Source organism: Streptomyces sp. NPDC096012, assembly GCF_040426375.1.
In the GTDB taxonomy this organism is placed as follows: Bacteria; Actinomycetota; Actinomycetes; order Streptomycetales; family Streptomycetaceae; genus Streptomyces.
This window is the reverse complement of record NZ_JBEOTD010000036.1, coordinates 1-57,671: the sequence shown is the minus strand read 5'-3', so window position 1 is coordinate 57,671 and position 57,671 is coordinate 1. Positions and strand designations below refer to the sequence as shown.

General features: G+C 73.8%; 43 protein-coding genes and 1 pseudogene (1 of these 44 running past the window's edge). 25 read left to right on the top strand and 19 right to left on the bottom strand.

Annotation, left to right across the window (positions count from 1 at the left end):
- Window positions 1-899, bottom strand: partial view of a DUF6421 family protein gene (locus ABVB68_RS28560; RefSeq protein ID WP_353604042.1) — the 5' portion only. It extends 499 nt beyond the left edge of the window; the window shows 899 of its 1,398 coding nt (coding positions 1-899); it begins with the start codon at window positions 897-899; its stop codon lies off the left edge, out of view.
- A 401-nt stretch (window positions 900-1,300) separates the two neighbouring features.
- Between ABVB68_RS28560 and ABVB68_RS28555 the strand changes: the two genes are divergently transcribed.
- Complete coding sequence (locus tag ABVB68_RS28555; RefSeq protein WP_353604041.1) at window positions 1,301-1,984, top strand: glycerophosphodiester phosphodiesterase; 684 nt, start codon at window positions 1,301-1,303, stop codon at window positions 1,982-1,984.
- Window positions 1,985-2,011: 27 nt separating this feature from the next.
- On the opposite strand, the gene ABVB68_RS28550 is transcribed toward ABVB68_RS28555, so the two are convergent.
- Window positions 2,012-2,551 carry a GNAT family N-acetyltransferase gene (locus ABVB68_RS28550; RefSeq protein ID WP_353604040.1) on the bottom strand — a complete coding sequence of 180 codons (540 nt, stop codon included), beginning with the start codon at window positions 2,549-2,551 and terminating at the stop codon, window positions 2,012-2,014.
- A 70-nt stretch (window positions 2,552-2,621) separates the two neighbouring features.
- Here ABVB68_RS28550 and ABVB68_RS28545 point away from each other — a divergent pair, with 70 nt between their 5' ends.
- Window positions 2,622-3,014, top strand: a complete 393-nt coding sequence (locus ABVB68_RS28545) for a VOC family protein (protein WP_353604039.1) — start codon at window positions 2,622-2,624, stop codon at window positions 3,012-3,014.
- A gap of 252 nt (window positions 3,015-3,266) precedes the next feature.
- Here ABVB68_RS28545 and ABVB68_RS28540 read toward each other — a convergent pair whose 3' ends face one another.
- Both ABVB68_RS28540 and ABVB68_RS28535 read right to left on the bottom strand, forming a co-directional pair.
- A complete protein-coding gene (locus ABVB68_RS28540; RefSeq protein ID WP_353604038.1) occupies window positions 3,267-3,884 on the bottom strand; it encodes a MarR family winged helix-turn-helix transcriptional regulator in 618 nt (205 codons plus the stop codon).
- Window positions 3,881-5,545: an FUSC family protein gene (locus ABVB68_RS28535; protein WP_353604037.1), complete on the bottom strand. Its 1,665-nt coding sequence runs from the start codon at window positions 5,543-5,545 to the stop codon at window positions 3,881-3,883. The genes ABVB68_RS28540 and ABVB68_RS28535 overlap by 4 nt, the downstream gene beginning before the upstream one ends.
- A 161-nt stretch (window positions 5,546-5,706) precedes the next feature.
- On the opposite strand from ABVB68_RS28535, the gene ABVB68_RS28530 reads away from it, so the two are divergent.
- The 5 genes from ABVB68_RS28530 to ABVB68_RS28510 all read left to right on the top strand — a co-directional run bounded on the left by ABVB68_RS28530 (window position 5,707) and on the right by ABVB68_RS28510 (window position 11,415).
- Window positions 5,707-6,357, top strand: a complete 651-nt coding sequence (locus ABVB68_RS28530; protein WP_353604036.1) for a DUF5134 domain-containing protein — start codon at window positions 5,707-5,709, stop codon at window positions 6,355-6,357.
- A gap of 96 nt (window positions 6,358-6,453) precedes the next feature.
- Entirely contained in the window at window positions 6,454-7,389 is a 936-nt protein-coding gene (locus ABVB68_RS28525; RefSeq protein ID WP_353604035.1) for a M56 family metallopeptidase, read from the top strand.
- Window positions 7,390-7,778: 389 nt separating this feature from the next.
- Complete coding sequence (locus tag ABVB68_RS28520; protein WP_353604034.1) at window positions 7,779-8,486, top strand: phosphatase PAP2 family protein; 708 nt, start codon at window positions 7,779-7,781, stop codon at window positions 8,484-8,486.
- A gap of 290 nt (window positions 8,487-8,776) precedes the next feature.
- Window positions 8,777-9,457 (top strand): TetR/AcrR family transcriptional regulator, encoded by a 681-nt coding sequence (locus tag ABVB68_RS28515; protein WP_353604033.1) that lies wholly within the window; start codon window positions 8,777-8,779, stop codon window positions 9,455-9,457.
- A 599-nt stretch (window positions 9,458-10,056) separates the two neighbouring features.
- Window positions 10,057-11,415, top strand: a complete 1,359-nt coding sequence (locus ABVB68_RS28510; RefSeq protein WP_353604032.1) for an FAD-dependent oxidoreductase — start codon at window positions 10,057-10,059, stop codon at window positions 11,413-11,415.
- A gap of 253 nt (window positions 11,416-11,668) precedes the next feature.
- On the opposite strand, the gene ABVB68_RS28505 is transcribed toward ABVB68_RS28510, so the two are convergent.
- On the bottom strand, window positions 11,669-12,031 hold the full coding sequence (locus ABVB68_RS28505; RefSeq protein ID WP_353604031.1) for an ArsR/SmtB family transcription factor: 363 nt from the start codon (window positions 12,029-12,031) through the stop codon (window positions 11,669-11,671).
- A 130-nt stretch (window positions 12,032-12,161) separates the two neighbouring features.
- On the opposite strand from ABVB68_RS28505, the gene ABVB68_RS28500 reads away from it, so the two are divergent.
- Window positions 12,162-13,241: an NADH:flavin oxidoreductase/NADH oxidase gene (locus tag ABVB68_RS28500; protein WP_353604030.1), complete on the top strand. Its 1,080-nt coding sequence runs from the start codon at window positions 12,162-12,164 to the stop codon at window positions 13,239-13,241.
- A gap of 263 nt (window positions 13,242-13,504) precedes the next feature.
- On the opposite strand, the gene ABVB68_RS28495 is transcribed toward ABVB68_RS28500, so the two are convergent.
- The 3 genes from ABVB68_RS28495 to ABVB68_RS28485 all read right to left on the bottom strand — a co-directional run bounded on the left by ABVB68_RS28495 (window position 13,505) and on the right by ABVB68_RS28485 (window position 19,607).
- Window positions 13,505-17,836: a cation-translocating P-type ATPase gene (locus tag ABVB68_RS28495; RefSeq protein WP_353604029.1), complete on the bottom strand. Its 4,332-nt coding sequence runs from the start codon at window positions 17,834-17,836 to the stop codon at window positions 13,505-13,507.
- A gap of 11 nt (window positions 17,837-17,847) precedes the next feature.
- Window positions 17,848-18,363: a hypothetical protein gene (locus tag ABVB68_RS28490; protein ID WP_353604028.1), complete on the bottom strand. Its 516-nt coding sequence runs from the start codon at window positions 18,361-18,363 to the stop codon at window positions 17,848-17,850.
- 452 nt (window positions 18,364-18,815) lie between these two features.
- Complete coding sequence (locus ABVB68_RS28485; protein WP_353604027.1) at window positions 18,816-19,607, bottom strand: PaaX family transcriptional regulator C-terminal domain-containing protein; 792 nt, start codon at window positions 19,605-19,607, stop codon at window positions 18,816-18,818.
- 71 nt (window positions 19,608-19,678) lie between these two features.
- Here ABVB68_RS28485 and ABVB68_RS28480 point away from each other — a divergent pair, with 71 nt between their 5' ends.
- Both ABVB68_RS28480 and ABVB68_RS28475 read left to right on the top strand, forming a co-directional pair.
- Window positions 19,679-21,346: a DNA alkylation response protein gene (locus tag ABVB68_RS28480; protein ID WP_353604026.1), complete on the top strand. Its 1,668-nt coding sequence runs from the start codon at window positions 19,679-19,681 to the stop codon at window positions 21,344-21,346.
- A 167-nt stretch (window positions 21,347-21,513) separates the two neighbouring features.
- Window positions 21,514-23,499: a HEAT repeat domain-containing protein gene (locus ABVB68_RS28475; RefSeq protein ID WP_353604025.1), complete on the top strand. Its 1,986-nt coding sequence runs from the start codon at window positions 21,514-21,516 to the stop codon at window positions 23,497-23,499.
- A gap of 44 nt (window positions 23,500-23,543) precedes the next feature.
- On the opposite strand, the gene ABVB68_RS28470 is transcribed toward ABVB68_RS28475, so the two are convergent.
- Window positions 23,544-24,128 carry an Rv1733c family protein gene (locus ABVB68_RS28470; RefSeq protein ID WP_353604024.1) on the bottom strand — a complete coding sequence of 195 codons (585 nt, stop codon included), beginning with the start codon at window positions 24,126-24,128 and terminating at the stop codon, window positions 23,544-23,546.
- A gap of 278 nt (window positions 24,129-24,406) precedes the next feature.
- Here ABVB68_RS28470 and ABVB68_RS28465 point away from each other — a divergent pair, with 278 nt between their 5' ends.
- The 4 genes from ABVB68_RS28465 (at window position 24,407) to ABVB68_RS28450 (ending at window position 28,531) form a co-directional block, all read left to right on the top strand.
- Window positions 24,407-25,495, top strand: coding sequence for a WD40/YVTN/BNR-like repeat-containing protein (locus ABVB68_RS28465; protein WP_353604023.1), 1,089 nt, complete (start codon window positions 24,407-24,409; stop codon window positions 25,493-25,495).
- Window positions 25,496-25,795: 300 nt separating this feature from the next.
- Entirely contained in the window at window positions 25,796-26,473 is a 678-nt protein-coding gene (locus ABVB68_RS28460) for a uracil-DNA glycosylase (RefSeq protein ID WP_353604022.1), read from the top strand.
- The gene (locus tag ABVB68_RS28455; protein WP_353604021.1) at window positions 26,470-27,465 is read left to right on the top strand and encodes an N-acetylglucosamine kinase; all 996 of its coding nucleotides are present in this window, start codon (window positions 26,470-26,472) and stop codon (window positions 27,463-27,465) included. Before ABVB68_RS28460 ends, ABVB68_RS28455 begins: the two co-directional genes overlap by 4 nt.
- Before the next feature lie 142 nt (window positions 27,466-27,607).
- Window positions 27,608-28,531 carry a sirohydrochlorin chelatase gene (locus tag ABVB68_RS28450; protein ID WP_353604020.1) on the top strand — a complete coding sequence of 308 codons (924 nt, stop codon included), beginning with the start codon at window positions 27,608-27,610 and terminating at the stop codon, window positions 28,529-28,531.
- 368 nt (window positions 28,532-28,899) lie between these two features.
- Here ABVB68_RS28450 and ABVB68_RS28445 read toward each other — a convergent pair whose 3' ends face one another.
- Both ABVB68_RS28445 and ABVB68_RS28440 read right to left on the bottom strand, forming a co-directional pair.
- Window positions 28,900-29,937, bottom strand: a complete 1,038-nt coding sequence (locus tag ABVB68_RS28445; RefSeq protein ID WP_353604019.1) for a lactonase family protein — start codon at window positions 29,935-29,937, stop codon at window positions 28,900-28,902.
- A gap of 646 nt (window positions 29,938-30,583) precedes the next feature.
- Window positions 30,584-32,074 (bottom strand): FUSC family protein, encoded by a 1,491-nt coding sequence (locus tag ABVB68_RS28440; RefSeq protein WP_353604018.1) that lies wholly within the window; start codon window positions 32,072-32,074, stop codon window positions 30,584-30,586.
- Window positions 32,075-32,312: 238 nt separating this feature from the next.
- Here ABVB68_RS28440 and ABVB68_RS28435 point away from each other — a divergent pair, with 238 nt between their 5' ends.
- Together ABVB68_RS28435 and ABVB68_RS28430 are read left to right on the top strand one after the other, a co-directional pair.
- Complete coding sequence (locus tag ABVB68_RS28435; RefSeq protein WP_225821538.1) at window positions 32,313-32,789, top strand: Lrp/AsnC family transcriptional regulator; 477 nt, start codon at window positions 32,313-32,315, stop codon at window positions 32,787-32,789.
- Window positions 32,790-33,097: 308 nt separating this feature from the next.
- Window positions 33,098-34,597 (top strand): MFS transporter, encoded by a 1,500-nt coding sequence (locus ABVB68_RS28430; RefSeq protein ID WP_353604017.1) that lies wholly within the window; start codon window positions 33,098-33,100, stop codon window positions 34,595-34,597.
- Between the two features lie 27 nt (window positions 34,598-34,624).
- Here the strand turns inward: ABVB68_RS28430 and ABVB68_RS28425 are convergent, their stop codons facing one another.
- Complete coding sequence (locus tag ABVB68_RS28425) at window positions 34,625-35,464, bottom strand: LysR family transcriptional regulator substrate-binding protein (RefSeq protein WP_353604016.1); 840 nt, start codon at window positions 35,462-35,464, stop codon at window positions 34,625-34,627.
- A 58-nt stretch (window positions 35,465-35,522) separates the two neighbouring features.
- Between ABVB68_RS28425 and ABVB68_RS28420 the strand changes: the two genes are divergently transcribed.
- Window positions 35,523-35,909 carry a DUF5997 family protein gene (locus ABVB68_RS28420; protein ID WP_353604015.1) on the top strand — a complete coding sequence of 129 codons (387 nt, stop codon included), beginning with the start codon at window positions 35,523-35,525 and terminating at the stop codon, window positions 35,907-35,909.
- Between the two features lie 320 nt (window positions 35,910-36,229).
- Window positions 36,230-37,075, top strand: a complete 846-nt coding sequence (locus ABVB68_RS28415; protein WP_353604014.1) for a helix-turn-helix transcriptional regulator — start codon at window positions 36,230-36,232, stop codon at window positions 37,073-37,075.
- A 154-nt stretch (window positions 37,076-37,229) separates the two neighbouring features.
- Here ABVB68_RS28415 and ABVB68_RS28410 read toward each other — a convergent pair whose 3' ends face one another.
- Entirely contained in the window at window positions 37,230-37,532 is a 303-nt protein-coding gene (locus tag ABVB68_RS28410; protein ID WP_353604013.1) for a hypothetical protein, read from the bottom strand.
- Window positions 37,533-38,219: 687 nt separating this feature from the next.
- Here ABVB68_RS28410 and ABVB68_RS28405 point away from each other — a divergent pair.
- On the top strand, window positions 38,220-38,492 hold the full coding sequence (locus ABVB68_RS28405; protein ID WP_353604012.1) for an acetyl-CoA synthetase: 273 nt from the start codon (window positions 38,220-38,222) through the stop codon (window positions 38,490-38,492).
- A gap of 57 nt (window positions 38,493-38,549) precedes the next feature.
- Here ABVB68_RS28405 and ABVB68_RS28400 read toward each other — a convergent pair whose 3' ends face one another.
- The 3 genes from ABVB68_RS28400 to ABVB68_RS28390 all read right to left on the bottom strand — a co-directional run bounded on the left by ABVB68_RS28400 (window position 38,550) and on the right by ABVB68_RS28390 (window position 42,552).
- Entirely contained in the window at window positions 38,550-41,189 is a 2,640-nt protein-coding gene (locus ABVB68_RS28400; protein WP_353604011.1) for a WD40/YVTN/BNR-like repeat-containing protein, read from the bottom strand.
- Between the two features lie 694 nt (window positions 41,190-41,883).
- Window positions 41,884-42,090, bottom strand: a complete 207-nt coding sequence (locus ABVB68_RS28395; protein WP_353604010.1) for an integrase — start codon at window positions 42,088-42,090, stop codon at window positions 41,884-41,886.
- Between the two features lie 39 nt (window positions 42,091-42,129).
- Complete coding sequence (locus tag ABVB68_RS28390) at window positions 42,130-42,552, bottom strand: secondary thiamine-phosphate synthase enzyme YjbQ (RefSeq protein ID WP_353604009.1); 423 nt, start codon at window positions 42,550-42,552, stop codon at window positions 42,130-42,132.
- 354 nt (window positions 42,553-42,906) lie between these two features.
- On the opposite strand from ABVB68_RS28390, the gene ABVB68_RS28385 reads away from it, so the two are divergent.
- Entirely contained in the window at window positions 42,907-43,986 is a 1,080-nt protein-coding gene (locus ABVB68_RS28385) for an NAD(P)-binding domain-containing protein (protein ID WP_353604008.1), read from the top strand.
- Between the two features lie 12 nt (window positions 43,987-43,998).
- Here the strand turns inward: ABVB68_RS28385 and mltG are convergent, their stop codons facing one another.
- The gene (gene mltG, locus ABVB68_RS28380; RefSeq protein WP_353604007.1) at window positions 43,999-44,880 is read right to left on the bottom strand and encodes an endolytic transglycosylase MltG; all 882 of its coding nucleotides are present in this window, start codon (window positions 44,878-44,880) and stop codon (window positions 43,999-44,001) included.
- Between the two features lie 63 nt (window positions 44,881-44,943).
- Entirely contained in the window at window positions 44,944-46,752 is a 1,809-nt protein-coding gene (locus ABVB68_RS28375) for an ABC transporter ATP-binding protein (RefSeq protein ID WP_353604006.1), read from the bottom strand.
- A gap of 113 nt (window positions 46,753-46,865) precedes the next feature.
- On the opposite strand from ABVB68_RS28375, the gene ABVB68_RS28370 reads away from it, so the two are divergent.
- Window positions 46,866-47,315, top strand: coding sequence for a MarR family winged helix-turn-helix transcriptional regulator (locus ABVB68_RS28370; RefSeq protein WP_353604005.1), 450 nt, complete (start codon window positions 46,866-46,868; stop codon window positions 47,313-47,315).
- Between the two features lie 79 nt (window positions 47,316-47,394).
- On the opposite strand, the gene ABVB68_RS28365 is transcribed toward ABVB68_RS28370, so the two are convergent.
- Window positions 47,395-49,101: a peptide-N4-asparagine amidase gene (locus tag ABVB68_RS28365; RefSeq protein ID WP_353604004.1), complete on the bottom strand. Its 1,707-nt coding sequence runs from the start codon at window positions 49,099-49,101 to the stop codon at window positions 47,395-47,397.
- A gap of 228 nt (window positions 49,102-49,329) precedes the next feature.
- Between ABVB68_RS28365 and ABVB68_RS28360 the strand changes: the two genes are divergently transcribed.
- The 4 genes and pseudogenes from ABVB68_RS28360 to ABVB68_RS28345 all read left to right on the top strand — a co-directional run bounded on the left by ABVB68_RS28360 (window position 49,330) and on the right by ABVB68_RS28345 (window position 57,595).
- On the top strand, window positions 49,330-50,847 hold the full coding sequence (locus ABVB68_RS28360) for a M1 family metallopeptidase (protein ID WP_353604003.1): 1,518 nt from the start codon (window positions 49,330-49,332) through the stop codon (window positions 50,845-50,847).
- 160 nt (window positions 50,848-51,007) lie between these two features.
- The gene (locus tag ABVB68_RS28355) at window positions 51,008-53,026 is read left to right on the top strand and encodes an N-acetylmuramoyl-L-alanine amidase (RefSeq protein ID WP_503006308.1); all 2,019 of its coding nucleotides are present in this window, start codon (window positions 51,008-51,010) and stop codon (window positions 53,024-53,026) included.
- A gap of 775 nt (window positions 53,027-53,801) precedes the next feature.
- Window positions 53,802-55,568, top strand: a pseudogene (locus tag ABVB68_RS28350) (ABC transporter transmembrane domain-containing protein); the annotation flags it as partial.
- Window positions 55,569-55,813: 245 nt separating this feature from the next.
- On the top strand, window positions 55,814-57,595 hold the full coding sequence (locus ABVB68_RS28345) for an ABC transporter ATP-binding protein (RefSeq protein ID WP_353604000.1): 1,782 nt from the start codon (window positions 55,814-55,816) through the stop codon (window positions 57,593-57,595).
- Window positions 57,596-57,671 lie beyond the last annotated feature (76 nt).

Genomic DNA, 57,671 nt, shown 5'->3' with positions numbered 1-57,671 from the left:
CCGTCCGCCTGGAGCTTCACGGCCTCCTTGAAGGCGGTGAGGTCGCAGCGCAGCTCCTCCAGGCCGTACATCCAGAACGGCTGGCGCTGCTTGATCATGAACGGGTCGAAGGGCAGGTCGCCGTGGCTGTGGGTGCGGTCGTGGACCATGTCCCAGAGCACGAAGGCCTCTTCGGAGCGCTTCTGGTCGTGGACCATGGCGGCGATGTCCTCGGGCAGGTCGAGCCCCAGGATGCCGACGGCGGCGTCGGTGACCCGGCGGAAGCGGGCGGCCTCGCGGTCGCAGAAGATGCCACCCCAGGAGAAACGTTCCGGCGCCTCGCGTACGGCGATGGTCTCCGGGAAGAGCACGGCCGAGTTGGTGTCGTAGCCCGAGGTGAAGTCCTCGAAGGCGATGCCGCAGAACAGCGGGTTGTCGTAGCGGGTGCGCTCCAGTTCGGCCAGCCAGTCCGGCCAGACCATGCGCAGCACGACCGCCTCCAGATTGCGGTCCGGGTTGCCGTTCTGCGTGTACATCGGGAAGACGACCAGGTGCTGCAGTCCGTCCGCGCGGTTCGCGGCGGGCTGGAAGGCCAGCAGGGAGTCCAGGAAGTCCGGGACCGCGAAGCCGCCCTCCGACCAGCGGCGCAGGTCCCGCACGAGGGCCTGGTGGTAGGCGGCGTCGTGCGGGAGCAGCTCGGCGAGCTGCTCGACCGCGCCGGCGACACGCTCGACGGCCGCCACGGCGTCGGCCCGCCGCGGGGCGCCTTCGGCCTCGAAGTCGATCGATCCGTCCTTGGACTGCCATGGCCGGATCTGCTCCACGGCATTCTTGAGCACGGGCCAAGCCGGGTGCTCAACCACCCTGATCAGCGGAGAAACCTGCTCCTCCGCACCGGCCTGCACAAGAATTTCCGTCATGTCCCATCCTCCACGGGAGAACCTCGCGTATGGACACCGTATGCATACCCCGTTTCTCCCAGCAAGAGGCAGCTCCGGAAATTATTCTGCCCAGCCCCGCTGTCACGGATGTTTTTCCTGCCACAAACCGTGACGACGATCACTTTCACTTTCTCTGATCGAGGACAGAGTCGTAGTGATGTGGTCAGACCGGACAGTCAACGGTGTGGGGAATCGCCCACAGCCGGGTGACGGCGAGAACGGATACCGGCCAGTCGGCGCCCGCCACGCGCCCCGATCACCCGCGCACATGCGGGTTCATCGCGGGCCCCGGCCATTAGGCTGCGATTCTGCCCGCGCGGACGACGGCGTCCGCCCGTCACGCGCGTGCCGAGCCGCCGTCGACGGAAGCGAGTCGAACCTTGAACTTCCTTACCATCGGTCACCGCGGGGTCATGGGTGTCGAGCCCGAGAACACCCTTCGTTCCTTCGTCGCCGCGCAGCACGCCGGCCTCGACCTGATCGAACTCGATCTGCACCTGAGCAAGGACGGCACCCTGGTCGTCATGCATGACGCGGAGGTGGACCGGACGACCGACGGCTCCGGCCCGATCGCCGAGAAGACCCTCGCGGAGCTGCGCGCCCTGGACGCCGGCCGTGGAGAGCGCGTGCCGGTGTTCGAGGAGGTGCTGGACGCGGTCAGCTCGCCGCTGCAGGCCGAGATCAAGGATGTCGCGGCGGCCAAGGCGCTGGCCGAGGTGATGCACCGGCGGGACCTGGTCGGACGCGTGGAGGTGTCGTCGTTCCACGACGACGCCATCGCCGAGATCTCCCGGCTGGTGCCGGGCGTGCGGACCGCGCTGGTCGCGAGCCGGTACGGCACCGACGTCGTGGACCGCGCCCTCGCCGTGGGCGCCCCGACCCTCTGCCTCGACATCCGCCGGCTCACCCTGGAGGTCGTCGAGCGGGCGCGCGCCTCCGGTCTGCGGATCATCGGCTGGGTGGTCAACACGCAGGAGCATCTGCGGCTGGTCCGCGCGCTGGAGCTGGACGGCGCGACGACCGACTATCCGGAGATCAAGCGCACGGGCCGGTTCACCGCGTGACCCGGCGCCCGATCGCCCGCGCGGACGTCACACCAGCGACTTGACCAGCAGCTCGAACTGCAGGTCGGCGCGCTGGGGGACACCGAAGCGCTCATCGCCGTACGGGAACGGGGACATCTTTCCCGTACGGCGGTAACCGCGGCGCTCGTACCAGGCGATCAGGTCCTCGCGCACCGAGATCACCGTCATGTGCATCTCGCTGACGCCCCAGACGTCGCGCGAGTACCGTTCGGCCTCCGCCAGGACGGCCTTGCCGAGGCCCGCGCCCTGCAGCTCGGGGCTGACCGCGAACATGCCGAAGTACACGTGCTCACCACGGTGTTCGAGCTGGCAGCAGGCGACCGTCCGGCCGCCCTGCTCGACGGTCAGCAGCCGGCTGTCGGACGACTTGATCACCTCCAGCACGCCCTCGGGGTCGGTCCGCTGCCCCTGGAGGATGTCCGCCTCGGTGGTCCACCCGGCCCGGCTGGCGTCCCCGCGGTACGCCGACTCGATCAGCGCAACCAGCACGTCGACGTCCGCGTCGGTGGCGTCGCGGAAGGTGAGTCCGGTGGCGGCGGTGTCCATGGGGCGGTCTCCGATCTCGGGCGTGGCAGAACCTCGGACGAGGGTATCCCCGCCACTAGGCTCCGCCTGCATGGTGCATGTACTCAGCGGCCGCACACTTCTGCGGCCCACCGACCCCGAACGTTCCCGCGCCTTCTACGGCGAGCAGCTGGGACTGGCCGTCTACCGCGAGTTCGGCACGGGCCCCGAGCGCGGGACGGTCTACTTCCTCGGCGGCGGATTCCTCGAGGTGTCCGGACGCTCCGAGATCCCGGCCACGCCCAGCACGGCGCTCTGGATGCAGGTCCCGGACGTGTCGGCGGCGCACGAGGAGCTGCGGTCCAAGGGCGTCGGCATCGTCCGTCCGCCGGTCCGGGAGCCGTGGGGCCTGCTCGAGATGTGGATCGCCGACCCGGACGGCACCCGGATCGTGCTGGTCGAGGTACCGGCGGACCATCCGCTGCGCTACCGGCCCGGAATCTAGGCGGGCCCGGCGGGGAGACCGGACCGGCGGCGGCCCGGCGGCGGCCGGGAGGGCGCCCGACGTCCGCCGCGGCCGCCAGGTCCTGTCTGACCATTCGCGTCGTGGCCCGAAGGGCGGCCGCGCGGCATCAGGTGCGTGCTCTCGGCGTGCCGGCCTCAGGCGCTCGTACGGGACGTACCCGGGTCCGGGGCCGGTGCGGCGAGAGTGTGTGCAGGGCGTCGCGCGGCAGACGCGATTTGCCAGACAGGTCCTCTAGGCCCGCAGCGCGTCCATCCGCCCTTCCAGGCGGCTCAGCAACTCGCCCAGCAGTCCCGCCAGTTCGCTCTGACGTCCGGGGGCGAGCACGGACAGTACCGCCGTCTCGTAGGCGAGTTGCTCGGGAAGGATGCCGTCGACCAGGTCGCGGCCGGCGTCGGTGAGGCGGAGATGGGCCACGCGGCGGTCGCGGGCGTCACCGCGCCGCTCGACGAGTCCGCGTCCGGTCAGCTGTTTGAGGCGCTTGGTGACGGCGGCCCCGGAGGAGAAGGTCTCCCGGGCGAGTTCGCCCGGGGTCAGTTCGTGGCCGGTGCGGCGCAGCGCGCCGAGCAGGTCGAACTCGGCGCGGCTGAGGCCGGCGCGGCGCAGCGGGGCGTCCTCGGCCTGCTGCAGAAGGGCGGCGCAGCGGTTGATCCGGCCGATCACCTCCATGGGGCCCGTGTCCAGTTCCGGGTGCACGGCCTGCCACTGGCCGACGACGGCGGCGACCGTGTCGCTCCGGGCGGCGCCGGCCCCGAGGGGTGCGTGCGGCGGTCGCGCCCCGGCCGCCCCGGCCTCCGGCGGCACACCGGCCGCATCGCTCCCGGGCACCGGCTCGCCGTTCGTCGCCGTCATGGCCGTATGTCCTCCGTCGTCCTGCCGGGATCGTGGTCCTGGGGTACGAGGCCCTGCCGACGTACCGTCGCGGCGAGCGTACGGTGTCCGGCCTGTTCGGTGAGCACGACCCGCTCCTCGGGCAGGGCACGCTGCCACCACTCGCCCCAGGCGGCGTCGGCGGTGGCGCGCAGGTCGACCAGGGCGGCCGCGAGCCGGCGGCGGGCGGACCCGAGGGCGGGCAGCGCCGGCGAGGGCTCGGCGAGGAGCCCGGCGGCGGTCTCGCGGGCGCGTTCCGCCGTGGCCAGCGCCTGTTCCAGGCGGTCGCCCGCACGGCGGTTGGTGACGGCGACGGCGGCGACGAAGCCGACCAGCGCGCCGACGACGGTGTCCGCCAGGCGCTCGGTGATCAGCCGTGCCGGGTCCTGGGTGTGGGCGAACTCGGTGACGAGCAGCGCCATCGGGGTGACGCAGACGCTGCCGAGCCAGTAGTTGCGGCCGATCAGCGCCTCGGCGCCGAAGTTGAGTGCGGCGCAGCACACGACCAGGACGGCCGGATGGAGGTGCGCCAGCGGGACGAGGGCGGCGAACAGGAGGACCCCGAGGAGATTGCCGACGACGCGCTGGACGCCCCGGCTCCAGGTGAGGGCGACGTTGGCCTGGTAGAGGGAGGCGGCGGTGACCAGGGCCCAGTAGGGGCGGCCGACGCCGAGTGCGAGGGACGCGTAGCCGGCCAGCGCGCAGCCGATGGCGGTGCGTGCGGCGAGCGGCGCGAACGGGGCGAGACGCTGCCGCAACGGCCGCCGCGGTACGGCGAGTTCGGCGTCGACGCCGAGGAGTTCGCCGGCGTCGTCGCGCGGGGGCGCGACGCGCGGGATCGGGCCGGTGCCGCGCAGTGCGCGGGCCCAGGCGCGCAGTGGTGCGGGGTCGGTGTCGGCGGGGGCGGCGAGGGCGACCTCGGCACGGACGAGGAGCTGTTCGAGGGCGCGCCGGGTGGGGTCGGGGCGGCCGCCGCCGGCGAGCAGCGACTGCCAGGCGGCGTGGACGGCCGCGGCGCTCGCGGCCCGGGCTCGGGCGTGTCCGCCTTCGGTGCCGTGCGTGCCGGCGTACACCGCGGCGGCGTCCAGGGCCTGGGCGGTGGCGCGCCGTTCGGGTCCGTTCGGGCGTATCAGTCCGGGGGCCATGCCGACCAGCCAGGCCCAGGAGCCGGCCGCCAGGGCCAGCCCGACGTGTCCGGGTACCTGGCCGAGGGTCTGCGGCGCGAACAGTGAGGCCGAGCTGATGAACGTCAGGACGACGTTCCCGGGCGGTCCGACGCGGGTGGCGTCGCACGCGGTCTTCTGGACGGCCGCCATGAGCGCGCCGACCGTGACGAGGACGACGGCGTCGGACGTGAGCGACGCCGCGAGCAGGGACAGGGCGAGGCCGCCGACCATGCCGAGCACCACCCGGGCCAGGGTCCGGGCGCGGGCGGCGTAGGGCCGGTTGTGGCCGTAGAGGGCGCACAGCGAGCCGGCCATGGTGTACATGGCGAGGTCGAGACGGCCGAGGGCCAGCAGGATCAGGTTCGGCGGGGCGACCGCGGCGACCACGCTCAGTGCGGGCTTGAACCAGATGTCGGAGGGCCGCCCCAGGCGGAGCACGCCGGCGAGGGGAAGACGGTGGGGGGTCGCACTGCTCATGCATTTAATTTAACATGTGTTTTACTCGTAAACATTATGCGGCGGCCCCGCTCACCGGCCGTGCTCCGCCGAGTGCTCCCCCCGTACTCCCTTGCGCTCGCGTACGCTCCGTCCGCCCCGGGCATCACCCCCACGACCGATGGTCGGACGGGGAGGTGCGCATGCACGGACCGGTGTCGGCGGCCTGGCTGCTGGTGGCCCTGTGCGCGGCGACCGGGGCCTACTGCGTGCTGCGCATGCGCAGCGGTGTGGAGGAGCAGCGCCGGGCCGCGGGCGGCGAGGCCCTGATGGGCTTCGGTATGGCCGTGATGGCCGTACCGGCGGCGGCGTTCACCCCACCGGACTGGGCATGGCCGGTGTACGCGGCGGTGTTCGGCGCCGCGGCGCTGCGCGCGCTGTGGGCCGCACGCAGCAGCCCGCATCATCTGCACCACCTGGTGGGCACGGCGGCCATGATCTACATGTCGGTGGCGATGGCCCTGGCACCGCCCGCCGCGCACCACGCCCACGGCGGCTCCGGGGTGCCCGTGGCGAGCGGCCCGCACTATGCCCAGGGCGGCTCCGGGGTGCCCGTGCTGACCGGCGCACTCCTGCTGTACTTCGCGGGGTACATCCTGCTCTCCGGCGCCCGGCTGGTACCCGCCGGCGCCACCGCGGCCGGCGCGGTCTCCCCCGGCGGCACGATCTCCCCCGGCGGCGGGGTCTCCCCCGGCGGCGCGGCGGCCGCCCGGTGGGGCGACCGCCCCGAGTTGGCACGGGCGTGCCGGCTGTCGATGGGGATCGGCATGGTGGCGATGCTGCTGTCGATGTGAGACCCCGGATGCCGCGGCGCGCACCCGCGTTGCCTGCGTCACTTCCGTGCCGCGGACCGTACCCCTGAGCGGCTTCACGCTCATAGGGTGCTGCCCATGATGGTCCCCGTGACCCTGTTGCTGCTCGGCGCCCTGACCGCCGTCATCGCCCCGCGGTTGCTCGCCCGGACCGACTGGCCGGATCGTGAGCCGGTCGTCGCCCTCTGGCTGTGGCAGTGCGTCGTGGCGGCCGTACTGCTGTGCTGCGCCCTGTCGATGACACTCAGCGCCGCGGCGGCCTGGCAGGCGGTGCGCGGTCACGTGTTCGCCCCGGCGCCCCGGGCGGTCGTGGACGCGTACGCCCTCGGCGCCGCCGGACCGTGGGCCGCGACGACCGCCGCACTGCTCGCCTCGGGCGGCCTGTGGAGCCTCGCGATGCTCGTGCGCGAGGTCGTACGGGCCCGGACGCGGCGGCGCGAGCGGCGGGCCGAACTGCTGGTGCGCGCCCCACTGTTGCCCGGCGAGGAGCCGGCGAGCGGCCGGCTCGTGGTGCTGGAGGGCGAGCGCCCCGACGCCTGGTGGCTGCCGGGTACGGCACCCCGGCTGGTCATCACCACCGCCGCGCTGCGCCGCCTGAAAGGCCGTCAGCTGGATGCCCTGCTCGCCCACGAGCAGGGACACGCGCTGGCACGGCACGACTGGCTGCTGCACTGCTCAGGCGCGCTGGCGGGCGGGTTCCCGCAGGTCCCGGTGTTCGCCGCGTTCCGCGACGAGATGCACCGGCTGGTGGAGCTGGCCGCGGACGACATGGCCTCCCGGCGCTTCGGCCGGTTGACGACGGCCCTGGCGCTGGTCGAACTCAACGAGGAGCGGGGCGTGTTCGGGCCCTGCCCCACCCCGCAGGCGCATGTGCCGCAACGGGTGCACCGGCTGCTGACCCCACCGGACCGGCTGCCCGCACTGCGCCGGCTGCGCCTGACGGCGGCCGCCGCGCTGGTACCCGTGGTGCCGGTACTGGTGACCCTGCTCCCCGCCCTGCGCACGCTGGGCTGACCGGCGACCGAAAAGGGCCCGGCTGCGCGGGGCTCCCGCGGGGCGGGTGCGCGGCCTCCAGGGCGGGGCGGGTGCGCGGGCCTCCCGGACGGGGCCGTTGCACGAGCGCTGGGGACCTCACCGGCGGGGCGGTTGCGCGGACGCAGGGGACTTCCCCGGCGGGGCGATTCCGGGGGCTCCTCGGGCGGCGCGCGGGGCGGTTGCGCGGGTTCCTCGGGCGGTGTGGGCGGCGCGACGGGCTGATTCCGGGGGGCTCGGCCGTGGGGCCGTGCGGGGACGGGTGTCGCACCCCTCGCCGATCCACCGACCTTGCTCGTCCGTATCCCCGCGCCCGCATTCGCCGCCCCGCCCGCTGGCCTCGCGGCCGTCCGGTCGGCGAAGATCGCGGCATGCCCCATCCGCCCGTCGTACCGTCGCCGCCCCGCCCGCACCCGCCGCGCACCGCGTCCCTCGTGGCCGGCGTCCTCGGTGTCTGTGCGGCCCTGCTGCTGGTCCTCGTCGCCGTCCGCTGGCACCCGCTGTTCGCCGTGGACGGCGCCATCTCCCGCACCACCCACCGCTGGGCGGTCGGTGACCGCGGGGTCACGCGAGCCTTCCGGGTGCTGACGGACTGGGTCTGGGACCCGCTGACCATGCGCCTTCTCTGCGCGGCGGCGGCGGTGTGGCTGGTGTGGCGGCGGGCGGCCTGGTGGACGGCGGTGTGGCTGGCGGTCACCTGCGCTCTGGCGGCGATCCTGCAGCAGTCGGTGAAGGCCGCCGTCGACCGGCCGCGCCCGGTCTGGAGGGATCCCGTCGACTCCGCCCACTACGCGGCCTTCCCGTCCGGCCACGCCATGACCGCCACCTTGGTCTGCGGCCTGTTGCTGTGGCTCCTGCACCGCCTCGGCGTGAGCCGCGCCCTGTGGCGTACGGCCGTGGCGGCGGCGCTGGTCTCGGTGGTCGGGGTGGGCGTGACCCGGGTGTGGCTGGGCGTGCACTGGCCCTCGGACGTGGTCGGCGGCTGGCTGCTCGGGGCGCTGTCGGCGGCACTGGCCGTGGTGGTGTACGAGTGGCCACGGCACCGCCGCGCGGAGTCGCCCGAAGACCGCCCCGAGTAGAGGGACTTGTCCCGGCAACGTCGACGATCTGCCGGCAGCGTCGACGATCTGCCGGCCGTGCCGAAGATGCTGTCAGCCGTGGGGAGATGACTCGCCGAGGCGCGGACCGGGCGTCCCTGCCCGGGGCCCCGGCCAAGGCACCCTGCACATCGCTGGTCCCGCGCCGTCCGTCTGAGACGATCCCCCGCGTCGCCTCAGACGGACGGCAGCTCCCAGCAGGCTCCACGCATGGCGGTGCCTTCCGCGTTGAGTATAGTTGGCTGGCAGCCAGTCAACGCAGGAGTTACAGGATGTCCCCGCGCAGCGCCTCGGTCAATGAAGAGTTGCGGCGGCGTTCCCGGGAACGGCTTCTCCAGGCCGCGGTGGAGCTGGTCGGCGAACGCGGGTTCGAGGCCACGACCTTGGGTGACATCGCGGATCGCGCCGGTTCCGCACGCGGACTGGTGTCGTACTACTTCCCCGGCAAGCGCCAGTTGGTGCAGTCCGCCGTGCACCGGCTGATGCACCGCACGCTCGAAGAGGCGCTGGAGCGCGAGCCGTTCACGGAGGACGGCAGGGAGCGGCTGGCCCGGGCCATCGATGCGATCCTGGGTCTCGCCCGGGACCATCCGGTCCTCATGCGCCAGCACATGGCGGGGCTGCTCAACGGCGAGGGCTTCGTGCAGTGTCCGGAGCAGCGGCGGCTGTCGGATCTGCTCGGCGACACCGTCGCCCGCTACGGCTCCCCCGACGTCTCGACCGACTATCCCCTGCTCCGCGCCTCGCTGATGGGCGCGGTGTACGCGGCGCTGGTACCCGGCGCGCCGATGCCCGTCCCGGCGCTGCGGGCCTCACTGTTCCAGCGCTACGGCCTGGACTGGGGGCTGGGCGTACCCCCGGAGAACGATCCGCAGGCGGCTGCGCGAGGGCGGGTCGGGGATCTCTCCCGGTTCTTCGCGACGGAGGAACGCCCGCACCTCCCTGAGGAGTAGGTCCGGTCGGCACTTCCGGGGCGGGTAGCTCCGGCCCGTACCCCCCAGACGAGTAGGTCCGGCCGACGCCTCCCAGACGAGTGGGACCGGCCCCCGCCACCCGGACGAGTAGGTCCGGCCCGCACCTCCCCAGACGAGTAGGTCCAGCCCGCGCCACCCGGACGAGTAGGTCCAGCCCGCGCCACCCGGACGAGTAGGTCCGGCCCGCACCTCCCAGACGAGTAGGTCCAGCCCGCGCCACCCGGACGAGTAGGTCGGGCGCGCACCTCGAAGGCCAGGTCGGGGCCGCCCCGCGACGCGACCGCGCCCTCGCACTCCGGGCGAAGGGAGGGTCCGGCAGAGGCCCCGGCACAAGGCGTCACCGCGATCCGAGCGCCAGGCGCCGCACCACCCGCACTCCGTGCGGAGCGACGGTCCATACGGAGCGACGGTCCGTGCCGGGGCGGCCGGTGGCCGGGCCCATGGCGCGATCGCATGATCACACTCCGGGCGGCGGGGCGCCCCTCGGCGTCACCCCGTCGGCCCCTGCCCTCTTGCGCCGGGCGGTGACATGCTGGAGAGGTCCGCACCCGACCCTCCTTCGGGCAAGGAGTACCACCGTGCTGCGAGTCGCCGTGATCGGTTCCGGGCCGAGCGGGTGCTATACCGCCCAGAGCCTCGTCCAGTCGGACCCCGAGGTGCACGTCGACGTCCTCGACCGGCTGCCGTGCCCGTACGGGCTGGTCCGCTACGGTGTCGCCCCGGACCACGAGAAGATCAAGTCCCTGCAGGTCAGCCTGCGGACGGTGCTGGAGCACGAGCGGGTGAGGTTCCTCGGCGGGGTGCGCGTCGGCGGCCCCGGCGGTCTGCCGGTGGAGCGGCTGCGCGAGCTGTACCACGCGGTGGTGTACTGCGTGGGCGCGGCGAGCGACCGCCGGCTCGGTGTCCCGGGTGAGGAGTTGCCGGGCAGCTGGTCGGCGACCGAGTTCGTGTCCTGGTACAGCGCGCATCCGGACGCGGCGGACACCGGCTTCCTGCGCGGGGTGCGTTCCGCGGTGGTCATCGGGGTGGGCAACGTCGCGGTGGACGTCACCCGGATGCTGGTCCGGGGCGCCGCCGAGCTGCGCTCCACCGACATCCCGCAGGCGGCCCTGGACACGCTGACGGCGAGCGGGATCAACGAGGTCCACATGGTGGGCCGGCGCGGACCGGCGCAGGCCCGCTTCACCACGAAGGAGCTGCGCGAGCTGGGCGGCCTGCCCGGCATCGACGTGACCGTGGATCCCGCGGACCTGGCGTTGGATCCGGTGGATCCTGCCACGCTGCCGGCCGCGCAGCGCCGCAACGTGGAGGTGCTGCGCGGCTGGGCGGTGCCGCCCCGGGCGCCGGCCGGACGGCGGATCGGTCTGCGGTTCTTCCTGCGGCCCGTCGCTCTGCTCCCGGCTCCCGGATCGGCTCTGGAGCCGGGAGGCGAGCGGGTGGGCGCCGTGCGCTTCGAGCGGACGGCGCCGGACGGGCACGGCGGTGTGACGGGCACGGGCCGCTTCGAGGACGTGCCCGCCCAGCTGGTGCTGCGGTCGGTCGGCTATCGCGGAGTCCCGCTGGACGGGCTGCCGTTCGACGCGGCCACCGGCACGGTGCCGCACGTGGCGGGGCGGGTCGTACGCGACGGCGTCCCCTCCCCGGGCGAGTATGTCGCCGGGTGGATCAAACGCGGTCCGACGGGCGTCATCGGCACCAACCGGCCCTGCGCCAAGGAGACGGCGCTCTCGCTGCTCGCCGACGCCGCCACGCTCGCCCGCGCGGACGTACCGGAGGATCCGGTGGCCGCCCTGCGGGCCGGCGGTATCGACCCGGTTCCCTGGAGCGGCTGGCTGTCCATCGAACGGGCCGAGGCCGCGCTGGGGGCGGACCTGGGCCGGAGCGTGGTCAAGCTGGCGGACTGGGACACGCTGCTCGGTGCGGCGCGGACGTCGTAACGGCCGGGCCCGGCCGGAGCGGGTTCTCCGGGCGTGCCGGCCGTCATCCTGCTCGTGCCGCTCTCCGGCAGGCTCCTGCGCCTCTTCCCACCACTGGTGACCGGCACGCGGCGATCGGCCTGCTTCCGATGGGCGGGGCCACGGTCTACGGGAAGTCCCGCGACTGGTTCCAGACCGTGGTGGCATCAGCGCGGGGTGCCGGTCCGCGATCGTGCCGAACCTGCTGTTCAACCACCTTGCGGGGAAGGCCGGTTCAGGTTCGGGGCCGGTCACCGAGCCGGAGGGACTGGCGGGCGGCGGCGGCGAGGAGGCTGTCGAGAAGTCCCGGGAAGAGCCCGTCCAGATCGTCCCGCCGCAGGGCGTTCATCTTCGCCGTACCCCGGTAGATCTGACGGATGACGCCGCTCTCGCGCAGCACCCGGAAGTGGTGCGTGGTGGTGGACTTGGTCACCGGGAGGTCGAAGTCCGAGCAGGACAACTCGGCGCGCGGCGCGGCGAGTTCGCTGACGATGTGCAGCCGCATCGGGTCGGAGAGCGCGTGCAGCACGGCCTCCAGCCGGATCTCCTCCCGCTCCGGGTGCGGCAGCGCACGGCCGGTGGTGGCGGTGTCGGTCACGGCGGTCGCCCTTCGTCGCGGAATTCCTCGCTACGAGCATTGTACGAGAGCCGTCGTAGTTTGACATGTCTCGTACTACGAGGCTTATCGTACGAGGAGACCACCGGTCCCGTCACGAATGGAGTCCGTCGTGAGCGCTCTCTTCGAGCCCATCACCCTGCGCGAAGTGACCATCCCGAACCGGGTGTGGATGTCGCCGATGTGCCAGTACTCGGCCGAGCCGGAGGGCGCGTCGGCCGGCGTCCCGCACGACTGGCACTTCGCGCACTACGCCGCACGCGCCACGGGCGGCACCGGGCTGATCATGGTGGAGTCCACGGCCGTCTCCCCCGAGGGCCGCATCTCCCCCTACGACCTCGGGCTGTGGAACGACACGCAGGTGGAGGCCTTCCGCCGGATCACGCGCTTCCTCGCCGCCCAGGGCACGGTGCCCGCCGTCCAGCTCGGCCACGGCGGCCGCAAGGCCTCCACCGACCAGCCGTGGCGCGGCGGCGCACCGGTCGGGCCCGAGGCCCACGGCTGGCAGCCGGTCGCCCCAAGCCCGGTCCCCTTCGACGAGCGTCACCCCGTACCGACGGAGCTGACGACCGATCAGATCGGGGAGGTCGTCGGGCAGTTCACGGCGGCGGCCCGCCGGGCGCTGGCTGCCGGCTTCGAGATCGCGGAGATCCACGGCGCCCACGGGTACCTGGTCAACGAGTTCCTCTCCCCGCACACCAACCACCGTACCGATGCCTACGGCGGCTCGTACGAGAACCGCACGCGGTTCGCCCTCGAGGTCGTCGACGCCGTCCGGGAGGTGTGGCCCGAGGAGAAGCCGGTGTTCTTCCGGACCTCGGCCACCGACTGGCTCGAGGACGGCGGCTGGACCCCGCAGGACACCGTGCGCCTCGCCCGCGACCTGCACGACCACGGCGTCGACCTTCTCGATGTGTCCACCGGCGGCAACGCCTCGGGCGTCACGATCCCGACCGGGCCCGGCTATCAGGTCCCGTTCGCCGCCCGGGTGAAGGCCCAGACGGCGCTGTCCGTCGGCGCGGTCGGCCTGATCACGGACGCGGAGCAGGCCCAGAAGATCATCGCGAACGGCGAGGCCGACGCGGTGTTCCTGGGCCGGGAGCTGCTGCGCAACCCGTCCTGGGCCCGGCACGCGGCCCGGGAGCTGGGCGGCGAGGTCAGGGTGCCGGACCAGTACCACCGGTCGGTCTGAGACGCCGGGGGCTCTGGCCCGGCCGGACCACCGGCCGGGCCGAGTTCCGTGGGGGCCGGGTCGGGGGCACCGGGCCTCCTGTTCCCTCCGGGCCGCTGCCCGGTGGGACCCGCCGGCCCGAGACCCCTGGTGCCCAGTCGTCCCCACCGGCCCGTCCTAGCCCAGCCGTTCCCACCGGCGCGTCCGAGCCCAGCCGTTCCCACCGGCCCGTCCGAGCTCAGTGGTCAACACCGGCCCGTCCGAGCTCTGGGGCGCGGTCGGACCTACCGGCGGCCCGGGTCTCGGGCCGGTGTGTCCCCCGTGCGGTCCGGGAGCAGGCGGGAGACGGTCTCCTCCAGACGGGGCAGGGACCGCTGGGCCGCCAGGGCCAGGGCGATCGCCGCCACCACCCCGGCCCAGGCGACCGGCCCGAGCGGGGTGCACCCGACCGCGCGGCTGACACCGGGGGTCTGCACCGCGGCCACCAGGGCCACGGCGGAGCCCAGGGACGTGACCTGCACGAGGCGGCTGTCGCGCCGGTCCAGCAGGGTCTGCGCGAGCTGTGTGCCGACCACTCCGCACAGCGCCATGGTGCTGGACCGCCGCGCGGTCCCCGGGGTGAAGCGGCCGATCAGCCAGGCCGTGAGCGCGCCCAGGCACGTGGTGGTGGCCCGGTGCCGGATCTGCCGCAGCAGGGGTTCGCCCAGCACACCGGCCGCCTCCTCCACATGGGCCAGGTCCGCCTCGCCCTCCTTCTGCGTCACCGCCACCGCCATCGACGGGAACAGGTCGGTGAACAGGTTCACCATGAGCATCTGCCGGGTGGACAGCGGCGCCCGCCCGGACAGCAGCGCGCCGAGGATGCCGAAGCCGACCTCGCCCGCGTTGCCGCCGATCAGGATGGCGATGGCGTCGGCCACGCTGTGCCACAGGGCGCGGCCCTCACCGATCGCGTCGATCAGCACGGTCAGGTCCTCGTCGGTGAGGACGATGTCGGCGGCGTTGCGCGCGGCGGCCGAACCCCGCGCGCTGATGCCCACTCCGATGTCGGCGGCGCGGATGGCCGCGGCGTCGTTGGCGCCGTCGCCGACCATGCCGACCACCCGGCCCGCGTCCCGCAGCGCCTCCACGACCTGCAACTTCTGCTCGGGCGCCACCCGGGCCACCACTCCCGCGTCCCGCAGCATGCGGGCCCGGGCCGTCCGGTCCGCCGCCGCCAGTTCGTCCCCGGTGACCACCACGGTGTCCTCGGGCCAGCCCAGATCGGCGGCGATGGCCCGCGCGGTCTGCGGGTGGTCGCCGGTGAGCATGACCGGCCGTACGCCCGCCTTGCCGAGGCCGCTCACCAGGGCCGTGGAGGTCTCGCGCGGCACGTCGGACAGGGCGAGCAGGCCGGTGAACTCCAGCTCCCCGAGCGGTTGGTCGAGGGCGTCGGACTCCTCCTCGTCCTCGCCGAGCCGTCGTTCGGCCACCGCGAGGACCCGCAGACCGCCACCGGCGAGTGTCTGCGCGGCGTCGTGGGCGTGCTCCGGGAGCCCGGTGCAGGCGGGCAGCACGGTCTCCGGGGCGCCCTTGACGACGAGCACGCGCGGGCCTTCCCCGGGGCGGCCGACGGCGGCGGCGTACCCGCGCCCCGCCTCGAACGACAGGCCGGCGAGCTGGTTCCAGTCCGGGTCGGGGACGGCCGCGGCCAGCACCGCCTCGTCGGTGGCGTGCACGGGACGGTCGGAGCCGCCGTTGAGCTGCGGACAGGCCCGCGCGGCGGCCCGGATCGTGTCCGCGGAAGCGGCGTCGTGCACGGCGCGGACCGTGCCGTCGGCGCCGGAGGTGCGCACGAGCCGCAGCCGGTTCTCGGTGAGGGTGCCCGTCTTGTCGAAGCAGATGGTGTCCATGCGGCCCAGCGCCTCCAGCGTGCGCGGGGTGCGCACCAGGACACCGGCACGGCTCAGCCGCCGGGCGGCCGCCAGTTGTGCGACCGTGGCCACCAGCGGCAGCCCCTCCGGCACCGCCGCCACGGCCACCGCGACACCGCCGCTGACCGCCTCGCGGATGGAAGTGCCGCGCAGCATGGCCAGGCCGGTCACCGCGGCGCCACCCGCCAGGGTCAACGGCAGTGCCTTGCGGGTGAGTTCCTGGAGTCTGGCCTGGACGCCGGCCGCCGGGGGCGTGCGGGCGGCGAGGTGGACGGCGCGGGCGGCCTCGGTGCTGTCGCCGGTGTCGACCACCATGGCCCGGGCCTCGCCCGCCACCACGGTCGTGCCCTCGAAGACCATGCAGCTCCGGTCGGCGACGGGGGCGTGCGGGGTGGGATCCGTCTGCTTCTCCACCGGCAGCGACTCACCGGTCAGCGCGGACTCGTCGACCTCCAGGCCGTCCTGCCACAGCAGGCGGGCGTCGGCGGGCACCACGTCCTCCGCCTTGAGCTGGATCACGTCGCCCGGCATCAGCCCGCCCGCCTCCACGGTGCGGGTGCCGCCCGCCGGTGCCTCCGCCTCGGGCGGCACCAGGCGCGCCTTCTGCTTCTGCTCGGCGACCAGTCCGGACAGCGCCTCCTCGGCACGCAGCCGCTGGATACCGCCGACCAGGGCGTTCAGGTCCAGGGCGCCGACGACGAGCAGGGCGTCGGTGACCGAGCCGAGAATCGCCGACGCCGCCGAGCCGACCGCCAGGACCGGGGTGAGCGGGTCCTGCAGTTCCCCGCGGACCGCGCGGCCGAGCCGGTAGGACCAGCGCACGGGCGTCGCGGCCGGATGCCGGTAGGCGCCGGCGGTGGCCTTGCGCAGGCGGGCCGCGGCCTCCCCCAAGGCGGTGGGCTGGGCGGCCGGTTCGTGTTCCAGCCGCTCGCGGGCCTCGTCCGGGTCCAGCTCGTGCCAGTGCACGCGCGGGCGCGGGTGCGGGGCCCGGGCCGTCGCCACCCCGAACGCGGCCCGGGCCCCGGACAGCAGGGCGAGCGCGGCGCCCGCGTCGACGGGGGCGTGCCGGAGCCCGGGCAGGAGCGCGCGGCGCCCGTGGCCGTCCCCGGACTCGCCGACGGCCACGAGGAGACCGGAGAGCGCGGCACCGGAACGGGCCAGGGTCTGGGAGCGCCGGCCCACCGTCCGGGCGGCCGGGACGGCGGTCAGTACCCGCCACACGTCGGGCAGGCCGTGCAGGGCCAGGATGTCCGCGCCCCAGACCACCGCACCGTCGTGGTCGGTCAGGGCGATGGCCACGTCGCTGGCACGCAGGCCGGCGAGGATGTCGTGGTCGCCGGCGGTGCCCACGCGGGCGACGGTGATCACGGTCCCCGCCGAGTCGCCGCGCGCCTCGTACACCACGTCGTCCAGCGGCCGGCGGGCGTCGATCACCTGGTCGGCGAGCCCGGTGAAGTCCTCCAGCGCGGGATCGTCCAGGACCACGACCCGCAGCCCGGCCCGGCGGGCGGCGTCCAGCACGACCTCGGCCCAGGGATCGGCTTCGCCCTCCTCGGTGCACAGGGCACCGGGGTGCAGGACGATCGTTTCGGCCATCTCCAGCTGGCGCAGCCGGTCCGGGTCCCGGACCAGCACACCGGTCTGGGCGAGGGCCACGCCGAGCAGGGCGTGGAAGGCGGCGGGGCCGTAGCGGGCCGCCTTCGGGGAGCCGGCGAGCACCGCCTCCGCCGCCTCGGCGCCGCTGTGCTTGGCAAGCAGGGTGGCCGCGGCGCCCAGCACGCTGCCCGTCGAGGCGTGGGAGGCGTACTCCTGTGCCGGGGAGCGGTGCAGCGGCGGCCGTGGGGGGCCGCCCGGGGCGATGCTGACCCGGTCGGGTGCGCACAACTGGTCGTGCATCGCTTCGAAGGCGGCGGCGCGGGCCACCGTGTCGGCCACCTGGCAGGCCCGCAGGGCGCCGTCGAGCACGAGGGAGCTGGGTGTCTGGCCGGCGCCGTGGGCGGCCGCGTTCGCGCAGGCCAGTACCAGGTCCATCGGGGTGGCGCCGAGCCGGTCGCGCAGCCAGGCGCGGAAGCGCGGATTCTCCCGCAGCAGCGTCACCGCCGCGGTCAGCATGCGCGGCGAGGGCGGCAGGCGCATCGAGTTCGCGCCGAGTGCCAGGCCGATGCCCGCGCCGTCGACCGCGAGGGCGGCCACCGCGGCGCGCACCCCCGCCGGGTCGGCCGGGTGCGTGGTCTCCTCCACGTCGTCGCCGGACAGGACCAGCCCGTGCCGCTCGGCCAGTTCGGCCGCGTGCTCCACGATCCGGTCGGCCGCCGCCTCCCCGGTCGCGGTGATCACCAGGCGGGCGAGTCCCTGGTCCCAGTAGGCGACGAGCACGTCCGGCCGCTCGGCCAGGGCCTCGGCCATCCGCCGGGCCAGCTCGGCCGTGCCGCCCGCGCGCCGTGCCCGGTCGTGCTCGGCCGGCCGCAGGACCAGGTGCGTGCGGGCCCCGGCCCGCCAGTGCTCGCCGGCGCCGGGAAGCGTGCTGCGGGCCACGCGCGCCACGCGCACGGTGGCGTCGGCGCCGCGCACGGTGGCGCGTGCCGTACCGGCCGCGGCGCCCGCGGCCATCCCCAGGGCCGGCGCCGCCGCCCGGGCGAGGAGCCGCGGGGCGGCGGGCAGCAGGCGGGCGGCGGCGGAGGGCACCGTCAGCAGACCGGGCACCGTCGGCCTCCTCAGAGCGTGGTGCGGTCGGGCCGCGCGGTCGGTCCGAGCGGCCCGGTGGACGGCTTCGGCTCCACCCCCTCGGCCGGCGCCTTGCCGGCCTGGGACGTCCCGGCCGGACCGTGCGTCCTGGTCTCCGGGGGCGGCTTCCGGTCGGCGGTGTGCGCTGCGGCCGTCGGCTCATGGCCCGGGTGCCCGCCGCCGTGGCCGGACCTGAGCGCCGCGGTGCCGATGTCGTGCGGTGGTTCGAGGCCGTCCTGCGGCTGATGCGCGGGCCGGGGCTGGGTGAGCCAGGCGACGGCGGCGCCGGTCACGGCCACGGGCCATTCGACCACTCCGGCGGCGCCGAGCAGCCCGGCCCCGGCGTACACCGCCATGCGCCGGCCGCGGGGCGAGACCGCGCCCACCTTGTCCAGCGTTCCTCCCGCCGCCCTGCTCACCGTCCCGGCGCCGGGCACCTTGCGCAGGACCGAGGCCGCGCCGCGCAGGGGCGCCGTGAGGACCGACGACGACTTCTGCTCAGACATGACTCTCCTCGGGTGAGATTCCTCTATATGTCCCTGAGTGCCCCGCTTCATCTCTGGTCATCCCATTACCGCACGAGAGCCACCGGCTTCGCGCGCGCAGACTCGCCGCCGTGCAGAGGCGACCCGCTGCCGTGCGGGCAGATCCCGCTCACCCGCGGGAGGTACCGGCGGTACCCGGCTGCCGTACGGCGGATCCGGCTTCCAGGCAGGCGACACCGGCTACCGGGCAGGCGGCACCGGCTTCCGGGCGCCCTGCGCGGGCGTCCCCCCGCGCCGCACCCGCCTCCGTGAAGGCACACCCAAAGGAGCGCCTCGGACCGCCTCCGCGCCACCGCCGGACCGGCTCCCGCCCCGTCCGGGCGGCCGGGTTCTTCGCCGTGAGGCATCCGGGGCACCGCGCGCATCGCCCGGCCGAACCCGAAGAAGCGGCTTCGGGCCCTACGGGTGGCGGGTCAACGCCTCCCATGCCTCCCCGCGCCGTGCGCCAGATCCTCCGCGTCTCCCAGGCCCAGCGAGCCGGCCAGTTCACGTCGGTAGCGGGTGTACGCGGCGCGCAGGGCGTCGCCCGGCCAGTCGGCGGGCAGGAGGGCGGGCGGCAGCACCGGGTCGGTGAGCAGGTGGCGTACGGCGGCGGCGTAGGCGGTGAGGCGGTCGGCCGGATGTCCGGCCGCCCTCGCGCGGGCGAGCAGGGCGTGGGCCGAGGCCGCCCAGGCGTCCAGCGGCCAGAGCCGGGCGACCAGGTCGCGCGGGGGCTCGTCGGGGCGAGCGGTGTACGTCCTCGCCGTGTCGCGCAGGTCGACGGGCAGGGGGCGGGCGAGGTTGGCGGGGCGCAGCCACACGCCCTCGCGGAGTTCGGCCAGGCGCAGGGCGGCCAACCGGGCGCGCAGGTCGGCGCGCTCGGCCGGGCCGCGCCCCGTCGCCGTGATCACCACCATCTCCCACTCGCCGTCCCACGCGCGCGTGCCGGGGTTCACGGCTTCGTCCTGGCGGCGCTGACGGGCGAGCAACCGCTCGCTGAGCCGGTAGACGGCGTCCGTGCGCCGCAGGTCGCCCGCGGCCACCATGCGGCTCAGCGCCGCCCGCAGCGTGGAGCCACCGACCCCGAACGGCTCCACCAGCCGGACCAGGTCCTTCACGGGCAGCTCCGGCGGATGTGCGCCGAGAAGCAGGCTGAGCACGACCGAGCGCGCGGACAGCGGCCGCAGGCCGGCCGCGTCCGTCTCGTCCGACACGTTCATGCGCATGGGCACGTACTGTACGTGCGGCGCATGTTGCAGTATTGCTGCGGCCGCAGGAAGAGTGCAACATACCTCGCATGGACCTGATCCCCGCGCAGTCGCCGCCCCAGCCGCAGTCCGCCACGCACGACGTCACCAACCAGGCACCGCCGCTCGCGCCGTACGACGCCTCCGACGACCGCGCCCTGCTGGAGGGGCTGCGCCGGGAGGGGGCGGGCTGGGCCGAGGAGGGAATCCGCAGGCTCGGGGAGCGCGCCGGGGGCGCGGAGGCGCAGGAGTGGGGGGACCTGGCGAACCGGCACGAGCCCGTCCTGCGGACCCACGACCGCTACGGCCACCGCGTGGACGAGGTGGAGTTCCACCCCAGCTGGCACCACCTGATGCGCACGGCGGTCGCCGAGGGCCTGGCCGGGTCCCCCTGGGCCGACGAGCGTCCCGGCGCGCACGTGGCCCGAACGGCGGGCGGGCTGGTGTGGGGGCACACGGAGGCCGGTCACGGCTGTCCGACGTCGATGACGTACGCCGCCGTACCCGCGCTGCGCGCCCAGCCGGATCTGGCCAAGGTCTACGAGCCGCTGCTGACCAGCCGGGAGTACGACCCGGAACTGCGCGTGCCGACCGAGAAGCCCGGGCTGCTCGCCGGCATGGGCATGACCGAGAAGCAGGGCGGCTCGGACGTCCGGACGAACACCACCACGGCCACGCCCACCGACGAGCCGGGCGTGTACACGCTGCGCGGGCACAAGTGGTTCACGTCGGCGCCGATGTGCGACGTCTTCCTGGTGCTCGCGCAGGCGCCGGGCGGGCTGTCCTGCTTCCTGGTGCCGCGGATCCTGCCGGACGGCAGCCGCAACACCTTCCGCATCCAGCGGCTGAAGGACAAGCTCGGCAACCGGTCCAACGCCTCCTCCGAGCCGGAGTTCGACCGGACCGTGGCCTGGCTGGTGGGTCCGGAGGGGCGGGGCGTGAAGACCATCATCGAGATGGTCAACTGCACGCGGCTGGACTGCGTGATGTCCTCGGCGGCCCTGATGCGCAAGACGCTCGTCGAGGCGGGCCACCACGCCCGGCACCGCAGCGTGTTCGGCGCCCGCCTCGTCGACCAGCCGCTCATGCGCAACGTCCTGGCCGATCTCGCGCTGGAGTCGGAGGCGGCGACGACGCTCACGCTGCGGCTGGCCGGGGCCGCGGACCGCGCCGTGCGCGGCGACGCCGGTGAGCGGGCCTTCCGGCGCATCGCCACGGCCGTCGGCAAGTACTGGGTCACCAAGCGGGGCCCGGCGTTCACCGCCGAGGCCCTGGAGTGCCTGGGCGGGAACGGGTACGTCGAGGAGTCGGGCATGCCCCGGCACTACCGGGAGGCCCCGCTGCTGTCGATCTGGGAGGGCTCAGGGAACGTCAACGCGCTCGACGTGCTGCGCGCCCTGCACCGCGAACCGGACAGCGCCGAGGCCCTGTTCGCCGAGCTCGCCCTCGCGCGCGGTGCGGACGCCCGCCTGGACGCGGCCGTGACCGGCCTGAAGGACCAGTTGGCCGGAACCGATCAGGTGGGCGCCCGCCGGCTGGTCGAACGGATGGCTCTCGCCCTGCAGGCGTCCCTGCTCATCCGGCACGCTCCGGCCCCGGTCGCGGACGCCTTCTGCGCGTCCCGGCTGGGCGGTGACTGGGGACACGCGTTCGGCACCCTGCCCGCCCGGTCCGCCCTGGCGGAGATCCTGGAGCGCGCCCTGCCCGACCGGAACTGACCCCTCCCGCACCCCCTCCGCACCCCCTCCCCCGCGTCGGGCGCGCGGCCGTGCCGCTGGCCGATCACAGCCGACGGATCGCACACAGTCAACGTACGGTTCCGGACCGTTGTCGGTGCCGTGGTGCAGACTCGCGCTCAGGGTGGCACTCGCCTGGGGAGGACAACGTGTTCACGGGGATCGACGAGGTCGACTGGGCCTCGCTGCGGCATGCGTACGGCAGCGCGGAGGACGTGCCCGGGTGGTTACGGGCACTGGCCTCCACCGACCCCGCCGAGCGGGCGACCGCGCTCGACGGGATCTACAGCACCGTGCACCACCAGGGGCGGGTGTACGACTCGACGCTGGCCTGCGTCCCGTTCCTGTTCCGGCTCGCGGCCCGCGAGGAGGTGCGGGACCGGGGCGCCGTCCTGGAACTGCTGGTCAGCATCGGCGCGCAGAGCGAGGACCGGGACGGGCGGGCCCGGGAGGCGGTGTGTGCGGGCGCCGAGGGCTTCGTCGCCCTCACCGGCGACCCGGATCCGGCGGTGCGCGCGGCGGCGGCCGGCGCGCTCGTCCGGTTCCTGGACCGGCCCGCCCGCGCACTCAGGGTGTTAGGGCGCCGCCTCCGGGCCGAGCGGGACGACCACGTGCTGCTCGCGCTCACCGAGACGCTCGGCCTGTTCGTCCGCCGGTACCCCGCGCACGCCGACGGCGCGGTGGACCTGCTGGCCGAGCAGAGCGCGGCGCCGTACGCCCCCGGGCTGCGGCTCGCGGCGCTGGGACAGCTCGCGCTCGGTGCGCCGGACCGGCTGCCCGCCGACCTGGTGCCGACGGCGGTCCGGCTGCTGCGGGAGCGCTCCGCGCACCGCCTCCGCGAGACACGGCCTGCCGGCTCGGACACCCTGGTGGGCCGGATACGGCGACTGCGGCCCTCCGACGAGGAGGGCTCTCATCTGCTGCGGACCCTGCATCTCGCGCTCGGCGACCGGACGGACGACCGGAGCGCCCTGCTGGCCGGGCAGTTGACCAGCCCGGACCCGGTCGACCGGTGCAACGCGGTATGGATGGCGGCGGCACTTCTCCGCGGCTGGCGCGGCGAGCACACCGGCTCCGTGCAGCTGCTCGGTGCCCAACTGCCCACGGAGCACGACCGGTTACGGGAGGGGGCGGTCTCGGTCCTGGCGGAACTGTTCCTGCTGGCCGCGCCCGCCGCGGACGACCTGCACGCCTTGGTCGCCGCTCGGCCCGATCTGTGGACACACCGCTGGGAGCGCTGCTCCCCCATCCTCGGCTCTCCGCTCAAGGCGCTGGCCAGAAGCGGCGACCCACGGGCGGTGCCCGCCCTCGCCCAGTTGCTGGCCGGCCCGGCGGCACCCGCCGATCTGGGCTTCGAGCTGGCGCAACTGGGCCGGGCCGCGGCTCCGCTCGCCCCCGCGCTGCGGCACCGGCTCGGCCGGATCCCGCTGGCCTCCCCGTCCGCCGCCCGGCTGGCCGCGCCGCTGCTGTCGGCGGTCCGGGCCGTCGGGGACCGGGAGGCCGTGCCGGAGGTGCTGCGACTGCTGTCGGGAGCGCCCGGCGACCTGGGCGCCCGGGACACCGTCGCGCAGGAGGCGATCCGGACGCTGGAGGCACTCGGCGCCGCCTCCCGGGCGGCACCGCTCCTCCACGCCCTGCTGCGCACCCGGCACGCGGCCACGGCGGCGGGCGCACTGTGGTCGGCCGAGGGCGACACCGCGACCGTACTGCCCGTACTGCTGGACCAGTTGAGACAGGCAGACCCCGCGAACCGCCGGATCGCCGCCCGTCAGCTGGGCAGGCTTGGCCCGGCGGCCCGCGCCGCCCTGCCGGAGCTGCGCCGGGCCGTGGCGTCCGCGCCGGTGCGGGAGCGGACGACGGCAGCGTGCGCGGTCTGGCAGATCGACGCCGATCCCGAACCCGTCCTTCCGGTGCTGCGGGCCGCCTGGACGGAGACCCCCCGCACCCGCGGTCCGATCGCCCGGTGCCTCACCGGCATGGGCCCGGCGGCAGCCCCGTTACGGGACCTGGTGGCGGCCGAACTGGCGGCCCCCCGCCGGCACACGGCCCGCGAGGGCGGCTGCGGCGGCACTCACGACATCCCCGAGGACGAGGCGCTGCTGAGAACGTGCCGGGAGGTGCTGGCCCGGCTGTAGGACCCGGTTCGCGCCGGGTGCGCACGGGGCCCACCCGGCGGCGGTCAGACCATCCGTCCCCACTGCGGCCCCAGCCGGGCCCATTCCGTGTCCCATGCGGCCATGCGGCGGCGTTCCAGCCGGCCGCGCAGCACCAGGCCGCCGATGAAGAGGACGGCGGCTGTGCTCACGCCGACCAGACAGCCGATGAGCGCGGCCCGGAACGCGGCCTCGGCGGGGGAGGAGGGCCGGCTCACGAGATACCCCTCGGGATCGGTCCAGACGGTGACCGGGGAGCCGGCCCCGCTGCCGGGCCGCACCCGGACCAGGCCGGTGCGGGCGGATCCGCCGGCCACCGTCCAGCGCACCTCGGCCCAGACCCGCTCACCGGAGGCATGCCGGCCGTGCGCGTGGGGCGGTCCCGGAGCCCGTCCGACCACCCGGGCCACGGCCGGGCGCGAGGCCGCGCGTTCCCGGGCGAGCCCGTGCTCCACCGAGCGGTCCGCCACGAGCCCCGCCGCCACCCCGGCCAGGACGGTGAGCAGCCAGGCGCCGAGCACCACCCAGGCCTCCAGCACGTCGGCCCGGCGTTTGAGCGGGTTGCGCCGCCAGCGCCACAACCACACCTTCGGACCACGGAACGCCTTCAAGGCATCCTCCTCACGAGCGCACCGACCGGCCGGACCGCCCTCCCATACGGGAGGGATCGCTCCGTTGCTCACGACGAGCCGTCCGCTCGACGGTCGCACGAGATACCCCCTTCTCGCAGGCGCATCCGGCAACGAACCACCACGGAACCGTGCCGCGACCCGGCGACACAGCCGTGACCTGCGCATAGGCGCGATGCGAGGGGCGTTGTCAGTGGTGGGGTGCAGACTGGCCGACAACTGACGGCTGTTCGGACGACGGCGTCCCGGAGGTGATCGGCATGACCGAGGTATTGCTGGCGGTGGGCACCCGCAAAGGCCTGTTCATCGGGCGGCGGCGGGGTGGTGACGCCTGGCGGTTCGACGAGAGTCCGTATTTCAACGCGCAGGCGATCTATTCGGTCGCGATCGACACCAGGGGCGCCCGGCCGCGGCTGCTGGCGGGCGGCGACAGCACGCACTGGGGCCCGTCGGTGTTCCACTCCGACGACATGGGCCGCACCTGGACCGAACCGCCGGAGCCCGCCGTCAGGTTCCCCAAGGACACCGGTGCCTCCCTGGAGCGGGTGTGGCAGCTGCACCCGGCCGCCGCCGAGCCCGACGTGGTGTACGCGGGCACGGAACCGGCCGCGCTGTACCGCTCGCTGGACAGGGGCGAGAGCTTCGAGCTGGTCCGTCCGCTGTGGGAGCATCCGACGCGCTCGCGGTGGGTGCCGGGCGGGGGCGGCGAGGGGCTGCACACGGTGCTGACCGACGCCCGGGACCCGCGGGCGGTGACCGTGGCCGTCTCGACGGCCGGTGTCTTCCGCACCACCGACGGCGGCACGAGCTGGGCACCCTCCAACTCCGGGGTGTCCGCGGTGTTCCTGCCGGACCCGAATCCGGAGTTCGGACAGTGCGTGCACAAGGTCGCGCGGGACGCGGGTGATCCGGACCGGCTGTACCTGCAGAACCACTGGGGGGTGTACCGCAGCGACGACGCCGGGGCGCACTGGACCGACATCGGCGGGGACCTCCCGTCCACCTTCGGTTTCGCGGTGGCGGCCCACCCGCACCGGGGCGGTACGGCGTACGTCTTCCCGATCAACGCGGACGCCGACCGGGTGCCCGCCGAGCACCGCTGCCGCGTCTTCCGCACCGCGGACGCGGGCAGGACGTGGGATCCGCTGTCCAAGGGGCTGCCGGAGCAGGACCACTACGGCACGGTGCTGCGGGACGCCCTGTGCACCGACGACGCCGACCCGGCCGGCGTGTACTTCGGCAATCGCAACGGCGAGGTGTTCGCCTCCGCCGACGACGGAGACAGCTGGCGGCAGCTGGCCGCCCACCTGCCCGACGTGCTGTGCGTCCGCGCGGCGGTGGTCGGCTGACCGGGCGGACGGATCACCCGAAGCCGCCGTGCACGCAGACACGCGCCGGATCACGCCCTGACTGCGCTGGATTGAGGCGCCTGCCGCGGGTTGCGCCCATGACCCGCGGCCGTGCGCACCCGACACGCGCCGGATCACGCCGTGGCGCGGCCCGTACGGTGGGGGGCCGGCCCGTACGGTGGGGGTGCGGCGCCGTGCGCCCATGAACGGCGGCCGGTCGTCCGGGGCGTGCGGGACTGCCCGGTCGGGCTCGGGCCATCGGTTGATCACCCGCCCCGCTACGGCAGTAGGGTGACGCCCGTGGCACCACGACCCTTGCATGAAATCGTCGAAGCGGGCTGGGCGAAGGCCCTGGAACCCGTCGCCGGACGGATCGCCGAGATGGGCGACTTCCTGCGCACGGAGATCGCCGCGGGACGCACCTACCTCCCGGCCGGACCGAACGTCCTGCGCGCCTTCCAGCAACCCTTCGACGAGGTACGGGTCCTGATCGTCGGTCAGGACCCGTACCCCACACCCGGGCACGCGGTCGGTCTGTCGTTCTCGGTCGCAGCCGATGTGCGCCCACTGCCGCCGAGCCTCATCAACATCTTCCGCGAGCTGAACAGCGACCTCGGGCTGCCCCAGCCCGCGAGCGGCGACCTCACCCCGTGGACACGGCAGGGCGTGCTGCTGCTCAACAGAGCGCTGACGACCGCTCCGCGCAGCCCGGGCGCGCACCGGGGCAAGGGCTGGGAGGAGGTCACCGAGCAGGCGATCCGCGCTCTGGCGGCGCGGGGCAAGCCGCTGGTGTCCATCCTGTGGGGGCGTGACGCCCGCAATCTGCGCCCGCTGCTGGGCAGGCTGCCGGCCGTGGAGTCGGCGCACCCCTCACCCATGTCGGCCGACCGCGGGTTCTTCGGCTCGCGTCCGTTCAGCCAGGCCAACGATCTGCTGGTCCAGCAGGGAGGACAGCCGGTGGACTGGCGTCTGCCGTGACCGTCTCCGGGTATCTCGCCGTGGACTCCGGGGGTTCCGGTCTCCGGGTCCTCGTCGGCGCCCCGGGGCGGACGGTCTCGGTCCAGCGCGAGACCCGGGAACCGGTCCGCACGGGGGCGCGGGGCATCGACCCGGGCCATCTGACGGCGCAACTCCTCCCTCTCGCCCGCGCCTCGGCCGCCGAGGCCGGGGTGGACGCGCTGGACACGGCCGTCGTCGGCGCGGCCGGGTTCGCCACACTGGGCGACGCCCTGCGGGCCGAACTGCCGGGTGTCCTCGCCCGGGAACTGGGCGTACGGCGGGTGGCGCTCGCCGCCGACGCCGTCACCGCCTACGTCGGCGCCCTCGGGTCCCGCCCGGGTGCGGTGCTGGCCGCGGGCACCGGACTGATCGCGATCGGCACCGATCTGCGACGCTGGCGGCGGGCCGACGGCTGGGGGCACCTGCTGGGCGACTGCGGCAGCGGTGCCTGGGTGGGACGGGCCGGCCTGGAGGCCGCCCTGCGCGCGTACGACGGCCGGGACGGCGGTTCCGCCTCGCTGCTGGCCTGCGCGGAAGAGCAGTTCGGCCCGGTGCCCGGGCTGCCCGGCCTGCTGTACCCGCGCGCGGACCGGGCCGCCGTGCTGGCCTCCTTCGCGCCCCGGGTGGCCGCGTGCGCCGCGCACGACCCGGTCGCCGCCGGTGTCCTGCGCACGGCGGCCCGGCACATGGCCGAGTCGGCCGCCGCCGTGTGCCCGGCGGCGGGAGAGCCCGAAGTGGCGCTCACGGGCGGCCTGTTCAAGCTGGGAGATCCGCTCCTCGTGCCGCTGCGCGAGGAGTTCACGCGCAGGCTGCCGCACGCACGGCAGGTGCCGTCCGAGGGCGACCCCCTGCACGGCTCGGTCCGGATCGCCCTCGACCTCGCGGCCGATCGGCTCACCCTTCCGGGTGAACCATCCCTGCTCTGCGTGTTTCACATGACATCACCCGGGATCCGGACAAAGGCCGATTGATCGCGCTGAGCGCACATGTTCCCGGCACGTGCCGGGAACATGTGCTCTCGGCAGGTAACTCATCAGACAAAACCGGACGGATACCGCTCACCTGCACCCTCCCCGAACAGAGGGGCCGGAGAAGCCAGTAACATGCGGCGCCATGAGCTCCCCCACTGGACCCGCGTCCGGCCTGCCAGTACGAATGCCGCGACCCCGCCAGCCCGGACGGCACCGCCGGCCGGAACCGCTGGTGGCCCCCGAGGGCGCGCCCGCGCTCGTCCTCGTGGTGCCCGGTGCGCCCAGCCCCGCCACCCGCGGCCTCGCCGAGGAGGTCGTGAGCATCGCCCGCTCCGAGCTGCCCGGCCTGGATGCCCGGATCGGGTACCTGGACGGGGACGACTCGGAATTCCCCACCCTCCGGTCGGTGCTGGCCCGTGCCGCCGAGGAGCGCACGGCCCGTCATGAGCAGGCCGTCGCCGCCGGTGTCGAGTCCAAGGAGCCCGACGGCCCCGTCGCCGTCGTCGTCCCGCTGCTGGCCGGCCCGGACAGCGCCCTGCTCCGCCGGATCCGCCAGTCGGTGATGGACAGCCGGGTCGCCGCCGAGCTGACCGACGTCCTCGGCCCGCACCCGCTGCTCGCCGAGGCGCTGCACGTGCGGCTGTCCGAGGCGGGTCTGGCCCGCGCCGACCGCGCCCGGCTGTTCACCGTGGCCACCGCCGCGGACGGCATCATCCTGGCCTCCGTGGGCGGCGACGAGGCCGTGCAGGCGGCCGGGATCACCGGCATGCTGCTCGCCGCGCGCCTCGCCGTGCCCGTGATGGCGGCGGCCCTCGACCAGGAGGGCTCCATCTCCTCCGTCGCCGAGCAGCTGCGTTCCTCCGGTTCGCAGCAGCTGGCCCTGGCGCCGTACCTCGTCGGCCCCGAGATCGACCCGGGGCTGCTCGCCGCGGCCGCCGAGGAAGCGGGCTGCGCCACGGCAGAGGCACTGGGCGCGTACCCGGCGATCGGCAAGCTGGCGCTGGCGAAGTACACGACGTCGCTGGGCATCGTCCCGCAGCAGCCGCAGGGCACCCCGGTCCGCTGACCGGACCGGATCTCGGTACGCCACAGGGCCCGCTCCGTACTCGGAAGCGGGCCCTTCACCTTTCCCGGCCCCACCCCAGGGTCGGCTGCGGGCCCGCCTGTCGGCCCCGCTCCGGGCCCGTCTCACGATCGCCTGCCGGCCGTTCTCCGGGGCCGCCCCCAGGCCCGCCCCGCGACCGTCTCCCGATCCCCTGCCGCCCGTTCCCCGGGGCCGCCCCCAGGACTACCCCGCGCCGTTACCCCGGGGCCGCCCCCAGGACTACCCCGCGCCGTTCTCCGGACCGGCCCCCGGCCCTTCCCAGGCCCGTCCCGCGCCCTTCCCGGGCTGGGCGGGCCGGACGGGGGCCGGAGGGCCGGACGGGAGCCGGATCAGCCGAAGACGACGCAGGAGGCCGCGGTGACCTGCACCGCGCCGTCGTAGCAGGGCAGCCCCGTGCTCGCGTCCACGGCGAACCAGCTCACGTCTCCGGAGCGTTCGTTGGCCGCGTAGAGATACCCGCCGTTCTCGGCCAGCGCGCGCGGCCAGTGGCCGCCGCAGGGCACCGTGCCGGTCAGCCGGAGGGCGTCCCCCTCGACGGCGAGGACCGACAGGACGTCCTCGCCGCGGGTCGCGGTCCACACGAAGCGCCCGTCCGGCGAGACCGCGATGCCGGAGGGGTAGGCGTCGCCGGCCGGGGCGCCCGGCAGCAGGGGCATCTCGGTCAGCGGCTTCAGGGAGCCGCCGGCCGCGTCCCAGCGGCACACCGTCACGGTCGGGGTGAACTCGTTGACCACGTACGCGTGCTCGCCGCCCGGGTGGAAGGCCAGATGGCGGGGCCCGGAGCCGGGGCGCAGGGCGAACTCGCGGTGCAGGACGGGAGCGCCTCGCTCGAGGGAGCACACCCGTACCGAGTCCGTGCCGAGGTCGACGCTGACCACCCACCGGCCGGTCGGGTCGGGCTGCACCTGGTGGGCGTGCGGGCCGCGCTGGCGCCGGTCGTGCGGGCCGGATCCGGTGTGCTGCAGGACGCCGGACGGCTTGGCCGCGAGAAGCCCGTCCGGGCGCACGGGCACGGCGGTGACGCTGCCGGAGCCGTAGTTGGCGGTCAGCACGTGGCCGTCGTACAGGCTGAGGTGGGTGGGTCCGCTGCCGTCCACCTGCACTTGCGGTCCGGCGAGTTCGGGCCGGTCGCCGTCGATGCGGTAGGCGGCGACGGCCCCCTCGGCCGTCTCGCTGACGGCGTACAGCGTGCCGCCCCCCGGCGCCAGGGCCAGGTAGGAGGGGTCGGGCACGTCCTTCACGGCGGCCACGAGACTGAGGGCCCCGCCGTCCGGTGCCACCTCGGCGGTCACCAGTCCGGGTCCGCCCGCCGCCGTGAACGAGCCGATGAACGCCCGGAGCCTGTCCGCCCTGCCGTCCTGTGCCAACGCTGTCCCCTCTCGGTCGAGCCCCGGTCGAGCCGGTGGAGCCGGTCCGGGGCCGACGGTAGCAGTCGATCACAGGCGGTCTAGACCAAGAGGCGCGGTGACGGGGCGGTTCTTCCAGAACCCTCCGGATGCCGCGCGGTTCCGGTGTCGGTTCCGGCCTCATCGCACAGGTGCGCGTCCCTCCTCGGCACCGCCGAGGCCGCGACGGGCGCGGGCGCCGTTCACGTCCCGCCGGCCGAAATGAGCCGGTGGCCCGCAGGCCCCACCTGCCGCAAAGGGGAGCCGGTCAGCGCAGCAGGCCCCACCTGCCGCAAGGCGAGCCGGTCAGCGCGCACGCCCCACCTGCCGCAAAGGCGAGCCGGTCAGCACAGCAGGCCCCACCTGCCGAAAAGCGAGCCGGTCAGCGCGCACGCCCCACCTGCCGCAAAGGCGAGCCGGTCAGTACAGCAGGCCCCGCCTGCCGAAAAGCGAGCCGGTCAGCGCGCACGCCCCACCTGCCGCAAAGGCGAGCCGGTCAGCGCAGCGGGCCCCGCCTGCCGAAAGGCGAGCCGGTGGGCACGCACGTCCGCCTGCCGAGGAACGAGGGCGGGACGGTGCGCCCGCCCCGGTCCGCCCGTCGGCCGCGACGCCTCATCGCGTCCGGTGCTCAGGCCCCGACCAGTCGGGAGCCCGAAGGGGTGCGCAGCGGCTCGGCCAGGTCGGCGAGGGCGCGTTCCAGACCGTGCAGATGGGCCAGCGCGGGTTCGGCGGGCGGTTCGGCGAGGCGCCGCAGAGGCTGGGCGCCGCCCGCGGTCACGGCCTCCACGGCGATCTCCACGCGCCAGCAGGCGGCGGCCAGGCGGGCGTCGTGGGAGGCCACGGGGTCGGCGGCGACCGCGACCAGGCCACGGATCTCGCGGGCACAGTCGTCGAGCAGCGCGAGGACCCGGCGGGCGCGCCGCTTGCGGGCCGGCATCGGGTTCAGCGGGTGCACCAGGGGAGCCACCGAGAGCCGGACCCGGCCCAGGAGCTGCTCCAGTTCGGCCACGCGCGGTGCCGGGTCGGCCGTGGCCGAGCCCGCGAGCCGGGCCGCGGCCTCGGCCGTGCAGGCGTGCACGCAGCGCAGGGCGCGCTGGATCCAGGCGTCGGTGGTGGCGTGCGTGGTGACCGGCAGCACGAACAGCACGGCGAGGGCGGCGCCGAGGGCGCCCACGCCGGTCTCGGCGAGGCGCAGGGCCAGCAGGCCGGGGCTGAGGACGCCGAGGAGGCCGTAGAGCAGTTCGGCGAGCAGGGTCACCCAGAGCATCATCCAGGTGTAGGAGACGGCGGCCGTGTAGAAGATGCCGAAGACGGCGACCGCCGCGAGGACGGCCGTCGGGACGGCGGCGCCGTGCACGGGTACGGCGACCAGGAAGCCCAGGCCGATGCCCACGACCGTGCCGAGGACGCGCCGGAAGCCGCGTACCAGGGTCTCGCCGCGCGAGGCGGTGTTGACGAAGATCCACCAGGTGGCGCCGACGGCCCAGTACCAGCGCTGCCCGGACACCAGCTGACCGGCGACCAGCGCGAACCCGGCACCCGCGGTCGCCTGGACCGCCTGCCGCGTGGTGACCCTGGCCAGCCCGGTTCCGGCGGGCGGCACGGGGACGGCGGCCGGGGGCAGCCGGCGCTCGTAGCACCACACGCCGAAGCGGACCACCGCGGCGCTGAGCACCGACCACAGCACGGCGGCGTACAGCTCGGGCAGCTGCGCCGCGGTGGCGTGCAGGAACTGGGCGACGAAGAACATCATGAAGGCGAACACGCCGAGGCTGTGGCCGCGCGGGCCCCAGCGCCGCGCGTACACGCCGGCGCCGACGACGGCCAGGAAGGCCAGGTCGCGCGTCACGGGCTGGTCGTGCAGCACGGCCGCGACGGCGAGCACCGGCACGCCCACGGCGGGCAGCAGCGCGGTGGTGACCGCCTGGCCGCGCACGGTGGGGTCGCCGACGGTGAACAGCGCGAGCAGCGCGGCGAGACCACCGGAGACCGCGCCGGCGAGGGAGTGTCCGGCCAGGAGACAGACCAGGACGGCCAGTCCGACGCCGAGGACGGCCCGGGCGGCGAAGCGCCGACGCACCCGCCCCGGGTCCGGAGCCACGAACACCCTCTTCAGCACTGCTGTCCCCCTTGCGACACGGCTTGCGACACGGCACAGAAAAGGCGCCGCGGGGTCCGCAGCGCCATCGACACGCCCATGAGACCATCCCCGACCTCACTGGCTCAAGTGTTGCCCGAATCACTGATCCATTGGCGCAGACCGGGGCTGGGACAGGCGCCGCCCGGAATACCAAAGGGCCAGGTGGGGAGCGAGGTGGGTCCGCCAGGCGGCTGGGCCATTGGTACAGTCGTAGACCATGGCCGTGGACGAACTCGACACCCGTATCCTGCGGCTGCTCCTGGAGCAGCCGCGTACCAGCGTGCGCGAGTACGCCCGGATCCTGGGGGTCGCGCGCGGCACGCTCCAGGCACGCCTGGACCGGATGGAGCGGGAAGGCGTGATCACCGGCACGGGCCCGTCCCTCTCCCCCGCCGCCCTGGGCCATCCCGTGCTGGCGTTCGTGCACATCGAGGTCACCCAGGGGCATCTCGACGACGTGGGTGACGCTCTGGCGGCCGTGCCGGAGATCGTGGAGGCGTTCTCGATCACGGGCGGCGGGGATCTGCTCGCCCGCGTGGTGGGACGGGACAACGCGCATCTGGAGGACGTGATCCAGAAACTGATCAGCCTTCCGGGCGTGGTGCGCACCCGTACCGAGGTGGCGCTGCGCGAACGCGTCCCGCACCGGTTGCTGCCCCTGGTCGAGTCGGTCGGCCGGGCGGCCCGCGCCTGACCCCTGGCGTCCCGGACCGCACGAGCCGTCGCCGTCCGCGAACTCGGGTACGGCGAGCCCTCACCGGCGCGGACACGACCCAGCCGCCACCGGCACGCACACGACCCAGCCGTGGTCCTCCGCGGGCATGCGTACGTACGGCCGGACGGTCGTCGTCCGCGAGCCCGGGTACGGTCGGGCCGTCGCCCGCGGGCACACGTGCGGCCGCGTCGTCGTCACCGGTGGGCGCAGGTGCGTGAGGGCGGTGTACGGGGTGCCGCGCGGTGGTTCTGCGTGCGCGGGGGGCCATGGCTGCATAGCGTGACCGCATGACCACAGACCAAACCCCGCCCGCCCCCGACGTCCGGCGGTGGAAGGCGCTCGGGGTCTGTCTGGCGGCGGCCTTCATCTCGCTGCTCGACACCTCGATCGTGAACGTGGCGCTGCCCTCGATGGAGCGCGGGCTCGCGGCCTCCGAGGCAGCCCAGTCGTGGGTGGTCTCCGGGTACGCCCTGACCTTCGGGCTCGCACTGGTACCGGCGGGCCGACTCGGCGACATGCGCGGACGGCGCCAGGCCTTCCTGTGCGGCCTCGCCCTGTTCACGGTGGCCTCGGCGGCGTGTGGTCTCGCCCCCAGCGCCTCCTGGCTGGTGCTGTTCCGGCTGATCCAGGGCACTGCGGCGGGCGTGGTCGCGCCGCAGACCTCGGGTCTGATCCAGCAGATGTTCCCGGGCGCCGAGCGGGCCAAGGCCTTCGGTCTCCTCGGCAGCGTCATCGGTGTGTCGACGGCGACGGGCCCGCTGACGGGCGGCCTGCTGATCAACGCCGTCGGCACGGACGACGGCTGGCGCTGGGTGTTCTTCGTCAACCTGCCGATCGGGGTGGCCGCCTTCGCCGCGGGCCTCCGGCTGCTGCCCCGGTTGCCGGCGTCGACGGGGAAGCGCGAGCACTTCGATCCCGTCGGGGTGTTGCTGCTGGGCTCGGGTGTGCTCGCGCTGATGCTTCCCCTGGTGCAGGAGCAGCAGTGGCCCGGGCGGGAGAAGTGGGCGCTGATGCCGGTGGCCGCGATGCTGCTGGGGGCCTTCTGGGTCTGGGAGCGGCGGCAGGCGCGGCGCGGCGCCGCTCCCCTGGTGGACCTGGCACTGTTCTCGCTGCGCTCGTTCACGCTCGGCGCGCTGATCAGTTTCAGCTACTTCGCCGGCTTCACCACGGTGTTCTTCGTCTTCACCCTGTACCTGCAGAACAACGTGGGCTACAGCGCGCTCGCGGCCGGTGTCAGCGTCCTGCCCTTCGCGGCCGCCTCGGCGATCGGGGCCGCTCTCGGGGGCCGGCTGGTGGTGCGTTTCGGCCGCAGACTCGTGGTCATCGGTCTGAGCGGGGTGGCGCTGGGGCTGCTCGGGGTGGTCGCGGCGGTGCAGCTGGTGCCCGGGCCGGAGGTGGGCTGGGCGGCGGCGCTGCCGCTGCTCGTCGGAGGCATCGGCTCGGGTCTGGCGGTGTCGCCGAACACCACCCTCACCCTCACCCGGGTCCCCGTGCACCGTGCGGGTGCTGCCGGCGGCGTGCTGCAGACGGGCCAGCGCGTCGGCTCGGCGGCCGGGATCGCCGTCGTCGGCGCGGTGTACTTCGCGCACCTGGCCAACGACGGGCGGCCCGCCACGGCGATTCAGCTCGGTCTGCTCACCGCCGTCGGCATCATCCTGATCGCCCTGGTGCTGGCCGTCGCCGACCTGCGCGAACGGCAGGTGCACCCGGAACCGGAGAGGGTCGCGGAGCCGGTCCGGGGCGCGGAGGAGGGCGGGACCGAGGAGCGAGTCGGGCCCGGCTCCTGAGAGACCGGGTGCGGAAAGCGGTCCCTCTCAGGAGCTCCGGCGCGGCTTCCCCCGCTTGGCCGGCTTGCCGCCCCCCGAGCCCGCGCGGCCGCCCCCGCCGCGGCCCGCCGCCTTCCCGCCGGTGCCCTTCGCGCCCGCCGCCTTGGCCCCCGCCGCCTTCGATCCCCCCGCCTTCGTGCCGGCCGGCTTCTTCTGCCGGGCGCCCCCCTGCTCCGGCGGCTTGCCCTGCTGCCCGGCACCGGCCTTCGCCGGCGTACGGCCCCGCGTGCTGTTGACCGTGCGGCCGCGGACGATGCCGATGAAGTCCTCCACCAGATCGGTGGTGGCCTCCTCCGGCCAGGACAGGGCGACGCTGGACCGGGGGGCGTCGACGACCGGGCGGTAGGTGAGGTCCCGGCGGTGGTACAGGCGGGCCAGGGACTGCGGGACGACCAGGAGGCCGACGTTCGCCGCCACCAGCTCGACGGCGTCCGGCGTCGTCGCTGGCCGCTCGAAGGCCGGCTCGCCGGGCGGGCCGTCCCAGTCGAAGACGTCGTCGAGGGGGTGGAACAGCACCTCGTCCCCGAGGTCGGCGAGCGTGACCTCGTCCACCGCCGTGACCAGGTGGTCCTTGGGGACGATCACCACCGTGGTCTCGGTGTACAGCGGGATCGCGCTGAAGTAGGTGCGGTCCACGGGCAGTCGTACGAGGCCCACGTCGGCCTCTCCGGCGCGCAGCAGCCCGGGCACCTCCGCGGCGGCTGCCTGGACGAGGGTGAGCGGGACGTCGGGCAGGCGTTCGTTCCAGACCTTGACCCATTTGGCGGGTGTCACTCCGGGGACGTACGCGAGCCGGAACGACTTGGGTGGTTCTTCCGAGCCTGTCACCAGGCCAGGCTACCGGCCGTGGTCGGCCCGCCCGCACGTGGCCGATACCCTTGACCTCATGAGTTCGCAGCAGAGCACCCAGACGATGAAGCCCGCGACCGCGGCGAAGAAGCTGGGTGTGTATCTCCCCGCCACCCCCGCCTCCTTCCAGGAGGGTGTGGTCTCACGCGCCGAGCTGAACGAACTGCAGGCCGCTCCGCCGCAGTGGCTGCGCGAGCTGCGGGAGAACGGCCCGCACCCGCGCCCCGTGGTCGCCGCGAAGCTGGGCGTGTCCATCGCCGGCCTCGCGCGCGGCGGGGTCACCGAGCCCCTGACCACGGCGCAGATCGAGGCGCTCAAGCAGGAGCAGCCGCAGTGGCTGGAGAAGGAGCGCGCCACGCAGGCCGAGGTCCGCCGGGAAGGCGCCAGGATCAAGAAGAAGAACGCCGAGCGCGAGGACCGCTGACACCGAGCGCCGTCCGCGGTGCCTCACTCTCCTGACGCCCCTGCCGCCGGTCCACACGGTGGTGGGGGCGTCGCGTTCACGGAGGGCCGGCGCGCGCCGTCCGGGTGGGCCGTGTGGCGCGCGGGGAGGGTAGGGGACGGGTGACACCGGCCGGGCCGCCGTTCCCCCGTGCCGGCGGCCCGTCGGACGTGTGTCCGAGCAGGCCGGTGTCCGGGTTGAAGTCTGCACAGCCCGCGCCGAGAGGGGTATGCGTAGAAGTACGTACGGGGATGGGATGCCGGGGCTGTGTACGCGGGGCGGAGGTCGACCGGAGAGGACACGTGGAGCTGGACAGGGCCTACGAGCACATGACGGCCGTCGCCGTGGCCGCACTGCACGAGCGGGAGCCCGCCCGGCTGTGGCCGCTGCTGTCCGGCGCTCTCGCCGACCTGTGCGGAGGCGACGCGGTCGTCCACAAACTCGAGGACTGGACCGAGAGCCAGGGCGGTTTCGGCATCACGCCGGGCGCCGCCGCAGCTCCGCTGTACCGGCTCGACGAGGCGGATCTGCGGCTGTTCCGCGCGGGTTACCCCTTCGCCCGGCACTACGCGGCCAGGGCCGACCGCACCCCGGTCAGCGCCCGCCGGGTGGCGGGCCGCGGCTGGCCGGCCAGCCGGACGGCGCACCTGCTCGGTGCGGCTCTGGACGTCGATCACGTACTGGGGGTGCCACTCCCGGGAAGCACGACCCCGGTCACGGGGTGCCTCGTGTACCGCTCGGGTACGGACTTCGGCGACGACCACCTCGTCATGGCCGAGCGCGCGCAGCCGCTGCTGGCCGCCGTCGAGCGGCAGCGGCAGTTGCTGGAGGAGTGGCGGCGGTCGCTCGGTCCGGGCGGGGCGCCGGACCAGCGGGCGGCCGACTGCGCGTTGACGCCGCGTGAGACCACGGTTCTGCTGCTGCTCACCGAGGCACTCACCGCCGACAGCATCGGCCGCCGTCTCGGCATCTCGGTCCGCACCGTGCACAAACACGTCGAGAACGTCTACCGCAAGCTCGGCACCCGCGACCGCGTCGGCACCGTACTGCGCGCCCAGCGGCTCGGCCTCATCCCGTCCCCCGCCCCGGCCGCGCCGGGACGGCGGGCCGCCCGTCGTCCCGGGCGACCGCCGGACGGAGCGGGCTAGGACGCCGCGCGGCACAGTCCGCCGGTGTCACCGACGCCGCCCCTCCAAGCGGACCGATCGGGTGCGGTCACCGCCCCTCCAAGCCGACCGAGCGGGTGCGGTCACCGGCCCGCCGCACCCGCACCCGCACCCGCTCCCGCAGCACGGCGGGAGCTCAGCCCAGGTGCCACAAGGCATACGCCACCGTGAGCAGGAGGAGTCCCGCACCTGCCATGACAGCGCCCAGGAACCGCAGATACCCGGGCGTCGCGAAAAGGGTCGGAGCCCCGCCGAGACGGCCCGCCGCCATCGACGCCTCCTCGCTCCTGCGCCGTATCCGTTCCGCTCTGCGCGTGGAGATCCCGCGCACGTCGAACGCCCAATTCGAGCCGCACCACAGGGCGACCGCGCCTCCCACGGCGAAGACGATGTAGATCACCGGAGACGGTCCGTGTGCCCCGGCGGCGAGGTACTGCATGTTCTTGGTGTCCCTTTCGTGGTTCGCCGCCTCGGGCGGTCCGGGATTCCCGTCGCGCGCCCAGGGCGCGTCGCTCGGGTACGGGCGTGAGGAGAGAACGCTCCTCCGCTCCGAGGCGTCGGTGGAGGTGTGGCAGCGTGGCCGCTGACGGTGTCCTCCTGGAATCGCTCACGTCAACCGGTCGAGAGTCGCTGTCACTTGGTCTCGCGGTCTCCCGTCGGTCAGCTCGTCCGGTTCTCAGGTCGTCCGGTTCTCAGATCGTCCGGGTCCGCGGGGCGAGGATCGATACTTTAGTGCTTCGGCGCCGGTTCGTTCACCGAGCCGGTAGGGGATGCCGACGTCCGTACGGGCAGGCCTGGAGGCAAAGGGATGCGTTGGTGGACCGGGGCGTGGATGGCTGCCGGGGCCGTGATCCTGGCAGGCTGCGGCGGGTCACCGGGTGACGGATCGTCAGGCCGGCCCCCCGGGAGCACCTCGACCGGCCCTTCGGCCGGTGCGCCGACGCACGCGTCCGGAGTCCCGTCGCCCGGCGCGTCGGCGGACCCGACCGCGAGCGCGACGCGGGGGAGCCCGTCGTGGGATCCGTCCGGGCGGGCCACCGCGCCTTCCGCGGCGGAGGCGGGTTGTGCCGCCGGGCACGTCACCGTCACCGTCGTACCCGGTGACGCCGCCGAGCGGCGGCTGTGCGTGCGGCCCGGCACCGTGGTGTCCCTCGTCCTCCGGGCACGCTCGGACGACAAGCGCTGGTCGGCCGTGGACAGCTCCGCGCCGATGTTCGTCCTGGCGTCCGGGTGGAAGACCGAGGCGGACGGCACCGCCCACGCCTCGCTGCGGTGTGCGGGCACCCGGGGCGGCACGGCCAGGGTCACCGCTCTGGCGAAGACGCCGGACGTCGCGGGCGCGGCGCGAGCCGCCTTCACGATCGACGTGAGCGTGGTCCCGTACCCGAAGGAGGGGTGACCCCGAAAACCGGGATCACCCCTCCTTCACCTCAGGGTCGGGCGCGGCCACGTCACCTCAGGGTCGGGCGCGGTCACGCACCTTGATCGAGTAGAGGCCGCGGCCGTGCGTGGCCGCGTACAGGGTGCCGCCGTCGGCGCTGAGCCTGAGCTGCAGCACGGCGACGGCGGGGAGCGAGCCGACGCGCTGCCACTTGGCCTGACCCGGTGCCCGGTAGACGACACCCAGGTCGGTGCCGACGGCCAGGCCACCGTTCGCCGTCACGACCGCCGAGTTGGTCGGCACGTCGGGAAGGTTCGCCGAGACGTCCTTCCACGTGCTGCCGCCGTCCTTGGACTCGAAGACGTGGCCGACGCCCGCGCCGGGTCCCTCGGTCCAGTGCCGGGAGAAGCCGTTGACCGCGAGGAAGACGTGGCCGGCGTTCGCGGGGTCGATGGCGAAACCGCTGAGGTAGCGGTTGGGGACCGTACCGGTGGCCGGAAGGGTGATGTCGTGCCAGCCGGTGCCGTCCGCGTTGCCGACGGAGATGCCGCGGGCGAAGCCCTGGTTGTTGCACGGGCCGCACCAGGCCGCGTACACCTTGCCGCCCGAGGCGGCGACCGCCGTGGCCGTACGACCGGCTCCGAGGTCGTACACGCTCTTCCACTCCGAGCCGCTGCGAATGGCGTAGCCGTGGGTCTGCACCCAGACGTGCCGGCCGCCCGCGACCCACGTGGAGCTGTCCTTGGCGTCGGCCGCGAGCGGCGCGATGAAGCGGGCCTCGCTGGTGGCGTTGTCGGCCGGGGCGACGTTGTAGGACGTGGCCTTGGCCGGGTCGGTGGTCCAGGAGCCGTCGTTCAGGCCGCAGTTCTGGGTGACCTGGACGGAGAGGTAGACGTACTCCTCCGCGATGTTGCAGCCGTTGGCCGGGTCGGTGAGGGTGTCGCCGCCGTCGCCCCCGAAGTTCGAGCCCATCACGCGGTCGTTGCTGCGCAGGATGGACTGGCCGTTGTCCTGGAGGCCGCCGGTGATGGAGACGCCACCGTTGTCCAGGTCCTTGCCGACGCCCACCGAGTAGTACTGGAGGGTGTCGATCGTTCCGTCGTTGAGGGACGTCCAGTCGGTCGCGTGCCCGGAGGCGTCCTGCGAGCCGTTGACGGGACGCCGGTAGGCACCGCCGTCGTTGCCGACGTACACGTAGGCCTTGCCGTGGTAGCGGCCGATCGCGACCCCGTGCTGGTCGGAGTGCGTGGTCGGGTTGCAGTCACCCGTCTGCCTGGCCGGGTCGATGCTCCAGCAGGGGAAGGTGAAGTTCCAGTACGGGCCGACCGTGGACCAGGTGCTGCCGCCGTCCCTGGACTCGTAGACCTCCTCCAGGCCCGCGTACACGTGCTTGGGGTCGGACGGGTCGACGGTGAGGAACTGGTTGTACCAGGCCTGCACACCGGGCATGTAGCCGGTGGTGGTCAGCGCCGAGCCGTCGCCGGCCAGCTGCTTGTAGTCGGCGACCTTCGTCCACGGCCCGAACGGCGAGGAGGCACTGTAGATCCCCTCCAGGCCGCTGTCCGGGTTGGACGCCATCTGCGCGGGCGACTGGTCGATGGCGTAGTAGCGCGAACCGTCGGCGGAATGCGCGAAGGTGACCGTGCCGACGTCGGCCGCGTCGGTCGGCAGGTCGCCGAAGCCGCTGGTGACGCGCTGCCAGCTGCTGCCGACCTTGGTGTAGAAGCCGTTGTAGTCGTCACCGCTGCGCCAGCCCACGGCCAGGATGACCTTCGAGGGGTCCTGGGGGTCCACGACGATGTCGTTGGTGATGTTCTTGTACGCGGCGCCGTCGTCGTTCGCCTTGGAACCGCCGGGCAGGTAGTCGGGGTTGGGCGCGAACTCCAGCTTCCAGGCTCCGCTGAGCGTCTTCGTGGAGTGGCTCCACACGCCTTCGCCGGTCGCCGCCCACACCTTGCCGCCACCGAAGCGCAGCTGTCGGACGGTGGTGCTCTCCAGCTCGTCACCGCCCACCCGGCTGCGCGTGGAGAAGGTGCCGTGGTGGGGGTGGGACAGGACGTAGACGCCGCTGCCGAGGTAGGCGTCCGAGTTGGTGTTCGCCTCGCCGGTGCCCAGCCAGAGCCGCCCGGCCCCGTCCACCGCCAGCGCGCCGGTGGACTGCGCGGGCAGCCGGTCGCTGATCGGCCGCCAGTTCCCGCCGCCGGTGCGCGAGCGCCACACGCCGCCGCCCGCGCTGCCCGCGTACACGTATCCGTCGTCGTCAGCCGCCATGGCGGCCATCCGGCCGGTCACCTTGCCCGAGCCGCCACTGGAGTTGGAGTCGATGTCGCGGTAGCGCGGATCGTCGGAGTCGTACGGGCGGTTGGTGAGGTGCCGCCAGCTGCCCTTGGTGCTCGGCAGGTTGGTCAGGCTGCGCCAGGCGGCGCCGTACGCGCCCGGCGCGACGACACCGGGTGAGGTGCGGGCCTCGGCGTACTGGTCCGCTCCCTCGGCGATCTCATCGGCCTCGTTGCCGTCGTCGCCCTCCCCCTTCAGCCTGGGGCTCGCGGCGCCCACCGAATGCTCTCGCTTCTTGGCGAGTTGAGCGAGTGCGCCGACCCCGAAGGGGCTGCCGTGGCGGCCTGGCGCGGCACTCGCGGGTATCGCCACAAGTCCTGCGGTTGCCGTGATGGCGCAGATCGTGAGCCACCGTCTCTTACGGCTTGGTGCTGGCACGAGGTCCTCCCGAACGGGCGTGGATACAGCCGTCGCGGGAGACCCGATCACGAGCGCGAGGGGCCGTCAGCGTCTTGGGGAATTCTTTGACCGGAACCTGCCACAACCGAGCATGCCGACGGGCTTCAGCCCGCCGAACCACCGATCAGCGTGCCGCGTCCCTCCCCCGGCCCGCCGCATCCTCCCTGCCTGCAAGCCGATCGGGGCTACGGCTTCGACGGGTACCGCCATCGGGCCACTCCAAGTGATCAGCCAGCAGTCCGAATTGACCAGATCCGCTGAGCCAACCGCGGCACCGGCCGGGGAGTTGATGCCGGCCGGATACGACCGGATCAAGTGGACCGAGTACCGGTGGCTGCCAGATGTCCCCACCCGAGAGCCGAACGATCCGGCTCAGGAGTCCGCCTCGGACGTGCTCAGCCAGGCCCGTGCGCTCCTGGCCGTGGCGCGCAACTGCGGGTGGTCACGCACGACCTCTCGCTGACGTGCGGCCGGCAGCCCGAGTTCGTTCAGCAGATTCAGGATGACGACCGCCCCTCGTCGCGCATCTTGTAGCCGGTGTTCAGGCAGTCCATGACATTGCGGCCGAGCCGGTCCACGGCTGCAGCCACCAACCCGTCGTACGCACCCCTCTCGTCACGAAGCCAAGGGCCCAGTTCCGGCCGGGTCATCGGATCTGTGGCGCCGACACCTTTCAGTCGTCGGCCCAGCCGATGATGTGACCCCCGACAGACGCCGCGGCGGTCAGCACGTCCTCGCGCTGCCGCTCCGGAGACGACGTGACGAGCTTCATCCGCGACAGCCGTCGCACGCCGAGCAGGCACTTCCCGCATCCGTCGTAGAGGCGGTCGAGCATGTTCAGGTCCGTACCGCGCAGGACTTCTCCGTTTCGAGAACGCAAGGTACGGAGACTTGGCGGCCACACTCAGGATGATCTTGCTCAGCCCAGGAAGCTCAGCCGCACCTGCCGATCGGGATTGTCCTTGTTCGTGTCCACCAGGCACACGGACTGCCAGGTGCCCAGTTCCAGGCGGCCGGCGATGACCGGCAGGGTCGCGTGCGGTGCGACGAGGGCCGGCAGGACGTGGTCGCGGCCGTGACCGGGGCTGCCGTGCCGGTGCTGCCAGCGGTCGTCGGCGGGGAGCAGGGTGTGCAGGGCGGCGAGAAGGTCGTCGTCGCTGCCGGCTCCCGTCTCGATGACGGCGATTCCCGCGGTGGCGTGCGGGACGAAGATGTTGAGGAGGCCGTCGCGGCCGGCCGCCGCCTCCCGCAGGAAGTCCTCGCAGTCCCCGGTGAGGTCGACGACGCGTTCCCGGGACCCGGTGGAAACGCTCAGCATTCGGGTGGTGAAGGCATCTGGCATGCTCCCATCCTGACCCATCCGCCGGATTCCACACCCCGCGGCACGACCGGCTCCGCTCCCCGTGCTCCCCCTCACCGAGACGCCGTCGACCGGCTCCGCTCCCCGCGCTGCCTCCCCGAGACGCCGTCGACCGCTCCCGGTGCCTCCTCACCGAGACGCCGTGGACCGGCACGTGTCCGACGGGGCCGCCTGCGCTCGCGATACGGCGGGCGCGGGAGAGCCGGGCGCCCAGGGAACCGGGCGGCCGAGGAGCCGGGGAGCCACGGAGCCGGAGAGCCGGGCGCCCAGGGAGCCGTGCGGCTGGGGAGTCGGGGGGGCGGGAAGATCCGTGCGGGGCCGGGTGTTGGGGGAGGCGTGAACGCAGCACACGAGGTCGAGGCGGTCGTCATCGGCGCGGGTCAGGCCGGGCTGTCCGGCGCCTACCACCTGCGCCGCGCCGGTTACCAGCCGGTCCGCGACTTCGCGGTGCTGGACCACTCCCCCGGGCCGGGTGGCGCCTGGCAGTTCCGCTGGCCGTCGCTGACCTACGGCAAGGTGCACGGGCTGCACTCGCTGCCCGGCATGGAGCTGACGGCAGCCGATCCGTCCCGGCCGTCGGCGGAGGTGGTCCGCGAGTACTTCGACCGGTACGAGCGTACCTTCGACCTGCGCGTACGGCGGCCCGTGGATGTTCGGGCGGTACGCGAGGGGGAGCACGGGCGGCTGCGGGTGGAGACCTCGGACGGTGTCTGGTCGACGCGGGCGCTGATCAATGCGACCGGCACCTGGGACCGGCCGTTCTGGCCGCGCTATGCGGGCCAGGAGACCTTCCGCGGACGGCAGTTGCACACCGCGCGGTACTCCGGTCCCGAGGAGTTCGCCGGGCTGCGGGTCGTGGTCGTCGGCGGCGGCGCCTCGGGCACCCAGCATCTGCTGGAGCTGGCCCCGTACGCGGCCGAGACCACGTGGGTGACCCGGCGGCCGCCGGTGTTCCGCGAAGGGCCCTTCGACCAGGAGGCCGGCCGGGCCGCGGTCGCGCTGGTGGAGGAACGGGTACGCCGGGGACTGCCTCCGCGCAGTGTGGTCGCGGTCACGGGACTGCCCCTCAACGACGCCGTCCGGCAGGGCCTCGCGGACGGTGTACTGGACCGCCGGCCGATGTTCGACCGGATCACCCCGGACGGTGTGGCCTGGAACGACGGCCGGCGCGTGGACGCGGATGTGATCCTGTGGGCGACCGGATTCCGGGCCGCACTCGACCACCTCGCTCCGCTGCGGCTGCGCGAGCCGGGCGGCGGCATCCGTCTCGAGGGCACCCGCGCGGTGGCCGATCCGCGTGTCCATCTCGTGGGTTACGGCCCGTCGGCCAGCACCATCGGCGCGAACCGGGCCGGTCGCGCGGCCGTCCGGGACATCAGGCGGTTGACGGCCGAGGGGCCACCGGTCGCCGCGTGACGTCCCGTCGGCTCAGCCGGCGGGCTGCGAGAAGGCCGGGGACTGCTGTGGGCTCTGGTTCTGCGCGGTGCCCTGCTGGAGCGCGTTGAACTCCGCCACGTTGCGCATGTGGGTCGCGTAGTCGTCGGTGAAGCGGGTGTCTCCCGGCTTGACCGTGACGAAGTACAGCCAGTTGCCCTGCGGCGGATTGAGGGCGGCGCGCATCGCATCCTCGCCCGGGTTGTCGATCGGCGTCGGCGGCAGGCCCACGCGCTGGTAGGAGTTGTACGGGCTCTCGACGTTGATGTCGTCCTGGGTGATGGGCGCGGTGCCGCGGTTCAGCGCGTAGTGGACGGTCGCGTCCATCTGCAGCGGCATACCGCGCTCCAGCCGGTTGGCGATGACCCGGGCGACCTTGCCCATCTCCGCCTTCTTCACGCCCTCGGCCTGGATGATGCTGGCAATGGTGATGGCCTGGTAGAGGTTCATCGGGTTGCGCTGCGCACCGGCCGCGGTCGGGGCCGCGGTGAACTTCCGCTCCGCGGTGGTGACCATGGCCCGCAGCAGGGACTCGGGTGTGGTGCCCTTCCGCAAGGGATACGTCGCGGGGTACAGGTAGCCCTCGGGGTTGCCCGCCGCCTCGCTCGGCAGCTTGAGACCGGCCTTGCCGATGGACTTGCGGGTGGTGCCCGAGGGGAGACTCAGGGCCTTGTCGACGGCGTCGTACACCTGGCTCGCACGCCAGCCCTCCGGGATGACCAGGGCGGCGGGCTTCGCCTCCTGGTGAGCGCTGCCCAGCGTCAGCAGCGGCACCGCCACGGCGGTGCCGACCACGACGGCGCCGGCCACGACGAGGGCGAGTCTGCCTCGGCGGGTCAGCCGGATCATGCTCCGTGGCGGAGTGTTCGTCTGCATGCGGGAACGGTAGTACGCATACCGCTACAAACCCGGCAAATGTTCAGTTTGGCGGCCGCTGCGTCAGCCGGCCGGTTCCAGTTGCGCATCCCGGCGCACCAGGGCCGCGTAGCGACCGTCCAGCTCCAGCAGTTCTTCGTGCGTGCCCCGCTCCGCGATGCGCCCGGCATCGAGCACCACGATCTGGTCGGCACTGCGGACGGTGGACAGCCGGTGGGCGATGGTGACCGTCGTACGGTCGGCCGAGAGGGCGTCGATGGCGTCCTGCACGGCGGCCTCGGTGCGGGTGTCGAGCGCGCTGGTGGCCTCGTCGAGGATGAGGACCGGCGGGTCGCGCAGGATGGTGCGGGCAATGGCCAGACGCTGCTTCTCTCCTCCGGAGAAGCGGTGGCCGCGTTCACCGACGATCGTGTCGTAGCCGTCGGGGAGCGCTGCTATGTGGTCGTGGATCTGTGCCGCGGCGGCCGCCGCGCGCAGTTCCTCGTCGGTGGCGTCCGGCTTCGCGAAGCGCAGGTTCTCGGCGACCGAGGCGTGGAAGAGGTAGGTCTCCTGCGAGACGACGCCGACCGCTCGGGCGAGGGTGTCGAAGTCGAGGTCGCGGACGTCCACGCCGTCCAGGGTGACGCGTCCGCCCGTGACGTCGTACAGACGGGGCACCAGACAGCCCAGCGTGGACTTGCCGGCGCCGGTCGGGCCGACGACGGCGAGACTGCCCCCGGCGGGCACGGTGACGTCGATGCCGTCGAGGACCGGGCGGGCCGTGCCGTCGGCGTCGTAGCGGAACTGCACGTCTTCGAAGCGGACTTCGCCCTTGACCCGGTCGAGGTGGACGGGCTGTTCGCGCTCGGTGATGTCGATGGGCAGGTCCAGATACTCGAAGATGCGCTGGAAGAGGGCGAGCGAGGCCTGGATCTGGACGCCGGTCGCGAGCAGGCTGACGGCCGGGCGGAACAGTCCCTGCTGGAGCGAGACGAAGGCGACGATGGTGCCGAGGGAGACCTCGGGTCCGCCGAGCTGGAGGGCGAGGCCCGCGGTCCAGTAGATGACGGCGGGCATCGCGGCCATGACGATCGTGATCACGGCCATGCGCCACCGCCCGGCCATGTTCGACTTCACTTCCAGGTCGACCAGGCGCTCGGACTCCTCGGCGAACGACGAGGTGAGGGAGTCGGATCGGCCCATGGTGCGACCCAGCAGGATGCCGCTGACGGAGAGCGACTCGGTGACGGTGGCGGCCATGGCGGCCATCTGTTTCTGCCGCTGGGTGGTGATTCTCTTGCGTTCGTTGCCGACGCGGCGGCTGATCCACACGAACACCGGCAGCAGGAGCAGCGAGACGACGGTGAGCCGCCAGTCGAGCGCGATCATGGCGACGACCGTGGCGACGACGCTGGTGGCGTTGGAGACCAGCGAGGTGGCGGTGGAGGTGACGGTGGCCTGCATGCCGCCGATGTCGTTGGCGATGCGGGACTGCACCTCGCCGGTGCGGGTGCGGGTGAAGAAGGCGAGTGACATGCGCTGCAGCCGGCCGTAGACGGCGGTGCGCAGGTCGTGCATGACACGCTGGCCGACGGTGGTCGAGATCAGCGTCTGCAGCACGCCGAGGACGCCGGCCAGGACGGCGCTGAGAATCATGCCGAGCGCGAGCAGGCTCAGCAGACCGGTGCGGCCCTGCGGGATCGCGACGTCCAGGGTCTCCCTCAGCAGGAACGGCGTGGCCACCGACACCAGGGAGGAGGCGGCGACCAGCAGGCCGACGATCGCGAGCCGCCCGCGGTAGGGACGGAACAGGTGCAGGATGCGGCGCACCTGCCGCGGCTGCTCGCCGGCGTCGGCAGGTGGGGTCCAGGAAGGTTCACGGTCGGGGTTCATGGGCTCCTACGGAATGAACGGTCGCCGGCCGGGGTGGGCCGGTGAGAACAGAACGGACCTTAGCTCATTGTTACCTATACTCACAATGAACGGCATCCTGATATTGTTCCCGCATGACCACCCCCGATCCGGACGGCCCGCTCGCCGAGCAGTTGCTGCGGCTGACCCGCCGGGTGCACAGGATCCAGAAGCGCCATCTGCAACAGCGCGACCTGGGCGTCACCCCGGCCCAGTCCCGCCTGCTGCGCACCCTCGCGCACTACGGCTCGCCCCCGCGCATGGCCGACCTCGCCGAGCACCTGGAGGTCGTGCCCCGTGCGGTGACGACGCTGGTGGACGGCCTGGAGGCGAGCGGCAAGGTGCGGCGGGTGCCGGACCCGGCGAACCGGCGCGTGACCCGGATCGAGCTGACGGACGAGGGGCGCTCGACCCTGGCCGAGGTGCGCGGCGCACGCCGCTCGGCGGCCGAGGAGATACTCGCTCCGCTGACGGAGAAGGAGCGCCAGGTGCTCGGCGTGCTGTTGGACACGCTGGTCGGCGGGGACGCACCCAAGCACTGCTGAACGGTCCCGACCCCGCCCCGGAAGAGTCGGAGCGGAGGCCGGGGGCGGAGGACCGCACACCGCCCCCCGCTCCCCCGGGTCAGCAGCGGCGGCGGTCGCGCGTGAGCGTTCCCTGGACCGTGGTCAGCGTGCGGTCGTAGCACCCGCCGGAGCCGTACAGCCGGTATCTCTCGCTCGACGTGCCCACCGCGTGCCGCTGGTCGCGCGGGACGTCGAGCGTGTACGTGGCGTCGCCGCGGTAGGTGTCGTCGGACCGGGACCACGCGGTGCGCCGGCCGTCGCGCCGCTCCACGACCGAGGCGCGGTCGCCGAGGGTCAGCGTGGTGCGCAGCCGGTGGTCCGAGCCGATGGTCGTGGCGCCGTTCATGGTGTAGGTGCGGTGCGTGCGGGTCGTGCGCGCGGGGCCGTGTCCGCCGACGGTGACCGTTTCGTCGTCGGTCCAGGTCGCGTCGAGCCCGTCCGTGGTCTCGCCGTCGGTCCAGCGGTGGGCCGAGGTGTTGGCGAGGGTCCGGCTGACGGTGGTGGTCACCCGGCCGTGCGAGGTGTCGAGGTAACCGGAGACGCTGAGCCGGTGCCCGGCATCGGTGTCCACGCGGTTGACCGGACCGGGCGTGAAGGTGGAGGAGTTGGCGAGGTCCGGCGCGCTGTCCGCGGTCAGCGCGCCGGTGACGTGCGCACGGTGCGCGTCCCGCCAGACCAGGACGTTCACCGGTGCGCTCCAGCCGGACCCGCCCGCGGGCACGCCGGCGACGGAGACCTCGACGCGGTGTGGACGGCCGTCGTTCAGGAGACCGGCGAAGGGCGTCAGGTCGTACTCGATCGGACGCACGTCGAAGGCGCGGGGCGCCGGGAGCACGTACCAGAGGAAGGGGTTCGACCAGCCGCCGGTCCAGACGTCAGGGAAGGGCGCGGCGATGCCCGCCGGCCGGCCGTCGACACTGATCTGCACCTCGCGGTAGGGCCCGTGGTCGGCCTTGCAGGAGTAGGCCGCCGGCTCGGCCACGGTCAGGTACCAGAACTCCTCGCAGCCGCCGCCCGATCCGGTCGCGTACACCTCGGCGACGATCCGCTCGCTGTTGCGGGGGGTGGTGAGGGTCGTGCCCTCGGGCGTGTCGGCGAGGGTGAGGACACGGTCGGGCGCGGGGCTCTTGGGGCGGCCCGCGTAGAAGGTCAGGGTGACGTGCACGTCGATGATCCCGGTGTAGGTGTCGTCGACGACGTTCCCGATGAGCATCTCGACGTCCCGCGCCGCGCGGAAGGTGTCGCCGTATCGGGTGACGTCCTTCTCGACGTGCCACTCGACACCGTCGGGTGAGGGCTCCGGTGTCGAGGTGCGCAGGATCTCGACCCCGCCGACGTGCAGATAGCCGAGCCGGTCGTACTGGCGGCCCTTGACCGTGCCGTCCAGCCGCAGGACCACCTTGCTCCAGTGGTCGCCGCAGCCCTTCGGCGGGGTGTACGCGCCCCGGTAGGGGGTGAAGTCGCGGAACCGGGCGTCGGCGAGGGTGACCCGGCAGGATCTGGTGTGCGGCCGGTCGGGCGGCGGCGCCGCGGTCACCGGGTCGTGCCAGTCGGTGCCGAACTCGGCGGGGACGTCCACCGCGTGCGCGGCAGGGGCCCCGCTGCCGGACCCGGCAGGCACGTCCGCCGCGTGCGCGGGAGGGGCTCCGCTGCCGGACCCGGCAGGCACGTCCGCCGCGTGCGCGGGAGGGGCTCCGGTGCCGAGCAGCGTGCCCGCCAGGAGGGCCGCCCCGGAGAGCATGGACATGACGATCCGTCTTCTCATGGCCGGTGTTCTACGGCGCGCCGGCCCCCCGCCGCAACGGGCAGACCGGCCGAAAGGCGCGGCGCTGACGGGACTTGGGGACCGGCGGCCGCATTGCCCCGTGCGGGTGTGCGACGACGCCACAAGCAGTGCACATTCAGTGTGATAAGCACACCTTGCTGACATAGTGCCGACATGGAGATCACCAAGGGGTCACGCACGCGATCGGCACACCGACATCCCCGGCAGGTGCGTCTCCGTCACATCCCGCGCACCCGCCGCGCGGTGTGGGCCCTCGCCCTCGCCGGCACGGTCACCGGCGCCGCCGTGCTCGCCGGCGTTCTCCCGCACGGGTCCCACCGCCCGCCCACCCCCGGCCCGGCCGCCTCGTCGGGTCCCGCCCCGGCGCCCGGCGCCCGGGGCGTCGGCGACCCGCTGATGCCACTCGCCGGCAACGGCGGCTACACGGTCCGCCGGTACGCGCTCGACTTCGACTGGCAGGCACCACGGACGCCGTTCGCCGCCGACGCCGTCGTCAGCGCCACCGCGACGCAGCCCCTGTCCCGCTTCGACCTGGACTTCGCCGGCAACACGCTGCACCGGGTCACGGTCGACGGCGTGCGGGCCGCCGCCGTACGCGACGGCGACGAACTCGTCGTCACCCCCGCGAGGCCGATCGCTCGCGGCGGCGCGTTCACCGTCCGCGTCGAGTACACCGCCGATCCGACGCAACGGCGGCACCGCGACGACGCGATCCAGGACTACGGCTGGGTGCCCACGTCCGACGGCACCGTGGTCTGCGCTCAGCCCGACGGCGCGAAAATGATCTTCCCGGTGAACGACCACCCGAGCCTGCGGGCCCCGGTGACCTTCCGCATCACCACCCCCGCGGGACTCGGCGCGGTGGCCAACGGCCGGCTCGTCGACCGGGTCCGGCGACCCGACGGACGCACCCGGTGGACCTACGACTCCGAGCAGCCGATCGCCGCGCAGCTGGTCCAGCTGGCGATCGGCCGGTTCGCGTTCGTCGACGGCACCGGCCCGCACGGGCTGCCCGTCCGGGACGTCGTCGCCGAGGATCTGGTCGAGGACACCGCGGCCTACCGCTCGCTCACCCCGGACCACCTGGCCTGGCTGGAACAGCGACTCGGGCCCTACCCGTTCCGCCGCTACGGCGTGCTGGTGGGCGACACCGAGCTGCCCGTGGCACTGGAGACGCAGTCGCTGTCCGTGGTGCCGAAGGAGGACCTGCTGGGCGACCGGGTCGACGCCGAACGCAACCTCGTGCACGAACTGACACACCATTGGACGGGTGACAGTGTCGCCATCCGACGCTGGTCCGACCTGTGGCTGAGCGAGGGTCACGCCCGTTTCTACGAACGGCTGTACTCCGACGAGCACGGCGGCGTCAGCCTGGAGTCCGCGATGCGCGCGGCCTACGAGCAGCACGACCAGTGGCGGCACGACGAGGGAGCGCCCGCCGAGCCCACGGAGCCGACGCTGTTCAAGGTGATGCGCTACGACGGCTCGGCCCTGGTGCTGTTCGCGCTGCGGGAGAAGGTCGGCGCCGAGACCTTCGGCAGGATCGAGCGGTCCTGGGTGACGAAGTACCGGGGCCGGGCGGCCGGAACCGGGGACTTCGTCGCGCTGGCGTCCCAGGTCGCGGGTGAGGATCTGAAACCCTTTCTGACGCCGTGGCTGTACGGGCCGGACACCCCGCCGATGCCGGGTCACCCCGACTGGCAGGTGGACCCGGTCGAGGACTGAGCCGCACGCCGCCGACCGAGTGGCCTCTGGCCGGTCGCTCGGCCACCCCGGTGACCCTTGGCGCGACGTGGCGCGCCAAGCACGGAAACGTACCAGGGGTGGCGTCCAGGACAACTCCCTTTGTCCTGGTGGTGACGAGCATGTCTGGAGAACCGTGCAAATGAGAAGACCGGCCACCCCACGTGTTCCCGACGCCCTCCGCGGGTACCGCCGAACGGCTTGCGTGATCGCGTCGGCGGCGGTGCTGGCACCGCTGCTGCTCATCCCGATGTCCGGCGAGGACGGATCACCGGAGCAGCGGCTGCAGGACGCCTTCGAGGACGCCGCCCGCGAGTACCACGTGCCGCGCAGCGTGGTCATGAGCGTGTCCTACGTGCAGACGCGCTGGGACGCCCATCCCGGCTCCCCCAGCGTCGCCGGCGGCTACGGGCCGATGCACCTGCTGGACACCGCCCGGCTCCGTCCCCCGGCCGCGGCGGCCGGACCGCTGACCCCGCCCGACCTCGACACCCGGCCGGCCAAGGGGAAGGCGAAGGCAGCTCCCGTGCCGCAGGACGAGGCCACCGTCGACCACGCCGTGCGGCCCGCGGACCTGGAGCGCGCCGCGCAGCTCATCCAGGTCCCGGCCGTACGCCTGCGGACGGACGCCGTCGCCAACGTCCGAGGCGGCGCCGCACTGCTCGCGGCCCTGCAACGGCAGCTCGGCAAGCCCCTGAGCGAGAACCCGGCGGACTGGTGGGAGACGGTGAAGCGCTACCCGGGCACGCCTGACATCACGTCGGCGGCGACCTACGCGAACGACGTCTTCGAGGTGATCCGCAAGGGGGCGCGGCGCACCACGGCCGAGGGACAGCACGTCACCCTCCCCCCCAGCCCCGGCGTACGCCCGCACATCGCCACCCCCCAGCCGGCACGCCCGTCCAAGGACGTCGAGTGCCCCGCGGAGCTGTCCTGCGACTGGCTCAGCGCGCCGTACGAACAGATCGACGACGACGGCGCGTACGGCAACCACGACCTCGCCGACCGGCCCAGCGACCAGAAGATCGAGTACATCGTCATCCACGACACCGAGGCGAAGCTGCCCCGCATGTTCGACACGGTGCAGGATCCGACGGAGGCCTCGTGGCACTACTCGATCCGCTCCAGTGACGGTCACGTCACCCAGCACGTCAAGACCAAGGACGAGGCCTGGCACTCCGGCAGCCAGTTCGTGAACGCCCGCTCCATCGGCATCGAGCACGAGGGCTTCCTCACCCAGCCCGGCACCTGGTACACGGAACAGATGTACCAGGCCTCGGCCCGCCTGGTGCGATACCTGGCGAAACGTTACGCCATCCCACTCGACCGGCAGCACATCTTCGGCCACGACAACGTGCCGTCGCCGACCGCCGACAGCATCCCCGACATGCACGACGACCCCGGCCCGTTCTGGGACTGGCGGCACTACTTCGACCTTCTCGGCGCGCCACTGCGGGCAACCGCGGGCCCGAACAGCGACATGGTGACGATCCTGCCGGACTACTCCACCCACAAGCCTCCGTTCACGGGATGCACCGGCAGCGGCCGGCCGTGTCCGGCGCACGGCTCCAGCGCCGTCCGCCTCCACACGGCCCCCGACGAGAACGCCCCGCTGATCCAGGACCCGGGCCGCAAGCCCGACGGCGACCCCTCCACGGTCGACGTCAACGACCTGGGGTCGCGCGTCTCCGCCGGCCAGACCTTCGCCGTCGCCGGGCGCAGCGGCGACTGGACGGCGATCTGGTTCCAGGGGAACAAGGCCTGGTTCAAGAACCCGAAGAAGCACCTGACCGCCGTCGGTGCCGCGGGCCGCATGGTGACGCCGAAGGAGGGACTGAACGAGGTCCCGGTGTACGGGCGTGCCCTCCCGGAACCGGAAGCCTTCCCCGAGGACGTGGAGGAGCCGAGCGACTCCCCGCTCCCCTACCGCTTCACGGCGGGCCAGCGGTACGTGACGCAGGACCGCCTTGGCGGTTCGTACGTCGACAGGTCGTCCTTCGGCGACACACCCGAGCCCGTGATCAAGGGGCAGGAGGGTTATTACGAGATCCAGTTCGGCCACCGGCTCGCCTACGTCCGAGCGAGTGACGTGGACGTACTGGCCGCACCCGCCGTGGCCGGGCCGCCCGCGGCACCGGAGAACCCGCCGGCCGGGCGCTAGCCGGCAGGTCCCACCCGACCGACCGGCCGACCTCACCCGCCCGCCCGGCTTCACCCGCCCGGTCCCATCCGACCGGGCAGCCCCACCTGGCCGGACGGTCCCGCCTGACCTGACGATCCCGCCTCACCGCCGGTCCCACCGTCAGGCCGGTCCCACCCGAGCCCCGGTCCCACCGGCCGGAGGTTCCCCCCCTGGGCCGCCTGGTCCTGCTCGGGCGGATGCCGGCCGGCCGTCCTGCCCCGCCCGTCCAGCCCGCTCCCCGTTCCTCCCGTCCGGCCCGTTCCTCCCGTCGCGCGTGTTCCTCCCGTCGCGCGTGTTCCTCCCGCCCGATGTCGCGGAAGCCCGCCGTCCTCGCTGACTCCCGCCGAGCCCGCCGAGCCCGCCGAGCCCGTCTCTGCCGCCGGATCCCCCCGGCCGCGCCCGTTCCGCATCCGGCGGCCGGGGCGCGGGCCGGGCCGTACGGGCGCGCGGGCACTTCCCGGCCTCCTCGCGGACGCCGGCACGGGACGAGGTGCCGCTCGGGTGGTCCGTGTGCCGCGCCCTCCTGTCGTCCGGGGACGCACAGGCGTGTCCGTCCCGCTGCTACGGCGGCCCGGCCGGGACGGGAAGTCGGCCCTGCGGCCGGGAGGACGTTTCCGTGGCCGGAAGTCGGCGGACGGGGCCGGACGTCCGGGAAAACCGTTTGAAATTGTCCCCTCTGCGACGCGAACCTTTCACGGCTTGCTGCCCCTCACCGCCGTTTTCCCTCCCCTCTGACACGAGCCGCTGGGACGTCATGCAGATCCAAGACCTTCCGTACTCCGATCCGGGCGTGCCCGACGCACGTTCCGGTCCTCGCCTGCTGTGGTGGCTCTGGCGCAATCAGACGGGCGGTCAGCTGAAGGCCCTCGCCTGGGGCCTTCTGCACTTCGTCGCCGTCTCAGCCCTGCCCTTCTGCGTCGGCCTCGCCGTCCAGGCCGTCGTCGACCGCTCCGGCACCCGGCTGGCCCTGACGGGTGGTCTGCTGCTGATGTGCGGCACGGGCGTCGCGGTCGGCGACACCTTTTTGCACCGGGCCGCCGTCACCAACTGGATCACCGCCGCCGCCCGCCTCCAGCAACTGCTCGCCCGCAAGGCGGCCCGGCTGGGCTCCACTCTGACCCGGCGGGTCGCCGCCGGTGAGGTGGTGGCCGTGTCCACCGGTGACGTGGAGAAGATCGGCTGGTTCGTCGAAGCGGTGTCCCGGTTCACCGCGGCCGCGCTGACCGTCGTCGTGGTCTGTGCCGCCCTCCTCGTCTATCAGCCCGCCCTGGGCGCCGTGGTCGCCCTCGGACTGCCGGTCGTGGCGCTCGCGGTGCTGCCGCTGCTGCCCCGCGCCACCCGCCGTGCCGACGCGCAGCGCGAGAAGGCGGGCCGGGCCACCGAACTGGCGTCGGACACGGTCGCCGGGCTACGCGTGCTGCGCGGCATCGGCGGCGAGGACCTGTTCCTCGACCGCTACCGCCGGGCCTCGCAGGAGGTACGGCAGGCCGCCGTGCGCAGCGCCCGGATGTGGTCGCTGATCTCCGCCATCCAGGTGCTGCTGCCCGGGCTGCTGTTGATCGCGGTCGTCTGGCACGGCGTCCACCTCGCCCGCCAGGGCCGGATCTCGGTCGGTGAACTCGTCACCGTGTACAGCGCGGTGATGATCCTGAACTACCCGTTGCGCCATTTCGAAGAGATCGCGATGGCCTACTCCTTCTCCCGGCCCTCGGCCACCCGGGCCGCGCGGGTGCTGTCGCTGCAGCGGTCCACGGCAACCGACGGCACCCGCTCCGCCGAGGTCCCGGGCGGTGACCTGTACGACCCCGGCACCGGTCTGCTCGCCGCCGCCGGCCGGCTCACCGCGGTGGTCTGCGGCGACCCGGACGCGGCGGGCAGGCTCGCGGAGCGGCTGGGCGGCCACCCCGCCGAACCGGACCACGCGGTGCCGTCCGGACCGGGCCGCTCGGTGCTGCTGGGCGGGGTGCCCCTGGACGAACTGCCCCTGAACAGTGCCCGCAGCGCCGTCCTGGTCCAGGACAAGGACCCGGTGCTGCTCTCCGGCACCCTGCGCGAGCTGCTCGACGTGCCCGCATCCGGTGCCGTACGGGCCGCGGACGCGCTGGCGGCCGCGCAGTGCGAGGACGTGCTGGACGCGCTCGTCCAGGGATCGGTGGACGCCGCCGACCCGATGGACGCCCGTATCACCGAGCGCGGGCGTTCCCTCTCCGGAGGCCAGCGCCAGCGGCTCGCCCTGGCCCGCTCACTGATCACCGACCCGGAGGTGCTGGTGCTGGACGAGCCCACCTCCGCGGTCGACTCGCACACCGAGGCACGGATCGCGGAGGGGCTGCGCCGACTGCGCTCGGGGCGGACGACGGTGGTGTTCACCTCCTCGCCGCTGCTGCTCGACCGGGCGGACCGGGTCGCGCTGGTGCACGAGGGCGCGGTCGTGGCGACCGGAGCGCACCGTGAACTGCTCGACGCCGAGCCGAGATACCGGGCCGTGGTGACACGCGAGACCGACACGGAACGGGCCATGGCGACGCACGGGAGCGAACAGGAGCCGGCCATGGCGACGCACGAGACCGACACGGAACGGGCCATGGCGACGCACGGGAGCGAACAGGAGCCGGCCATGGCGACGCACGAGACCGACGCGCAACGGGCCATGGCGACCCGCGGGAACGGACAGGAGCCCGCCGTCACCGGCGTGGCTGCGGACCTGTCGGACGAGGACGCCCTTCTGAGTGCCCTCGGTGAACTCGAAGAGATCGAGGAGAGCGCATGATCGGCGTTGCGCCACCGGCGTACGACCCGGCGGCCCCGACGACCGCCACCACCCTGCCCGTCGGAGGGGCCGCGACCGTACGCGACTACGTCGCCGAGCTGTTCCGCCGGCACCGGCGCGCCTTCCTGCTGCTCATCGCCGTCAACACGGTGTCCGTGATCGCCTCCATGGTGGGCCCGTACCTCCTCGGCGACCTGGTCGAGCGGGTGTCGGACGGGTCGGAAGACCTTCGTCTCGGCCTGGTCTCCGGGGTGTTCGTACTCGCCCTGGCCGTGCAGGCGCTGTTCGTCCGGCAGGTGCGGCTGCGCGGCGCGATGCTCGGTGAATGGATGCTCGCCGACCTGCGCGAGGACTTCCTCGTCCGGTCGGTGGGGCTCCCGCCGGGCGTGCTGGAACGAGCGGGCACCGGTGATCTGCTCTCCCGCATCACGACCGACATCGACCGCCTGGCCAACGCCATGCGCGAGGCCGTACCGCAGCTGGCGATCGGTGTCGTGTGGGCCCTGCTGCTGCTCGGCGGGCTCGTCCTGACGGCCCCGCCGCTGGCGGCCGCCGTCCTGGTCGCCGTTCCGGTGCTGGTGGCCGGATGCCGCTGGTACTTCAAGCGGGCACCCTCGGGCTACCGCTCCGAGTCCGCCGGGTACGCCGCCGTGGCCGCCGCGCTCGCCGAGACCGTGGACGCCGGCCACACCGTCGAGGCGCACCGCCTCGGCGCCCGCCGTATCGCTCTGTCGGAGCGGCGGATCAAGGAGTGGACGGCCTGGGAGCGCTACACCCTCTGGCTTCGGTCCGTGCTCTTCCCCGTCATCAACGCCGTCCACATCCTCGTGCTCGGCTCGGTCCTGATGGTCGGCGGGGTGTTCGTGCTGCAGGGCTGGATCGGGGTGGGCCAGCTGACCACCGGTGCGCTGGTCGCGCAGATGCTCGTCGACCCGGTGAACCTGATCCTGCGCTGGTACGACGAGGTGCAGGTGGCCCAGGTGTCGCTGGCCCGGCTGGTCGGTGTGCGCGAGGTCGAGCCGGACGCCGGGGACGGCTCGCTGGCCCCCGCGGGGCGGGACGTGCGCGCCGACCGGGTGCACTTCGGCTACCGCGAGGGCGTCGACGTGCTGCGCAAGGTCTCCCTGGACGTCGCGCCCGGCACTCGGCTCGCCCTGGTGGGTCCCTCGGGAGCGGGCAAGTCCACCCTGGGCAGACTGCTCGCCGGGATCTACGCGCCCAGGGACGGCCGGATCACCCTGGGCGGGGCGGAGCTGTCCCGGATGCCCGCCGAACGCGTCCGCTCGCACGTCGCCCTGGTCAACCAGGAGCACCACGTGTTCGTGGGCTCGCTGCGCGACAACCTCCTGCTGGCCCGGACCGGCGCGGCGGACGCCGAGCTGTGGGCGGCCCTCGGAGCGGTCGACGCGGACGCCTGGGCGCGGGCGCTGGACGACGGCCTGGACACCGAGGTCGGCTCCGGCGGCCTCGCGCTGACCCCGGCGCAGGCCCAGCAGATCGCGCTGGCCCGGCTGGTGCTGGCCGACCCGCACACGCTGGTCCTGGACGAGGCGACCTCGCTGCTCGACCCGCGCGCGGCACGGCACCTGGAGCGCTCCCTGGCCCGTGTCCTGGACGGCCGCACCGTGGTCGCCATCGCCCATCGACTGCACACCGCGCACGACGCCGATGTCATCGCCGTGGTGGAGAGCGGCCGCATCAGCGAGCTGGGCAGTCACGAGGAACTGGTGGCGGCGGACGGCGCCTACGCGGCGCTGTGGCGGTCCTGGCACGGCTGAGACCGCGCCGGGCGCCTGCGGCGGTCCTGCTCCGGGCGCGCGCGCGGCCGCCGCGCCGGGCCGGCCCCGGCCCCCC

Excerpts from the sequence above, each read along its gene's own strand:
- ABVB68_RS28485 (WP_353604027.1), bottom strand. The coding sequence starts at position 19,607 with ATGCGCATGAACGTGTCGGACGAGACGGACGCGGCCGGCCTGCGGCCG.
- ABVB68_RS28550 (WP_353604040.1), bottom strand. The coding sequence starts at position 2,551 with ATGGACACCGCCGCCACCGGACTCACCTTCCGCGACGCCACCGACGCG.
- ABVB68_RS28530 (WP_353604036.1), top strand. The coding sequence starts at position 5,707 with ATGCACGGACCGGTGTCGGCGGCCTGGCTGCTGGTGGCCCTGTGCGCG.
- ABVB68_RS28465 (WP_353604023.1), top strand. The coding sequence starts at position 24,407 with ATGACCGAGGTATTGCTGGCGGTGGGCACCCGCAAAGGCCTGTTCATC.
- ABVB68_RS28515 (WP_353604033.1), top strand. The coding sequence starts at position 8,777 with ATGTCCCCGCGCAGCGCCTCGGTCAATGAAGAGTTGCGGCGGCGTTCC.
- ABVB68_RS28365 (WP_353604004.1), bottom strand. The coding sequence starts at position 49,101 with ATGAGAAGACGGATCGTCATGTCCATGCTCTCCGGGGCGGCCCTCCTG.
- ABVB68_RS28430 (WP_353604017.1), top strand. The coding sequence starts at position 33,098 with ATGACCACAGACCAAACCCCGCCCGCCCCCGACGTCCGGCGGTGGAAG.
- ABVB68_RS28435 (WP_225821538.1), top strand. The coding sequence starts at position 32,313 with ATGGCCGTGGACGAACTCGACACCCGTATCCTGCGGCTGCTCCTGGAG.
- ABVB68_RS28480 (WP_353604026.1), top strand. The coding sequence starts at position 19,679 with ATGGACCTGATCCCCGCGCAGTCGCCGCCCCAGCCGCAGTCCGCCACG.
- ABVB68_RS28490 (WP_353604028.1), bottom strand. The coding sequence starts at position 18,363 with ATGTCTGAGCAGAAGTCGTCGTCGGTCCTCACGGCGCCCCTGCGCGGC.
- ABVB68_RS28535 (WP_353604037.1), bottom strand. The coding sequence starts at position 5,545 with ATGAGCAGTGCGACCCCCCACCGTCTTCCCCTCGCCGGCGTGCTCCGC.
- ABVB68_RS28520 (WP_353604034.1), top strand. The coding sequence starts at position 7,779 with ATGCCCCATCCGCCCGTCGTACCGTCGCCGCCCCGCCCGCACCCGCCG.
- ABVB68_RS28540 (WP_353604038.1), bottom strand. The coding sequence starts at position 3,884 with ATGACGGCGACGAACGGCGAGCCGGTGCCCGGGAGCGATGCGGCCGGT.
- ABVB68_RS28370 (WP_353604005.1), top strand. The coding sequence starts at position 46,866 with ATGACCACCCCCGATCCGGACGGCCCGCTCGCCGAGCAGTTGCTGCGG.
- ABVB68_RS28345 (WP_353604000.1), top strand. The coding sequence starts at position 55,814 with ATGATCGGCGTTGCGCCACCGGCGTACGACCCGGCGGCCCCGACGACC.
- ABVB68_RS28420 (WP_353604015.1), top strand. The coding sequence starts at position 35,523 with ATGAGTTCGCAGCAGAGCACCCAGACGATGAAGCCCGCGACCGCGGCG.
- ABVB68_RS28355 (WP_503006308.1), top strand. The coding sequence starts at position 51,008 with ATGAGAAGACCGGCCACCCCACGTGTTCCCGACGCCCTCCGCGGGTAC.
- mltG (WP_353604007.1), bottom strand. The coding sequence starts at position 44,880 with ATGCAGACGAACACTCCGCCACGGAGCATGATCCGGCTGACCCGCCGA.
- ABVB68_RS28410 (WP_353604013.1), bottom strand. The coding sequence starts at position 37,532 with ATGCAGTACCTCGCCGCCGGGGCACACGGACCGTCTCCGGTGATCTAC.
- ABVB68_RS28450 (WP_353604020.1), top strand. The coding sequence starts at position 27,608 with ATGAGCTCCCCCACTGGACCCGCGTCCGGCCTGCCAGTACGAATGCCG.
- ABVB68_RS28545 (WP_353604039.1), top strand. The coding sequence starts at position 2,622 with ATGGTGCATGTACTCAGCGGCCGCACACTTCTGCGGCCCACCGACCCC.
- ABVB68_RS28390 (WP_353604009.1), bottom strand. The coding sequence starts at position 42,552 with ATGCCAGATGCCTTCACCACCCGAATGCTGAGCGTTTCCACCGGGTCC.
- ABVB68_RS28525 (WP_353604035.1), top strand. The coding sequence starts at position 6,454 with ATGATGGTCCCCGTGACCCTGTTGCTGCTCGGCGCCCTGACCGCCGTC.
- ABVB68_RS28375 (WP_353604006.1), bottom strand. The coding sequence starts at position 46,752 with ATGAACCCCGACCGTGAACCTTCCTGGACCCCACCTGCCGACGCCGGC.